Origin of the sequence: Corynebacterium glyciniphilum AJ 3170 (genome assembly GCF_000626675.1) — a bacterium.
In the GTDB taxonomy this organism is placed as follows: domain Bacteria; phylum Actinomycetota; class Actinomycetes; order Mycobacteriales; family Mycobacteriaceae; genus Corynebacterium; species Corynebacterium glyciniphilum.
On the sequence record NZ_CP006842.1, the window covers coordinates 1,765,813 to 1,823,483 of the forward strand.

52 protein-coding genes (2 of these 52 only partly in view) are annotated in these 57,671 nt (G+C 67.6%); 44 read left to right on the forward strand and 8 right to left on the reverse strand.

Annotated elements, in window-relative coordinates:
• From alaS to secG, 43 genes are all read left to right on the forward strand, one after another.
• Nucleotides 1-2,469, forward strand: partial view of an alanine--tRNA ligase gene (gene alaS / locus CGLY_RS08315; protein WP_038548465.1) — the 3' portion only. Its footprint begins 219 nt before the window's first position; 2,469 of the gene's 2,688 nt are visible here — the last part of the coding sequence; the start codon falls outside the window, past its left edge; it ends in the stop codon at nt 2,467-2,469.
• Nucleotides 2,469-2,963 (forward strand): Holliday junction resolvase RuvX, encoded by a 495-nt coding sequence (gene ruvX / locus CGLY_RS08320; RefSeq protein WP_038548468.1) that lies wholly within the window; start codon nt 2,469-2,471, stop codon nt 2,961-2,963. Before alaS ends, ruvX begins: the two co-directional genes overlap by 1 nt.
• A 91-nt stretch (nt 2,964-3,054) precedes the next feature.
• Complete coding sequence (gene mltG, locus CGLY_RS08325; protein ID WP_038548471.1) at nt 3,055-4,239, forward strand: endolytic transglycosylase MltG; 1,185 nt, start codon at nt 3,055-3,057, stop codon at nt 4,237-4,239.
• Nucleotides 4,240-4,293: 54 nt separating this feature from the next.
• Entirely contained in the window at nt 4,294-5,286 is a 993-nt protein-coding gene (locus tag CGLY_RS08330) for a shikimate dehydrogenase (protein WP_227590222.1), read from the forward strand.
• A gap of 6 nt (nt 5,287-5,292) precedes the next feature.
• A complete protein-coding gene (locus CGLY_RS08335; protein ID WP_227590223.1) occupies nt 5,293-5,727 on the forward strand; it encodes a prepilin peptidase in 435 nt (144 codons plus the stop codon).
• 33 nt (nt 5,728-5,760) lie between these two features.
• Nucleotides 5,761-6,987, forward strand: a complete 1,227-nt coding sequence (aroC, locus tag CGLY_RS08340) for a chorismate synthase (protein ID WP_038548474.1) — start codon at nt 5,761-5,763, stop codon at nt 6,985-6,987.
• Nucleotides 6,988-7,566: a shikimate kinase gene (locus CGLY_RS08345; RefSeq protein ID WP_052539904.1), complete on the forward strand. Its 579-nt coding sequence runs from the start codon at nt 6,988-6,990 to the stop codon at nt 7,564-7,566.
• On the forward strand, nt 7,563-8,663 hold the full coding sequence (gene aroB / locus CGLY_RS08350; protein ID WP_407080787.1) for a 3-dehydroquinate synthase: 1,101 nt from the start codon (nt 7,563-7,565) through the stop codon (nt 8,661-8,663). Before CGLY_RS08345 ends, aroB begins: the two co-directional genes overlap by 4 nt.
• A gap of 15 nt (nt 8,664-8,678) precedes the next feature.
• Nucleotides 8,679-9,125 carry a type II 3-dehydroquinate dehydratase gene (gene aroQ, locus CGLY_RS08355; RefSeq protein WP_038548477.1) on the forward strand — a complete coding sequence of 149 codons (447 nt, stop codon included), beginning with the start codon at nt 8,679-8,681 and terminating at the stop codon, nt 9,123-9,125.
• Nucleotides 9,126-9,135: 10 nt separating this feature from the next.
• Complete coding sequence (locus tag CGLY_RS08360) at nt 9,136-10,200, forward strand: M24 family metallopeptidase (RefSeq protein WP_052539906.1); 1,065 nt, start codon at nt 9,136-9,138, stop codon at nt 10,198-10,200.
• A gap of 60 nt (nt 10,201-10,260) precedes the next feature.
• The gene (efp, locus tag CGLY_RS08365) at nt 10,261-10,824 is read left to right on the forward strand and encodes an elongation factor P (protein WP_038548480.1); all 564 of its coding nucleotides are present in this window, start codon (nt 10,261-10,263) and stop codon (nt 10,822-10,824) included.
• A gap of 5 nt (nt 10,825-10,829) precedes the next feature.
• Nucleotides 10,830-11,444 carry a transcription antitermination factor NusB gene (gene nusB / locus CGLY_RS08370; protein ID WP_038548483.1) on the forward strand — a complete coding sequence of 205 codons (615 nt, stop codon included), beginning with the start codon at nt 10,830-10,832 and terminating at the stop codon, nt 11,442-11,444.
• A 103-nt stretch (nt 11,445-11,547) separates the two neighbouring features.
• Nucleotides 11,548-12,144 carry a bifunctional pyr operon transcriptional regulator/uracil phosphoribosyltransferase PyrR gene (gene pyrR / locus CGLY_RS08375; protein WP_038548486.1) on the forward strand — a complete coding sequence of 199 codons (597 nt, stop codon included), beginning with the start codon at nt 11,548-11,550 and terminating at the stop codon, nt 12,142-12,144.
• On the forward strand, nt 12,141-13,169 hold the full coding sequence (locus CGLY_RS08380) for an aspartate carbamoyltransferase catalytic subunit (protein ID WP_052539909.1): 1,029 nt from the start codon (nt 12,141-12,143) through the stop codon (nt 13,167-13,169). Before pyrR ends, CGLY_RS08380 begins: the two co-directional genes overlap by 4 nt.
• Nucleotides 13,166-14,560, forward strand: coding sequence for a dihydroorotase (locus tag CGLY_RS08385; RefSeq protein ID WP_052539911.1), 1,395 nt, complete (start codon nt 13,166-13,168; stop codon nt 14,558-14,560). The genes CGLY_RS08380 and CGLY_RS08385 overlap by 4 nt, the downstream gene beginning before the upstream one ends.
• Complete coding sequence (gene carA, locus CGLY_RS08390; RefSeq protein ID WP_052539913.1) at nt 14,557-15,744, forward strand: glutamine-hydrolyzing carbamoyl-phosphate synthase small subunit; 1,188 nt, start codon at nt 14,557-14,559, stop codon at nt 15,742-15,744. The genes CGLY_RS08385 and carA overlap by 4 nt, the downstream gene beginning before the upstream one ends.
• Nucleotides 15,745-19,095: a carbamoyl-phosphate synthase large subunit gene (carB, locus tag CGLY_RS08395; RefSeq protein ID WP_038548488.1), complete on the forward strand. Its 3,351-nt coding sequence runs from the start codon at nt 15,745-15,747 to the stop codon at nt 19,093-19,095.
• Nucleotides 19,082-19,939, forward strand: coding sequence for an orotidine-5'-phosphate decarboxylase (gene pyrF, locus CGLY_RS08400; RefSeq protein ID WP_174411418.1), 858 nt, complete (start codon nt 19,082-19,084; stop codon nt 19,937-19,939). Before carB ends, pyrF begins: the two co-directional genes overlap by 14 nt.
• Before the next feature lie 312 nt (nt 19,940-20,251).
• Entirely contained in the window at nt 20,252-20,572 is a 321-nt protein-coding gene (gene mihF / locus CGLY_RS08405) for an integration host factor, actinobacterial type (protein ID WP_038548495.1), read from the forward strand.
• 44 nt (nt 20,573-20,616) lie between these two features.
• The gene (gene gmk / locus CGLY_RS08410; protein ID WP_038552093.1) at nt 20,617-21,183 is read left to right on the forward strand and encodes a guanylate kinase; all 567 of its coding nucleotides are present in this window, start codon (nt 20,617-20,619) and stop codon (nt 21,181-21,183) included.
• A 26-nt stretch (nt 21,184-21,209) separates the two neighbouring features.
• A complete protein-coding gene (rpoZ, locus tag CGLY_RS08415; RefSeq protein ID WP_038548496.1) occupies nt 21,210-21,482 on the forward strand; it encodes a DNA-directed RNA polymerase subunit omega in 273 nt (90 codons plus the stop codon).
• A 145-nt stretch (nt 21,483-21,627) separates the two neighbouring features.
• On the forward strand, nt 21,628-22,884 hold the full coding sequence (gene coaBC / locus CGLY_RS08420) for a bifunctional phosphopantothenoylcysteine decarboxylase/phosphopantothenate--cysteine ligase CoaBC (protein ID WP_081804047.1): 1,257 nt from the start codon (nt 21,628-21,630) through the stop codon (nt 22,882-22,884).
• A 152-nt stretch (nt 22,885-23,036) separates the two neighbouring features.
• A complete protein-coding gene (metK, locus tag CGLY_RS08425; protein ID WP_038548512.1) occupies nt 23,037-24,296 on the forward strand; it encodes a methionine adenosyltransferase in 1,260 nt (419 codons plus the stop codon).
• 87 nt (nt 24,297-24,383) lie between these two features.
• A complete protein-coding gene (locus tag CGLY_RS08430; protein WP_052540806.1) occupies nt 24,384-26,405 on the forward strand; it encodes a primosomal protein N' in 2,022 nt (673 codons plus the stop codon).
• Nucleotides 26,406-26,554: 149 nt separating this feature from the next.
• Nucleotides 26,555-27,493, forward strand: coding sequence for an endonuclease domain-containing protein (locus CGLY_RS17765; RefSeq protein WP_227590224.1), 939 nt, complete (start codon nt 26,555-26,557; stop codon nt 27,491-27,493).
• 122 nt (nt 27,494-27,615) lie between these two features.
• Nucleotides 27,616-28,119, forward strand: coding sequence for a peptide deformylase (gene def, locus CGLY_RS08440; RefSeq protein ID WP_038548515.1), 504 nt, complete (start codon nt 27,616-27,618; stop codon nt 28,117-28,119).
• Nucleotides 28,116-29,120 carry a methionyl-tRNA formyltransferase gene (gene fmt / locus CGLY_RS08445; RefSeq protein WP_038548518.1) on the forward strand — a complete coding sequence of 335 codons (1,005 nt, stop codon included), beginning with the start codon at nt 28,116-28,118 and terminating at the stop codon, nt 29,118-29,120. Before def ends, fmt begins: the two co-directional genes overlap by 4 nt.
• Nucleotides 29,120-30,613: an RsmB/NOP family class I SAM-dependent RNA methyltransferase gene (locus tag CGLY_RS08450; RefSeq protein WP_038548521.1), complete on the forward strand. Its 1,494-nt coding sequence runs from the start codon at nt 29,120-29,122 to the stop codon at nt 30,611-30,613. The genes fmt and CGLY_RS08450 overlap by 1 nt, the downstream gene beginning before the upstream one ends.
• A gap of 36 nt (nt 30,614-30,649) precedes the next feature.
• Nucleotides 30,650-31,327 carry a ribulose-phosphate 3-epimerase gene (gene rpe / locus CGLY_RS08455; protein WP_038548524.1) on the forward strand — a complete coding sequence of 226 codons (678 nt, stop codon included), beginning with the start codon at nt 30,650-30,652 and terminating at the stop codon, nt 31,325-31,327.
• On the forward strand, nt 31,324-32,433 hold the full coding sequence (gene ribD, locus CGLY_RS08460) for a bifunctional diaminohydroxyphosphoribosylaminopyrimidine deaminase/5-amino-6-(5-phosphoribosylamino)uracil reductase RibD (RefSeq protein ID WP_052539916.1): 1,110 nt from the start codon (nt 31,324-31,326) through the stop codon (nt 32,431-32,433). The genes rpe and ribD overlap by 4 nt, the downstream gene beginning before the upstream one ends.
• 159 nt (nt 32,434-32,592) lie before the next feature.
• Nucleotides 32,593-33,237, forward strand: a complete 645-nt coding sequence (locus CGLY_RS08465; RefSeq protein ID WP_038548527.1) for a riboflavin synthase — start codon at nt 32,593-32,595, stop codon at nt 33,235-33,237.
• A 44-nt stretch (nt 33,238-33,281) separates the two neighbouring features.
• On the forward strand, nt 33,282-34,517 hold the full coding sequence (locus CGLY_RS08470) for a bifunctional 3,4-dihydroxy-2-butanone-4-phosphate synthase/GTP cyclohydrolase II (RefSeq protein WP_038552109.1): 1,236 nt from the start codon (nt 33,282-33,284) through the stop codon (nt 34,515-34,517).
• Between the two features lie 31 nt (nt 34,518-34,548).
• Nucleotides 34,549-35,031 carry a 6,7-dimethyl-8-ribityllumazine synthase gene (ribH, locus tag CGLY_RS08475; protein WP_038548530.1) on the forward strand — a complete coding sequence of 161 codons (483 nt, stop codon included), beginning with the start codon at nt 34,549-34,551 and terminating at the stop codon, nt 35,029-35,031.
• A 94-nt stretch (nt 35,032-35,125) separates the two neighbouring features.
• Nucleotides 35,126-35,614 carry a PH domain-containing protein gene (locus tag CGLY_RS08480; RefSeq protein ID WP_052540812.1) on the forward strand — a complete coding sequence of 163 codons (489 nt, stop codon included), beginning with the start codon at nt 35,126-35,128 and terminating at the stop codon, nt 35,612-35,614.
• A 19-nt stretch (nt 35,615-35,633) separates the two neighbouring features.
• Nucleotides 35,634-37,727: an excinuclease ABC subunit UvrC gene (uvrC, locus tag CGLY_RS08485; RefSeq protein ID WP_038548533.1), complete on the forward strand. Its 2,094-nt coding sequence runs from the start codon at nt 35,634-35,636 to the stop codon at nt 37,725-37,727.
• Nucleotides 37,728-37,736: 9 nt separating this feature from the next.
• Complete coding sequence (rapZ, locus tag CGLY_RS08490) at nt 37,737-38,681, forward strand: RNase adapter RapZ (protein WP_052539918.1); 945 nt, start codon at nt 37,737-37,739, stop codon at nt 38,679-38,681.
• Nucleotides 38,678-39,763, forward strand: a complete 1,086-nt coding sequence (locus CGLY_RS08495; RefSeq protein WP_081803841.1) for a gluconeogenesis factor YvcK family protein — start codon at nt 38,678-38,680, stop codon at nt 39,761-39,763. Before rapZ ends, CGLY_RS08495 begins: the two co-directional genes overlap by 4 nt.
• Nucleotides 39,747-40,790: a DNA-binding protein WhiA gene (gene whiA, locus CGLY_RS08500; protein WP_052539920.1), complete on the forward strand. Its 1,044-nt coding sequence runs from the start codon at nt 39,747-39,749 to the stop codon at nt 40,788-40,790. The genes CGLY_RS08495 and whiA overlap by 17 nt, the downstream gene beginning before the upstream one ends.
• Before the next feature lie 77 nt (nt 40,791-40,867).
• Nucleotides 40,868-41,875, forward strand: coding sequence for a type I glyceraldehyde-3-phosphate dehydrogenase (gene gap / locus CGLY_RS08505; RefSeq protein WP_038548536.1), 1,008 nt, complete (start codon nt 40,868-40,870; stop codon nt 41,873-41,875).
• 141 nt (nt 41,876-42,016) lie between these two features.
• Entirely contained in the window at nt 42,017-43,228 is a 1,212-nt protein-coding gene (locus CGLY_RS08510) for a phosphoglycerate kinase (RefSeq protein WP_038548539.1), read from the forward strand.
• Nucleotides 43,229-43,240: 12 nt separating this feature from the next.
• Nucleotides 43,241-44,023, forward strand: a complete 783-nt coding sequence (gene tpiA / locus CGLY_RS08515) for a triose-phosphate isomerase (protein ID WP_038548542.1) — start codon at nt 43,241-43,243, stop codon at nt 44,021-44,023.
• A gap of 99 nt (nt 44,024-44,122) precedes the next feature.
• Nucleotides 44,123-46,906 carry a phosphoenolpyruvate carboxylase gene (ppc, locus tag CGLY_RS08520; RefSeq protein WP_174411439.1) on the forward strand — a complete coding sequence of 928 codons (2,784 nt, stop codon included), beginning with the start codon at nt 44,123-44,125 and terminating at the stop codon, nt 46,904-46,906.
• Nucleotides 46,907-46,987: 81 nt separating this feature from the next.
• On the forward strand, nt 46,988-47,227 hold the full coding sequence (gene secG / locus CGLY_RS08525; protein ID WP_038548547.1) for a preprotein translocase subunit SecG: 240 nt from the start codon (nt 46,988-46,990) through the stop codon (nt 47,225-47,227).
• A 71-nt stretch (nt 47,228-47,298) separates the two neighbouring features.
• Here secG and pgl read toward each other — a convergent pair whose 3' ends face one another.
• The 5 genes from pgl to tkt all read right to left on the reverse strand — a co-directional run bounded on the left by pgl (nt 47,299) and on the right by tkt (nt 53,960).
• On the reverse strand, nt 47,299-48,102 hold the full coding sequence (pgl, locus tag CGLY_RS08530; protein WP_038548550.1) for a 6-phosphogluconolactonase: 804 nt from the start codon (nt 48,100-48,102) through the stop codon (nt 47,299-47,301).
• Complete coding sequence (locus CGLY_RS08535) at nt 48,099-49,151, reverse strand: glucose-6-phosphate dehydrogenase assembly protein OpcA (protein ID WP_052540815.1); 1,053 nt, start codon at nt 49,149-49,151, stop codon at nt 48,099-48,101. Before CGLY_RS08535 ends, pgl begins: the two co-directional genes overlap by 4 nt.
• Complete coding sequence (zwf, locus tag CGLY_RS08540; RefSeq protein ID WP_038548553.1) at nt 49,151-50,686, reverse strand: glucose-6-phosphate dehydrogenase; 1,536 nt, start codon at nt 50,684-50,686, stop codon at nt 49,151-49,153. Before zwf ends, CGLY_RS08535 begins: the two co-directional genes overlap by 1 nt.
• Nucleotides 50,683-51,777, reverse strand: a complete 1,095-nt coding sequence (gene tal, locus CGLY_RS08545; RefSeq protein ID WP_038548556.1) for a transaldolase — start codon at nt 51,775-51,777, stop codon at nt 50,683-50,685. The genes zwf and tal overlap by 4 nt, the downstream gene beginning before the upstream one ends.
• Nucleotides 51,778-51,857: 80 nt before the next feature.
• A complete protein-coding gene (gene tkt / locus CGLY_RS08550) occupies nt 51,858-53,960 on the reverse strand; it encodes a transketolase (protein WP_081803843.1) in 2,103 nt (700 codons plus the stop codon).
• A 256-nt stretch (nt 53,961-54,216) separates the two neighbouring features.
• Between tkt and CGLY_RS08555 the strand changes: the two genes are divergently transcribed.
• A complete protein-coding gene (locus tag CGLY_RS08555) occupies nt 54,217-55,143 on the forward strand; it encodes a heme o synthase (RefSeq protein WP_038548562.1) in 927 nt (308 codons plus the stop codon).
• A 225-nt stretch (nt 55,144-55,368) separates the two neighbouring features.
• On the opposite strand, the gene CGLY_RS08560 is transcribed toward CGLY_RS08555, so the two are convergent.
• The 3 genes from CGLY_RS08560 to CGLY_RS08570 form a co-directional block, all read right to left on the reverse strand.
• Nucleotides 55,369-56,412 carry a COX15/CtaA family protein gene (locus tag CGLY_RS08560; RefSeq protein WP_038552125.1) on the reverse strand — a complete coding sequence of 348 codons (1,044 nt, stop codon included), beginning with the start codon at nt 56,410-56,412 and terminating at the stop codon, nt 55,369-55,371.
• Between the two features lie 139 nt (nt 56,413-56,551).
• Nucleotides 56,552-57,361, reverse strand: coding sequence for an ABC transporter permease (locus tag CGLY_RS08565; RefSeq protein ID WP_081803844.1), 810 nt, complete (start codon nt 57,359-57,361; stop codon nt 56,552-56,554).
• Nucleotides 57,358-57,671, reverse strand: the 3' portion of a protein-coding gene (locus CGLY_RS08570) for an ABC transporter ATP-binding protein (protein ID WP_038548566.1). Its footprint extends 619 nt past the window's final position; only the last 314 of its 933 coding nucleotides appear in the window; the start codon falls outside the window, past its right edge; it ends in the stop codon at nt 57,358-57,360. The genes CGLY_RS08565 and CGLY_RS08570 overlap by 4 nt, the downstream gene beginning before the upstream one ends.

The window sequence follows — 57,671 nt, forward strand, 5'->3', positions numbered from 1 at the left end:
GTCGGGATCACCACCCGCCACAACACGTTCTTCCAGATGGCCGGGAACTTCTCCTTCGGTGACTACTTCAAGCGCGAGGTCATCCGCTTCGCCTGGGACCTGCTGACCAATCCCGTCGCCGAGGGCGGGTTCGGTATGGACCCCGACCGTCTGTGGCCCACTGTCTACCGGACCGACGACGAAGCCGCCAGGATCTGGCACGAGGACATCGGGGTTCCCGAAGAGCGTATCCAGCGCCGTGGCGGAGAGGACAACTACTGGGACATGGGGGTGCCCGGTCCCGGTGGACCATGTTCCGAGATCTTCTACGACCGTGGTCCGGAGTACGGTGTCGACGGTGGCCCGGCCGCGGACGAGAACCGGTTCATCGAGATCTGGAACCTGGTGTTCATGCAGGACATCCGCGGTGACAAGAGTCCCAAGGAGGGGTTCGAGCCGGTCGGTGAGCTGCCCCAGAAGAACATTGACACCGGCATGGGAATCGAGCGTGTGGCCTGCATCCTCCAGGGGGTGGAGAACGTGTACGAGACCGATCTTCTCGCGCCGGTCATCCAGGTCGCGGAGCACGTCACCGGCTCGGTCTACGGTCGGGTCGAGAATTCCGTCGAGGACGTGCGTTTCCGCGTCATCGCCGACCACAGCCGTACCGCACTCATGCTGATCCTCGACGGCGTGACCCCGGGCAATGAGGGCCGCGGCTACATTCTCCGTCGCCTCCTGCGCCGCATCATCCGGTCGGCCCGGCTCCTCGGCGCCACGGGCGCCACCATGGAGAAGTTCATGGACACCGTACGCAGCACCATGACTCCGTCCTACCCCGAGATCACCGAAAACTGGGAGCGTATCCGCGCGGTCGCCGTCGGTGAGGAAACCGCCTTCCTCAAGACCCTGGAGTCAGGCACCCGCCTGTTTGAGGACGCTGCCGCCAAGGTCAAGGCTACCGGCGGGACTGAGTTGGGTGGCGACGCTGCTTTCGTGCTGCACGACACCCACGGATTCCCGATCGACCTGACGATCGAGATGGCGTCGGAGGCCGGTCTCACGGTCGACAAGGACGGTTTCGACACCCGTATGGCCGAACAGCGTGCGCGGGCCAAGGCCGACAGTCGTGCGAAGAAGCAGGTCCACGCCGACGTGTCCGTGTACCGCTCCTTCGTCGACAACCACCCGACGGTGTTCCTGGGGTACGACACCACTGATGCGGAGGCCCATATTCTGGGCCTGGTGTCGGGCGGCCAGCTCGTGGACCGTGCACCGGAAGGCAGTGAGGTCGAGGTCATCCTGGACCGCACCCCCTTCTACGCCGAGTCCGGTGGCCAGATGGCCGACCGCGGTACCCTCACCGGTCCCGGTGGTCTCGCCCAGGTCCTCGACGTGCAGAAGACCGGACGCAAGGTCTCTCTGCACCGGGTCAACGTCACCGGCGGTGAACTTGCCGTGGGCGACACCGTCGCCGCCCATGTCGACCACGCCTGGCGTCACGCCGCGCGCCAGGCACACTCGGGAACGCACCTCATCCACGCGGCACTCCGCGATGTGCTGGGACCGACCGCAGTGCAGGCCGGTTCCATGAACAAGCCGGGATACCTGCGTTTCGACTTCACGTACGGCACCCAGCTCACCTCCGACCAGTTGCGTCGGATCCAGGACATCTCCAATGAGGCCGTGGACACCGACTACACGGTGAACACGATCGAGACCAGCCTCGACGAAGCGAAGGCCATGGGCGCGATGGCCTTGTTCGGTGAGAACTACGGGTCACGGGTCCGGGTCGTCGAGATCGGCGGACCGTTCTCCATGGAGCTGTGTGGAGGTATCCACGTCGACCACTCCTCCCAGGTGGGCCCGGTCACGATCCTCGGCGAATCATCGGTGGGGTCGGGGACACGTCGTATCGAGGCCTACACCGGTATGGACTCGATGCGTTACCTGGCAGGCCAGAACGCCGTGGCGGGTTCGCTGGCCTCCCGTCTGAAGGTCACCTCCGAGGATCTTCCGGAGCGTTTCGCCCAGATCAGTGAGCGACTGCAGGCGGCCGAGAAGCGGATCAACCAGTTCCGTACCGCCGAGCTCACCGCCAGGGTGGGCGACTACGTGATGCAGGCTGTCACGGTCGACGGTGTCCGTGTTGTCGCAGCTCGCGTGGCCGACGGGATCGCCGGAGGAGATCTGCGGACGATCGCCAATGACGCCAAGGCACGGTTCGGCTCGGACGAGGCGGTCGTAGTCTTCGCCTCAGCCGACCCGGAGTCGGGCAAGGTGCCGTTCATCGCCGCGGTCACGGACGCCGCCGTTGCGCGGGGACTGTCCGCCGGCGAGGTCGTCAAGGCGATCGGCCCACTGGTGGGTGGTCGCGGCGGCGGAAAGCCGTCGATGGCGCAGGGCTCCGGCAGTGACGTGTCGGGCATCGACGCGGCGGTTGCGGCCGTTCGTCCGCATGTCGAATCGGCCCTGTCCGGCGCCAGGTGATGGCTGTCCCGGAGCGTCCCGGCGACGACGATGCCGGTCGGGGGCGTCGTCTCGGCCTCGACGTGGGCACCGTGCGTATCGGGGTGGCGCTGTCGGACCCTGACGGTATCCTCGCGACGCCGCTGGAAACCGTCGCCGCAGAGAAGGGCAGCGGCAGACGTCCGGGCTCCGAGTTTGATCGGGTCCTGGAACTCGTTGAGCAGAACTTCGTGGTGGAGGTGGTCGTCGGACTACCGGTGACGCTGCGTTCGCGGAAGACGGAGAGTACCATCCGGGCCGAGAACTACGCGGCCGCGCTGCAGGAGGCACTGGACGGTATCCCGGTCCGTCTGGTCGACGAGCGGATGTCCACTGTCGCCGCGACCGGCGCGATGCGCGCCTCCGGAGTCAGTGAACGCAAGGGGCGCTCACGCATCGACCAGGCGGCTGCGGTGCATATCCTCCAGGGGTGGCTTGATGCCCGAACCGCCCGTAAACGGGTGTCCGATCAATGAACTTCGGCCATCTCATGCGAGAATGACGCGCAATAGTGTTTTCATGACGTTTTGACACCTTGTACACACAGTAGAGACGTGGGAGTGAACCTTGCCTCGAAAGATCAGGACCGAACCCAGGTACCGCCGTCGCAGACAGTGGTCGATAGCCATCAGCCTCGCACTGGTCCTCCTGCTCGTCTTTGTCGTGGCTTACGTCTATTACCAGCGCGAAGTAGTGGGTACCCGCGACTACGAGGGCGAGGGTAACGGTAACGCGGTCCTTATCCGAGTGGACGAGGGAGACACGGTCTCCGGCCTGATCCCGAAGCTACTGGAAGATGATGTCGTCGGTTCGAGGTCGGCAATGCTCAGTGCCGCCGATGAGGCCGAGCAGCACGGAGAGAACCGCGGTCTGGAGGCCGGCTACTACGCACTCCAGCAGAAGATGTCCGCGGACGCCGCCATGAACGCGCTCACCGACGATGAACGACGTCTCGGTGTCATCGACATTCCGACCGGCCTCACCCTCGAGGACATCACCGTGGTGGGAGGGGAGACCCGTGACGGCATCTTCACCTCCATCGCCGACAACTCCTGTCGGGAGGGTTTGACGGACGGGCTGGAGGACTGCGTCAGCGTCGACGCTCTGCGCGAAACCATCGCGAGCACCCCGGCCGCGGAACTGGGGGTCCCGGAGTGGGCCGTCGACAACGTTGAGGCCCGTGGCGACGACCCGCGTCGCATCGAGGGACTTATCTCCCCGGGTGTGCACCTGTTTGACCCGACCGCCGGACCGCAGGAGATCCTGACCTCGCTGCTGGAGGATTCCGCCGAGGTCTACGAGGGCACAGGACTGCTCGAAGCCTCGGAAGGTGTGGGACTCACCCCGTACGAGATGGTCACGGCCGCCTCGCTGATCGAGCGCGAAGCGCCGGAAGGCGACTTCGACAAGGTGGCCCGGGTGATCCTCAACCGGTTGGACGAGGACCAGCAGCTCGAGTTCGATTCGACGGTCAACTACGATGTCGCCGCCCAGGAAGTCGCGACCACGGACGAAGACCGCGGCCGAGACACCCCCTGGAACACCTACGCGAAGAAGGGGTTGCCGGATACGCCGATCGCCTCGCCCGGCATCACCGCTCTGCAGGCGGTGGAGCACCCGGCCGAGGGCGACTGGCTGTACTTCGTGACCGTGGACACGGACGGGCGCACGGTATTCAACCGGTCGTTCTCCGACCATGAAGCGGCGATCGAAGAATCGCGGCGCAACGGTGTGCTGGACAGCGCACGGTAGACACAGACTGTAAGAGCACGGACGACTGAGGCAACTGAGGTGGATGAGACCATGGTGAGCGAAACCGGGAATGACGCGGCTGAGGTGTACAGCGTGGAGGAGTTCCTCTCCCTCGCGACCGAGCTTCAGCAGCAGGCCGACGCGCCGGACGGGCCCGTGGCCCAGCTGTGCGCCGTGCTCGGACGACCGGTGGGGCACTCGCTCTCACCGGTGATCCACCTGGGCAGTGCCGCAATGCTCGGCAACGAGTCCCTGGTCTATGTCCGGGTCGACGCCGGCGAACCCTCCGAGGTCCGCCGACTGATGCAGCAGTCGCCCGCTTGCGTACGGGGATTCTCGGTGACCATGCCCGGCAAATCTGCCGCCCATGACCTGGCCGACAATGTCACCGACCGTGCCGCCCTCATCGGCAGCGCCAACACTCTCGTCCCGGTACGCGACGCCGAGGGGCAGCTGACCGGAACGTGGCTGGCCGACAACACCGATGTCGACGGTCTCTCAGCCTGTCTGCGCGCCGTGCTCGACGAGGACCGCGCTGCGGGGGCAGGACGAGGGGTGGTCGTGGGGAACGGCGGCACGGCACGCCCGGCCGTCGCCGCGTTGGCCGCGGAGGGCTTCACGTCGGTCACTGTACTGGCCCGGTCCGAGCGCGCACTGAACCTGCAGAACCTGGTGGAGTCCTACGGCATGAGTTTCGACTGGCTGCGCCTGGATGACGACCGCCTGGGCGACGTATGTGCGTCCGCCGATGCGCTGATCTCCACCATCCCCGCAGCCGGCGCGTCCGCCGTGGCCGAGCACCTGGCGGCGGCGGCTGCGGTCGTCGACGTGATCTACGATCCGTACCCGACACCGTTGATGCTCGCGGCCCGGAGTGCCGGGCGCCCGGTGTCAGACGGACTGCTGATGCTCGCCGGGCAGGGTGTAGAGCAGTTCCGACAGTTCACCGGGGAGACGCCGTCGACCGAAGGGATGTACCGGCTGTTGCGGGCGCACCGACGCACCGTGGAGGCACAGCCGGGGGACACGGCGGACGCAGGGAGTTAGCTGCAGGTGGGGGTCATCGGGGGATTGATCGTTCTGGCGTGGGCGGGCACGCTGATCGTGCAGGACATCCGGTTCCGGAGATTGCCGGACCGGTTGACTTTGCCGGCGGTGCCGGTGGCGTGGGCGGGGGTCCTGCTCCTCGGATACGGCTGGGCTGTTCTCGGCGGAATCGCGTGGTTTCTGCTGTGCGTGTTGCCCGGACTGTTTTCTCCCCGGCTCCGTGCCGGCGGCGGCGACGCGAAGCTCGCGCTCAGCCTCGGGGCGGTCGCTACCGCCGTCGGAGGAACAGTGGGCCTTGCAGTCACCGTCGCCGTCGCATCGGCGGTGACGCTGCTGTTCGCCCTGATCCCGCCGGTCCGGACCTCAGCTCTGCCGCACGGACCGGGGATGCTCGTCGCTACGGCGGTGGTGACCGGGGTCATAAACAGTGGGGTGTGGTGACGCCGGTCCGGTGATCATGCGACAATGTAGGGCATGCTTCGATGGACGACTGCCGGGGAATCGCACGGCCAGGCCCTTGTTTCCGTTGTCGAGGACATTCCGGCCGGGGTGCCAGTCACCCGTGCCGAGGTGTCCCGGCAACTCGCTCGACGGCGCCTCGGCTACGGCCGCGGCGCCCGGATGAAGTTTGAAGCGGACGAGGTGACGTTCCTCGGCGGTGTGCGGCACGGCCTGACCATCGGCTCACCGGTCGCGGTGATGATCGGGAACACTGAGTGGCCGAAGTGGACCACGATCATGTCCGCCGACCCGGTCGACATGTCTGATGAGGCCGTGGTCAAGGAGATGGATTCGGGCCGTGGCGCCCGGCTGACCCGCCCGCGTCCCGGTCACGCGGACTTCTCCGGCATGGTGAAGTACGGACACGACGAGGCCCGTCCGGTCCTGGAACGCTCCAGCGCCCGAGAGACCGCCGCCCGGGTGGCCGCCGGAACTTTCGCCCGTGCCCTGTTGCGTGAGGTCACCGGCGCTGAGGTCGTCAGTCACGTCCTGTCGATCGGCCCGTCAGAGACCTACACCGGGCCCCCGCCGGCCCCGGCCGATCTTGATGCGGTGGACGGCTCACCGGTTCGGGCGTTCACCGTGCACGGCGACGGCCACGAGAAGTCGATGATCGCCGAGATCGAGGCCGCCCGAAAGTCCGGGGACACCCTCGGCGGTGTCGTCGAGGTGGTCGTCTCTGGTCTCCCCATCGGTCTGGGCTCCCATGTCAGTTGGGACGGACGTCTCGACGGCCAGCTGGCCCAGGCGGTCATGAGTATCCAGGCCATCAAGGGCGTGGAGATCGGTGACGGATTCGATGAAGCGCGCCGTCGGGGCTCGGAGGCGCACGACGAGATCGACCGGGTCGACAACAGTTCCGGGGTGTCGCGTCGGACCAACCGGGCCGGGGGTCTCGAGGGTGGGATGACGAACGGCGAACAGCTGCGCGTCCGTGCTGCGATGAAACCGATCTCTACGGTGCCGCGGGCCCTGGCGACGGTCGATATGGACGACGGGCGTCCCGCCACCGGCATCCACCAACGCTCCGATGTCTGTGCCGTGCCGGCCGCGGGAGTCGTCGCCGAATCCATGGTGGCCCTCGTGCTGGCCCGCGCGGTACTCGACAAGTTCGGCGGCGACAGTGTCGCCGAGACCCGCCGCAACTACCTGTCCTACCTCGACGACGTGGACAAGCGCCTGACCTGGGGAGACGTGTAGATGACTGCCAACACTGGAACCACGGCACCCCGGGTTGTCCTGGTCGGCCCGCCTGGTGCAGGAAAGAGCACCGTCGGGCACGCCCTCGGCGAGGTACTGCGCTGTGGGGTGGTTGACTCGGACACGCTGCTCGAGCGCGACAACAGCATGTCCTGCGGTGAGCTGTTCACCCTGCTCGGGGAACCGGAGTTCCGGCGGCGTGAAGAGATCTACGTCGCCCAGGCACTGGCGTCCGACGGCGTCGTGTCCCTCGGTGGTGGTGCCGTCCTGTCAGCGGCGACACGTCGTCTACTGGCCGACCACCTCGTCGTCTACCTGCGGGTCTCCGCCGAGGAGGGCACGCGGCGTACCGCGCATCTGGCCACCCGGCCGGTCCTCGCTGCCGCAGACGGGGAGGACCCGGCCGAAAGGTACCGGGAGATCCTCACCCAACGCGAGGAACTATACCGGGAGGTCGCCACGCACATCGTCGACGCCGACGGACGGACGCCGCGCCACACCGTGGCCGACGTCCTCGCCCTCATCGGTGTCCACGGCAACCACGATGCCTACGATCCGGAGCAGGAGACACAGCTGTGAAAGCACCGATGACCCGTACCGTGCACGTCGCCACGGACCACCCCTACGACGTCATCATCGGCCGTGATTTGACGGGGGCGGTGGCCGACAGCGTCCCCGGTGCACGCCGTGCGGTGATCCTGCACCAGCCGCCGCTGGTCGAACTCGCAGGCCGCGTCGCCGACAGCGTGCGCGGCGCTGGCATCGAGCCGGTCCTGTACGAAACTCCGGATGCCGAAGCAGCCAAGACGGTCGAGGGGGCTGCAGCCTGCTGGGACATCTGTGCCGATGCAGGGCTCTCCCGCCAGGACGTCATCGTCGGTGTGGGTGGCGGGGCGACCACGGATCTGGCCGGGTTCATCGCGGCGACGTGGATGCGCGGGATCCGCGTCGTCCAGTATCCGACGACTCTGCTGGCTATGGTCGACGCCGCGGTCGGTGGAAAGACCGGCATCAACACCGCCGCAGGCAAGAACCTCGTCGGCGCGTTCCACGAACCGTCGGCTGTCCTCGTCGACCTGGATGTACTCGAGACGCTTCCACACCCCGAGATCGTCGCAGGTAGCGCGGAGATCATCAAGGCTGGCTTCATCCGCGACAGTCGCATCCTCGATCTCTACGAGTCGGATCCGGCTGCCGCCTGCGACCCCCACGGCACTCTTCCGGAACTCATTGAGGCCGCCATCACCGTGAAGGCGGATGTGGTGGGGCAGGATCTCCGTGAGTCTTCACTGCGCGAGATCCTGAACTACGGTCACACCTACGGCCACGCCGTAGAGCAGCACGAGAACTACCGGTGGCGGCACGGCCACGCTGTCGCCGTGGGCATGGTCTTCGAGGCGGAACTCTCCCATGCCGCCGGCCTGCTCAGCGGGGAGGCCGTCAACCAGCACCGGCGCATCCTGCAGAGCGTGGGTCTGCCCACCAGCTACGGCAATGCATCACTGGAGGAGCTGGCCGAGGTCATGGCCCGGGACAAGAAGAATAAGGACGGTAGTCTCAGGGTCGTCGTCGTCAGCGACAACAGTGGCTCCTACGTCCCCCAGACAGTCGTCGATCCGTCGCAGGACGACCTCACCGCCGCCTACCTGAACACCACCCCTGACAACCACCAGTAGAACAGGAACACCACCATGCGCATCGTCGTCCTCAATGGCCCGAACCTCAACCGCCTTGGCCGCCGCCAGCCCGAGATCTACGGGTCGACGACCCTCGATGACATTGAAGAAGATCTCCGGAAGGACGCCAGGCGCCTCGGCGTGGACATCGATTTTCTGCAGTCCAACCACGAGGGAGCGTTGATCGACCGGGTCCACCAGGCAGCCGACGATGGTGACGCGGTAATCATCAACCCCGGTGGGTTGACTCACACCTCTGTCGCACTGCGCGATGCTCTCGCCGAGGTAGCAGACGGACCCGGCTTCGTGGAGGTCCACCTCTCCAACATCCACGCCCGCGAGGCTTTCCGGCACCACAGTTACCTCTCACCGATCGCCCGCGGTGTGATCGCCGGTCTCGGTGCGCAGGGGTACTCCATGGCGATGGACTATCTTGCACGACAGGAGAGTAGCAGGGCGTAGCCTGGGGAGTATGATAGACTTCCTCAGCCGCCGTCAGGCCGTCGCCGAAACCCTCTCCGCCGCAGGTCACAAGTATATTCTGGTCACCGACCTGAAGAACGTCCGCTATCTCACCGGGTTCAGTGGCTCCAATGCCGCTCTGCTCCTCGATACGGATGCCGGCCTCACCGTAGCCACCGACGGCCGGTATGACACCCAGGTACGGCAGGAGACGTCCGGGGCACCCGGGGTGGACATCCGGATCACCCGTGACCTGCTCGGCGAACTCCGCTCTGTCGCCGGGACTGCAGGATTCGCCGTCGAACCGGGATTGGCGGTCGCTGCTGCGCGCGAGCTGGGGGACCCTCCGATACTCGAGGGAGCCGTCGAGGCTGCCCGCCTGGTTAAGGACGCCGCCGAACTCGAGGCGCTGCGCGAGGCGGGACACCTGGCGGATTCTGTGTTCTCCGAGTTCATCGCCGCTGGCGGCATCCGCGAGGGAATCACTGAAATCGAGGCGGCCGCGGATCTGGAGCACCGGCTGCGCTCGGCCGGCGCGGACGGGCTGAGCTTCGACACGATTCTGGCTTCCGGCGTCAACGCCGCCAAGCCCCACGCCGGGGTGTCCCGCGAGGTCATCGTCCCGGGCCTGGTCACCGTGGATTTCGGGGTTTGGTTGGATGGCTACGCGTCGGACCAGACCCGTACGGTGTGTGTCGGGGAGCCGGACTCGCTGTCCTCCGAACTCTATGACCTGGTCCACCGTTCCTTCAGCGCCGGCGTGAAGGCGGTGCGCCCCGGCGCCGGCTTGTTCGATGTTGACAAGGTCTGTCGGGACATCATCGACGAAGCCGGGTACGGCGAGTACTTCGTCCACTCCACCGGACACGGTGTGGGGCTTGACGTGCATGAGGCACCGTATGCCGCCTCCCGCACCCCCCGGGACAAGACGCTGGCGGAGTCGATGACCCTGACGATTGAGCCGGGAGTCTATCTCCCGGGGCGGACGGGCCTGCGCATCGAAGACACCTATATTGTCACGGCTCAGGGTGCGGAGTCGGTCAATCCCTCATCCACCGCGTTACAGGTGGTCTAGCAGCAGGCTGCTAGACTGTTCGGCTGACCACCCCAACCAAGATATCCAGGGAGCATACACGTGGCGACAACCGCGGATTTCAAGAACGGTCTCGTGCTGAAGATCGACAACAAGCTGCAGCAGATCATTGAGTTCCAGCACGTCAAGCCGGGCAAGGGCCCTGCTTTCGTCCGGACGAAGCTCAAGGACGTCGTCTCCGGCAAGACCCTCGACAAGACCTTCAACGCCGGTGTCAAGGTCGAGACCGCCACCGTGGACCGCCGTGACATGACCTACCTGTACCACGACGGCGAGAACTTCGTGGTCATGGACGACAAGGACTTCGAGCAGTTCGAGGTGCCCTCCGCCAAGTTCGGCGACGCCGGCCGGTTCCTGCTGGAGAACATGCGCGTCCAGCTGTCCTTCCACGACGGCGAGATCCTCTTCGGTGAGCTGCCGGTGTCCGTCGACCTGGCCATCGAGCACACCGACCCCGGCCTGCAGGGCGACCGCTCCACCGGCGGCAGCAAGCCGGCGACACTGGAGACCGGCGCCGAGATCCAGGTGCCGCTGTTCCTGGAGACCGGCAATGTCGTGAAGGTCGACACCCGTACCGGCGAGTACCTCTCCCGCGTCAACAACTAGACCTCATGGCAGACAGAGAATCCGGCGAGTCTTATCGCCGCCACGGGGCCCGCTACAAGGCCCGTCAGCGAGCCGTCGACATCCTCTTTGAGGCGGAGTTCCGCGATATCGACCCCGTCGAGATCGTGGAGGATCGTGTCGAACTGGCCAGGGACGAGTCGAACCAGGTCAAACCAGTTCCGGAGTATGCTGCCCGGATCGTACCCGGGGTGGCTTCGGCGCTCGACGAGATCGACGAGGCGATTGCTGCGCACCTGAGCAGTACCTGGCGCCTGGAACGACTTCCTGCGGTCGACCGCGCGGTGCTGCGGGTGTCGGCCTGGGAGCTCCTCTACAACGACGAGGTCCCGGCCCGGGTCGCGCTGAAGGAAGGGATCGAACTCGCCTCGGAGTACTCCCACGACAAGGCACCCGGCTACGTCAACGCCGTCCTGGACGGCATCGCCCGGGACAAGCGCCTCGCTGATGAGGCGAGTGCCGCAGCACAGGCTGAACAGGACGCTGCCGAAGCGAAGCGGGCGCAGGATGCCGAACGCGCCAAGGCAGACTCGTTGATCGACGGCATCGTCGAAGAGACACCCGGGACCCCAGATGAAACGGGGGAGACGGGGGAGAAGTGATGCCCCGACCGTGCTAAACTTCGGCACGGAACATGGATCCGGCTCCCGGTCGGCTCCGACCACCTTTAACGATCCGTCCAGTGAGGCGGGGAAGGAGGTCACGATGAGCACACAGCATTCCGACGGCACCACCGTCGCCCTCATGGGCGCGGACGACGTCGGTCGTACTGTTGCACGCATCGCGCACCAGATCATCGAGAAGACAGCGTTGGATGCGCCCGGCTCAGACCGGGTCGTGCTCCTGGGGATCCCGTCGGGGGGCGTGCCCTTGGCGGCGCGACTGGCGGCCCGTATCGAGGAGTTCAGCGACGTCAGCGTCTTCCACGGGTCCGTGGATGCGACGCTCTACCGCGATGATCTGACCTCGTCGCCGCACCGCGCTCTCAAACCCACCAGTGTCCCGCGCGACGGTATCGACGGAGCAACCGTCATCCTGGTCGACGACGTCCTGTTTTCGGGCCGCACGATCCGCGCCGCGCTGGACGCTCTGCAGGACGTGGGGCGGGCTCACATTGTCCAGCTCGCGGTCCTGGTTGACCGCGGCCACCGGGAACTGCCGATCCGGGCCGACTACGTGGGCAAGAACATCCCCACCTCCACCAGTGAAGATGTCCGTGTCTCCCTCGCCGAGATCGACGGTGCCGACTGCGTGGAGCTCCTACGCCCGGCAGACACGGCGCCCGAAGGAGACCACGCATGAAACATCTGCTGAGTATCGCCGACCTCGACGCCTCCGAGATCACGCTGCTGTTGGACGAAGCGGACCGGTTCGCCGACTCCCTGCGTGACCGTGAGGTCAAGAAGCTGCCGACGCTGCGCGGTCGCACGGTGTTCACCTTGTTCTACGAGAACTCCACCCGCACCCGGTCGAGCTTCGAGACGGCCGGCAAGTGGATGAGCGCTGACGTCATCAACATCTCGGCGTCGTCGTCGTCGGTGAAGAAGGGGGAGTCGCTCAAGGACACCGCCCTGACCCTGCGCGCCGTCGGTGCGGACGCGATCATCATGCGCCACCCGTCCTCCGGCGCGGCACGTCAGGTCGCCAACTGGGTCGGCCAGGGACGTGAGGGGATCAGCGTGCTCAACGCCGGCGACGGCTCCCACGAGCATCCCACCCAGGCACTGCTCGACGCGGTGACCCTGCGCAACAAGCTCGGCACGCTTGAGGGAAGCCACGTCGTGATCGTCGGTGACATCCTGCATTCCCGCGTGGCCCGGTCGAATGCGCTGCTGCTCACCGCCCTCGGCGTCGACGTCACATTCGTGGCACCACGCACGCTGCTGGCTCCTGGAATCGAGCACTGGATCAACCCCAGTACCGGTGGCCCCGGCGCCCCCGCCACGGGCACGGTCCGAATCAGTCACGACATGGACGAGGCGATCGCCGGTGCTGACGCCGTGATGATGCTGCGGGTCCAGGCTGAGCGCATGGACGGAGGATTCTTCCCCTCGCACCGCGAATACGCGACCCGTTACGGGTTGTCCAGGGCCCGTCTGGATGCGCTGAAGGACGGCGCGATTGTTCTGCACCCCGGTCCGATGCTGCGCGGCATGGAGATCAACGATTCCGTGGCCGATGCGCCCCAGACCGTGGTCCTCGACCAGGTCACCGCCGGCGTGCACGTGCGCATGGCCGCACTGTTCACCCTGCTGGTCGGTACCGACAGCACCGACAGCACCAGCAGTGCCGCCGGTATATCCAGTGCATCGGGGGACCACCGATGACGATAACACCCACACCGGAGGAGAAGAACGTGAACGACTACCCGGCCACAGGTGCCCTGCACCCGGCCGCCGAGGGCGAGGTGCTGCTGCGCGGCGTCCTGCCCTATGGCGAAGGCGATGCACAGGACGTCCTGGTCCGCGGCGGCGTTATCGTCGAGATCGCAGCCGCCGGTACCATCGACCCAGCCGACGGGGCCGACGTGCTGGAACTCGACGGCCAGGTGCTGCTGCCGGGCCTGGTCGACATGCACGTGCACCTGCGCGAGCCGGGCCGTGAAGACACCGAGACGATCGCCACCGGCTCGGCCGCCGCGGCCCGTGGTGGTTTCACCGCCGTATTCACCATGGCCAACACCGACCCGGTGACGGACACCCCCGCCATCGCCGAGATGGTCTGGCTCAAGGGCCAGCAGAAGAACCTGTGTGACGTGCACCCGGTCGGCTCCATCAGCCGCGGACTCAAGGGCCAGGAGCTCACCGAGTTCGGCATGATGGCCGACTCGGATGCGAAGGTCCGCATGTTCTCCGACGACGGCAAATGCGTTGACGACCCCCGCCTGATGCGCCGAGCCGTCGAGTACGCCGGCGGGCTGGATGTCTTGCTCGCCCAGCACTGCGAGGAGCCCCGCCTCACCGAGGGTGCCGTCGCCCACGAGGGTGAGGCCGCCGCGCGCCTGGGCCTGCGAGGCTGGCCGCGGGTCGCCGAAGAGTCGATCGTGATCCGTGACGCCCTGCTGGCCCGCGACTACGGCGGACGCCTGCACATCTGCCACGCCTCCACCGAAGGCACGGTGGAGTTGCTCAGCTGGGCCCGCGATCATGACATCCCGCTGTCCGCCGAGGTCACCCCGCACCATCTCATCCTCACCGATGAGAAGCTGGAGACCTACGACGGCCACTACCGGGTTAATCCGCCGCTGCGCGAGACCCGCGACACCCTGGCCCTGCGCACAGCGCTGATCGACGGAACTGTGGACTGTGTGGCCACCGACCACGCCCCCCATGGTTCCGAGGAGAAATGCTGCGAGTTCGACAAGGCACGTCCCGGAATGCTCGGCCTGGAGACTTCGCTGGCGATCATCGCCCAGCTGTTCGTCACCGACCCACCGGAGGACCAGGAACGCCAGGACTGGCGGTTCGTGGCGCGGGTGATGTCCGAACGGCCCGCCGAGATCCTCCGGTTGCCGGGCCACGGCCGCCCGGTGGCGGTCGGCGAACCGGCGAACCTGTGCGTGGTCGACCCCGGGCACAGCTGGACCGCCCACGGCGATGAGATGGCCTCGAAATCCTCCAACACCCCCTACGAGGGAATGGACCTGCCCGTGAAGGTCACCACCACGCTGCTGCGTGGCCGGGTGACCTGCCGCTACGGCCAGGTGAGCGACAAATGACCGATAATACGACAGAGAAGAGTACTGCTGTGACTTCCTCCCGCACCCCCGCGCTGCTGGTGCTCGGCGACGGACGGGTGTTCCGTGGCCGGGCATTCGGTGCCACCGGCACCACCCTCGGTGAAGCTGTCTTCACCACCGGCATGACCGGCTACCAGGAGACGATGACGGACCCGTCGTACCACCGGCAGATCGTGGTGGCCACCGCCCCGCAGATCGGCAACACCGGGTGGAATGACGAGGACGGAGAGTCCCACGGCGACCGCATCTGGGTCGCCGGACTCGTCATCCGCGACCTGTCACACACCGTGTCCAACTGGCGCGCGGCCCGCAGCCTGCCCGAGGAGATGGAGAAGCAGGGTGTTATCGGCATCCAGGGGGTCGACACCCGCGCGATCGTGCGCCACCTCCGCGACAAAGGCTCCGTCGCCGCGGGCGTGTTCAGCGGGGAGGACGCCGCACGCCCCGTCGAGGAACTCGTCGCCGAAGTCAACGCCCAGCAGTCCATGGCTGGGGCCGACCTGGCCAGCGAGGTCTCCACCGACGAGACCTACGTGCTGGAACCCGAGGGCGGGGACCAGCACGGGTCAGGACCCCGCTTCACCGTGCTGGCCTATGACATGGGCATCAAGACCAACACCCCGCGCAACTTCGTCGCCCGCGGGATCCGCACCGTTGTCGTGCCCGCCAACAGCCCGGTCGAGCCGCTGATCGAGCAGTACAACCCGGACGGCGTGTTCATCTCCAATGGCCCCGGAGACCCCGCCACCGCCGACGTCATGGTCGAGCAGGTCCGCACCGTGCTGGGGAAGAAGATCCCGCTGTTCGGCATCTGCTTCGGCAACCAGATCCTGGGCCGCGCGCTGGGCATGGACACCTACAAGCTGAAGTTCGGTCACCGCGGTATCAACGTGCCGGTGCTCAACCACCTCACCGGGAAGATCGACATCACCTCGCAGAACCACGGGTTCGCGTTGAGCGGCCGCGCCGGTGAGCCTTTCGACACCGACTTCGGCACCGCCCAGGTCACCCACACCTGCCTCAACGACGACTGTGTCGAGGGTGTCGCCCTCGACAACGGTCTCGCCTTCTCCGTCCAGTACCACCCCGAGGCCGCCGCCGGTCCTCACGACGCCAATCCGCTGTTCGACCAGTTCATCGAACTGATGGAAGGGAACAACTAAATGCCGAAGCGCACCGACATCAACCACGTCCTCGTCATCGGCTCCGGCCCGATCGTCATCGGCCAGGCCTGTGAGTTCGACTACTCCGGCACCCAGGCCTGCCGCGCACTGAAGGCCGAGGGCCTCCGCGTCTCGCTGATCAACTCCAACCCGGCCACGATTATGACCGACCCGGAGTTCGCTGACCACACCTACATCGAGCCGATCCAGCCCGAGTACATCGAGAAGATCTTCGCCGCGGAGAAGGAGGCCGGCCACCCGGTCGACGCCGTGCTGGCCACTCTCGGTGGACAGACCGCGCTGAACGCTGCCATCCAGCTCGACCGCGCCGGCATCCTCGACAAGTACGACGTCGAGCTCATCGGTGCCGACATCGACGCCATCGAGCGCGGTGAGGACCGCCAGAAGTTCAAGGACATCGTCGCCTCCATCGGCGGCGACTCGGCACGCTCCGCAGTGTGCCACGACATGGACGAGGTCCACGACGCCGTTGCCGAGCTGGGCCTGCCCGTCGTGGTGCGGCCTTCCTTCACCATGGGCGGGCTGGGCTCCGGCCTGGCGTTCACCTACGAGGACCTCGACCGTATCGCCGGCGGCGGACTGGCCGCCTCCCCGGAGGCCAACGTCCTCATCGAGGAGTCCATCCTCGGATGGAAGGAGTACGAGCTCGAGCTCATGCGCGACGGTGATGACAATGCCGTGGTCATCTGCTCCATCGAGAACGTCGACGCCCTCGGCGTGCACACCGGTGACTCGATGACCGTCGCGCCCTCAATGACGCTGACTGACCGTGAGTACCAGATCATGCGGGACCAGGGTATCGCCATCCTGCGCGCCGTCGGTGTCGACACCGGTGGCTGCAACATCCAGTTCGCCGTCAACCCCGAGGACGGCCGCCTGATCACCATCGAGATGAACCCGCGTGTCTCGCGTTCCTCGGCCCTGGCCTCCAAGGCCACCGGCTTCCCGATCGCCAAGATCGCGGCTCTGCTGGCCATCGGCTACACCCTCGACGAGCTGCGCAACGACATCACCCAGGTCACCCCGGCCGCGTTCGAGCCGACCCTGGACTACGTGATCGTCAAGGCCCCGCGCTTCGCCTTCGAGAAGTTCCCGGGTGCCGACGACACCCTCACCACCACCATGAAGGCCGTAGGCGAGGCCATGTCGGTGGGACGCAACTACATCGCCGCCCTGAACAAGGTGTTGCGCTCCCTGGAGACCAGGCCTGCCGGGTTCTGGACCACCAGCGACGAGTACTTCGCCGGCGACCGGGCCACCGACCTGGCCGCCGTCCTGGACGACCTTGGCCGTCCCACTGAGGGCCGGATGTACGACATGGAGCTCGCGCTGCGCCTCGGCGCCACCGTGGACCAGGTCCACCGTGCCTCGGTCGGCGTAGACCCGTGGTTCCTGCACGAACTCAAGGCACTGGTCGACTTCCGTGCCGAGCTTGAGGACGCCCCGGTGCTCTCCGAGGAGCTGCTGCGCGAGGCGAAGTACCTGGGCCTGTCGGATGCCCAGATCGCCGCACTGCGTCCCGAACTGGCCGGCGAGGACGGCGTGCGCTCCCTGCGCTGGTCGCTGGGGATCCGGCCGGTGTTCAAGACCGTGGACACCTGCGCCGCGGAGTTCGAGGCCCAGACCCCGTACCACTACTCCGCCTACGAGATGGACCCGGAGGCGGAGTCCGAGGTCGCCGAGCAGCGCGACCGCGACAAGATCATCATCCTGGGCTCCGGCCCGAACCGCATCGGCCAGGGCATCGAGTTCGACTACTCCTGCGTGCACGCCGCCCTGGAGCTGTCCCGGGTGGGTTACGAGACCGTGATGGTCAACTGCAACCCGGAGACCGTCTCCACCGACTACGACACCGCCGACCGCCTCTACTTCGAGCCGCTGACCTTCGAGGACGTCATGGAGGTCTATCATGCAGAGACCCAGTCCGGCACCGTGGCAGGCGTGATCGTCCAGCTCGGCGGGCAGACCCCGCTGGGTCTGGCGCAGCGTCTCACCGATGCCGGTGTCCCGGTGATCGGCACGACCTCCGAGGCGATCAACCTCGCCGAGGACCGTGGCGAGTTCGGCACCGTACTGGAGAAGGCCGGTCTCCCCGCCCCGGCCTTCGGCACCGCCACCACTTTCGCTGAGGCGCGCGGCGTCGCCTCCCGTATCGGTTACCCGGTACTGGTCCGCCCGTCCTACGTGCTGGGCGGCCGGGGCATGGAGATCGTCTATGACGAAACCTCCCTGGAGGACTACATCGACCGCGCGACCGAGATCACCTCGGACCACCCGGTGCTGGTCGACCGGTTCCTCGACAACGCCATCGAGATCGACGTCGACGCCCTGTGCGACGGCGACGAGGTCTACCTCGCCGGCGTGATGGAGCACATCGAGGAGGCCGGCATCCACTCCGGCGACTCCGCATGCGCCCTGCCACCGATGACACTGGGGGAGGGCGACATCGCGAACGTGCGCCGCTCCACCACCGCACTGGCCCACGGCATCGGTGTCAAGGGCCTGATGAACATCCAGTTCGCGCTGAAGGACGATGTCCTCTACGTCATCGAGGCCAACCCGCGTGCATCACGCACGGTCCCCTTCGTGTCCAAGGCCACCGGCGTGCCGTTGGCCAAGGCCGCCTCACGCATCATGACCGGCACCCCGATCCGGGAACTGATCGCCGAAGGGCTGATCCCCGGGGACCGCGACGGCGGTTCGCTGCCGCTGGGTCATCCCATCGCGGTCAAGGAGGCGGTCATGCCCTTCAACCGCTTCCGCAGTCCCGAGGGCGAGATGCTCGACAGCCTGCTCAGCCCGGAGATGAAGTCCACCGGTGAGGTCATGGGCCTGGACTCCGACTTCGGCACCGCCTTCGCCAAGTCACAGGAGGCCGCCACCGGCTCCCTGCCGACCAGCGGACGGGTGTTCGTCTCGGTCGCCAACCGCGACAAGCGGACTATGATCCTGCCGATCCAGCGCCTGGCGTCCCTCGGTTTCGATCTGGTCGCCACCGAGGGCACCGCGGCGATGCTGCGGCGTAACGGACTGGAGTGTGAGGTCGTGGCAAAGCAGACCGATATCGAGTCCGGTACCGCCCAGGCGGGTAAGCGCTCGGTCGTCGATCTCATCGACGAGGGCTCCATCGACTTCATCCTCAACACTCCGGCCAGCACCGCCGCAGCCCGGGGAGACGGCTACGACATCCGTGCCGCCGCCGTACGCCAGGGTGTCTCCTGCGTCACCACAGTGCAGGGTGCCGTCGCCGCCGTCCAGGGCATCGAGGCGCTGAAGGGGTCGACGACGGTGGTGCGGGCCATCCAGGACGTCAACCATGACAATTACTGAGAATCGGTTGTCCTCGGGGACCACAGGCACCTTCGGCGAGCGCTACCTGGCGCGCTCCCAGGACCTGGGGCGGCTGTGTGTGGGCATGGACCCGCACGCGGGCATCCTCGAGTCCTGGGGGCTCAGCGTCGACGTGTCGGGGCTCGCGGCGTTCTCGCGGGTCTGCGTGGAGGCCTTCGCCGACACCGCCTGTGCCGTCAAACCTCAGGTCGCCTTCTACGAGGCCTTCGGATCCGCCGGTCTCGCCGTGCTGGAACAGGCGCTGGCGGCCCTGCGGCGCGCGGGCACTCTGGTGATCGCCGACGCCAAGCGTGGCGACATCGGTTCGACGATGGCGGGGTACGCCCAGGCATGGTTGTCCGACGACTCACCGCTGTGTGCCGATGCCGTCACCGTGTCGCCGTACCTCGGCCTCGACTCCCTGTCACCGGCGGTGGAGGCCGGTGACGCCACCGGCAGGGGAGTGATCGTACTCTCGGCGACCTCGAACCCTGAGGGACCGCAGTTCCAGACCCTGGCCACCGCCGGCGGACGCAGCGTGGCACAGACCGTCGTTGACTGGGCAGCTGAGCACAACGCGGTACACCCCGGCGGCGGGAATGTCGGCGTGGTCGTCGGCGCGACCGTGGCAGAGCCACCGGATCTGACCGACGTCGGCGGCATCGTCCTGATGCCCGGCGTCGGCGCCCAGGGCGGGGCGGCGGATGACATCCGCCGGATCGCCGGCGGGGCCGAGAAGTGGGCCAGCCCCAATATCTCGCGGTCAGTGCTCTCAGCGGGCCCGGATGTTGGGGATCTGCGGCGGGCCGTCGAGGATGCGTCGGGAGAGTTCCCGCAGGTCTGAACAGGCGGCCTGCCGACGCGCCGCAGAGTGCGAACTGGGGGTTTGTTCAACATCCCCGGGGCGTAGTGCTACACTTGGCGCGTTGTTTCATGGTCGCGACCTGCGACGCTTCTCTCGTGTGAACGAGAGGGGTTACGCAGGACGTCCAACAGACACCAGGCGCGTACTTTCCGTGCGGAGCTGTTGCTATTCGGCACAGTGCATCGCTAGGATTCGTCGAGGCTGACGGTCGGGCACAGGTCCGGCCGGCTGAAACACCTGAAGTACCCCCAAGCAAGTGACATCGAACCACAGAACAAGACGGAGGAACCCGTGGCCCTTCCCCAGTTGACCCCGGAGCAGCGTGCAGAAGCCCTGAAGAAGGCCGCCGAGGCCCGCAAGGCTCGTGCCGAGCTCAAGGAGAAGCTCAAGCGTGGAGGCACCGACCTCAAGCAGGTCCTTGCTGACGCCGACGAAGACCCGATCATCGGCAAGATGAAGGTGTCCGCCCTTCTCGAGGCCATGCCCAAGGTCGGCAAGGTCAAAGCTCAGGAGATCATGACCGAGCTGGAGATCGCTCCCACCCGCCGCCTTCGCGGCCTCGGCGACCGTCAGCGTCGCGCCCTGCTGGAGCGCTTCGGTTTCGAGGTCTAGGAGCCTTGACCCCGCAAGTGCAGGCCGACGCGCAGGGCACGGATATGTCCGGTCCGCACCTGGTCGTCCTGGCGGGACCGTCGGCGGTCGGGAAGTCAACGGTCGTCGCACAGTTGAAGGCATCGGTGCCGGACCTGTTCTTCAGCGTATCGTGGACCACCCGGGACCCCCGTCCCGGTGAGGTCGACGGACAGGACTACCACTACGTCACCCGGGAGCGCTTCCGGGACGAGGTGGACAGTGGTCTCATGCTCGAGTGGGCCGAAATCCACGGAGGACTGCAATTGTCGGGGACACCCCGGCAGCCGGTCACTGAGGCACTCCAGGCAGGTCGTCCGGTTCTGGTCGAGGTTGACCTGGCCGGGGCTCGCAACATCAAGCAGATGATGCCCGACGCGCTTACGGTGTTCTTGGCCCCTCCCACCTGGGAGGATCTGGTGGAACGACTGACCGGCCGTGGTACCGAGAGCGAGGACGTCATCCGACGTCGCCTGGAGACCGCCCGTGAAGAGCTCGCCTCCAAGGATGAGTTCGACCGGGTCGTCGTCAACCGGGACGTCACCGAGGCCGTCGCCGAGATCAGCGCACTGCTGACCGGGCACGCACAGTAAGACTATTCGAGAAACAAAGGTGTGGAGTGGAAACCAACGACAACTCAACCGTCTTCGACCCGGCGGTCGGCATCACGAATCCGCCGATCGATGATCTGCTGACCAAGGTGTCCTCGAAGTACGCCCTGGTGATCTTCGCGGCCAAGCGTGCGCGCCAGATCAACAACTACTTCCAGACCGTCGGTGACGGCGTGTTCGAGTTCGTCGGCCCGCTGGTCACCCCGGAAGCACACGAGAAGCCGCTGTCGGTGGCGCTGCGCGAGATCGAGGGCGATCTGCTGGAGCACACCGAAGGCTGACCGCTTCCGCCGCATCAGGCCCGTCACATGATGTTCTCGCCTCACAGGAGCTCACTGAGTTTCACCGGGGCGCAGGACATCGGTGACGGGTCTCATCCGTTCCCGGTCCCCGGTGGGCCGGGGCGGTGGGCTAGGCTGGTTCTCCGTGAATGAAAACAATCTGAACGTGCTCGTGGGCGTGGGTGGCGGGATCGCCGCCTACAAGTCCGGCGCACTGGTGCGCTACTTCACCGAGGCCGGGCACGACGTGCATGTCATCCCGACCGAGTCGGCGCTGCGCTTCGTCGGCGCCGCCACGTTCGAGGCTCTGTCGGGCAATCCGGTGTCCACCACGGTCTTTGAGGGCGTCGACGAGGTCCGCCACGTCCGCCTCGGCCAGGACGCTGACCTGATCGTCATCGCCCCGGCGACCGCCGACCTGCTCGCCCGTCTGGCCCACGGCCGGGCGGACGACCTGTTGACCGCCAGTGTCCTGGTGGCCACCTGCCCGGTGGTGCTGGCCCCGGCGATGCACACGGAGATGTGGCAGAACCCTGCCACGCGGGAGAATGTCGCCACCTTGCGGCGTCGCGGGATCACGGTGCTCGAGCCCGCCCACGGCCGGTTGACCGGTACGGACTCCGGTGCCGGACGTCTGCCGGAACCGGAACACATCGGCGCACTGGCGACGGCGGCGCTGGACCGGTTCGGTGTGTTCCGGCCGTCGCTGGCGGGACGCAGGATTCTGATCACCGCCGGTGGCACGCATGAGGCCCTCGACCCGGTGCGTTACCTGGGTAATGCGTCCTCGGGACGCCAGGGATTCGCCCTGGCCGATGTCGCCGTGCAGCGCGGTGCGCAGGTGGAGCTGGTCGCCGGGGTCACCGATGATCTTCCGGTGCCCTCGGGGGCCCGGGTCACCCGCATCAGGAGCGCCCGCGAGCTGGAGGCCGCCGTCGAGGAGCTTGCCGGTGGGGTGGATGCGGTGATCATGGCGGCCGCGGTGGCGGACTTCCGTCCGGCCAGTGAGGCCGGCGCGAAGCTGAAGAAGGGTGGGGAGGACGATCTGTCCACCCTTGCGTTGGCGGAGAACCCGGACATCCTGCAGGGGCTGGTAGAGCGGCGCCGTGCCGGTGGCCTGCCGGAAGAGGTGGTGATCGCCGGATTCGCCGCGGAGACCGGCGACGAGCATCACACCCCCCTGGACCATGCCCGTGCGAAGCTGGAGCGCAAGGGCTGTGACTTGTTGATGTGCAATGCCGTCGGCGACGGGGTGGTGTTCGGCCAGAACGACAGCCAGGGCTGGATCCTCACCCCCGGCGATCGTCCGGGCGCCGAGGAGGTCACCGAGGTCCCGGCGTCCTCGAAACTCGTGGTCGCCTCCTACATTGTCGACGCGATCGAGGAGCTGTTGCCCGGCTGACCCAGATTTGTCACGCGACGGGGCCTCAGCTCCACTCAGACCCACCGCCACCGCCTTCCAGACTGCTTAGTCTAGGATGGTGACGTTCGGGCGCGCATCACGCTCAGGAAGCACAAGTTACATCACGACAGGAAGTCAGGAAGTTCAGGACAGTGACCACTTCGTCCAATGCAAGCCCCCGCCTCTTCACCAGTGAGTCCGTGACCGAAGGCCACCCCGACAAGATCTGTGACGCCATCTCCGACACCATCCTCGACGCGCTGCTGCAGAAGGATCCGCGTTCGCACGTCGCCGTGGAGACCATGGTCACCACCGGTCAGGTCCACGTGGCCGGTGAGGTCCGCAGCGACGCCTACGTCGAAATCCCCAAGCTGGTCCGTGAGACACTGCTGAGCATCGGTTTCACCTCGTCCTCCGTCGGCTTCGACGGCCGCACCTGCGGGGTGAACATCGCCATCGGCGAGCAGTCGCAGGAGATCGGTGACGGTGTCGACACGTCCCACGAGATCCGCAGCGGTGCCGCCGACGACAAGTACGAGGACGTCGACCAGGCCGGTGCCGGAGACCAGGGCCTGATGTTCGGCTACGCCACCGACGAGACCCCGGAGTTGATGCCGCTGCCCATCGCCACGGCCCACCGTCTGTCGCGCCGGCTGACCCAGGTGCGTAAGGAGGGCATCGTCAACCACCTGCGTCCGGACGGCAAGACCCAGGTCACCTTCGCCTACGACGCCGAGGGCCGCCCCTCGCACCTGGACACCGTGGTCATCTCCACCCAGCACGACGAGGAGATCAGCCAGGCGGAGCTCACCGAGCAGCTGCGCACCCACGTGGTCGACTGGGTCATCGAGGACGCCGGCCTGCAGGACTTCGTCACCGGTGAGCTGACACTGCTGATCAACCCGTCCGGATCCTTCATCCTCGGCGGCCCGATGGGGGACGCCGGCCTGACCGGCCGCAAGATCATCGTGGACACCTACGGCGGTATGGCCCGTCACGGTGGCGGCGCCTTCTCCGGCAAGGATCCGAGCAAGGTCGACCGCTCCGCCGCGTACGCGATGCGCTGGGTCGCCAAGAACATCGTCGCCGCCGGTCTGGCACACCGGGCGGAGGTGCAGGTGGCCTACGCCATCGGCCGGGCACGTCCGGTCGGTCTATACGTGGAGACCTTTGGCACCGCCCAGCACGGGCTGACCGACGAGCAGATCCAGCAGGCAGTCAGCGAGGTCTTCGACCTGCGACCCGGGGCGATCATCCGGGACCTGGACCTGCTGCGTCCGATCTACGCGCAGACCGCCGCCTACGGTCACTTCGGACGCACGGACATCGACCTGCCGTGGGAGAACACCGACCGCGCCGAGGCCCTGACCGCGGCGGTCGAGGGGATCGTCGCGGCGAACGTCGCACAATAGGCTCCGCCGGTGGCCGACGTGTCCGACGTCCCTGACGCCGCCCCGGGGGTGACCGACCCGGTCGCCCGGGTGCTGCCGCTGCTGGGCATGCCCCACCTGGACCGGCTCTTCGACTACGCCGTCCCGGCGAAACTCGCCGAGGAGGCCCGTCCCGGGGTGAAGGTCCGGGTGCGCTTCGCCGGTCGTCTGGTGGACGCCCTGCTCGTGGAGCGGCGGCGCACCACCGACCATGTCGGTACGCTAGCTCCGCTGAACCGGGTGATCAGCCCGGTGCAGCTCGTCCCACCGCACCTGTGGTCGTTGGTGAACCATCTTGCCGACCGGTACGCCGGCACCCGCTCGGACGTGATCCGGGCGCTGGTGCCCGCACGCCACGCCTCAGCGGAGAAGGACGGCCTGTTCGGCGGGGGTGCCGGCTGGGAGGAGCTCTACGGGTCCCTGGTCTCGAGGGATGATCTTGTAGCGGCACCGCGCGAGGCTGCCGCCGTCGGTTGGGCGGGGTACCGCCATGCCGACAGCTTCCTGCGCGCCGTGCACGACGGGCGTGCGGCGCGGGCATCCTGGTTGTGGGCGCCGGGGGAGGACTGGGCGACACGGATCGCCGAGGCTGCCGCGTCGATCGCCTGGGACGGTGGCGGGGTGCTGGTGGTGGCCCCGGACCAGCGTGACGTGGACCGCCTTGTCGACGCGTTACGGGTCTTCCTCTCCGCCGCACAGATCACCGAGCTGACCGCGAAGGTCGGCCCGGCCGCACGCTACCGACGGTACCTGTCGGTCCTGGCTGGCCAGGGCCGGGTGGTGGTCGGTACCCGGTCGGCGGCCAGCGCCCCGGTGAAGGACCTGCGACTGATCGTGCTGGCGGGGGAGGCCGACGACAACCTCGTCGACCCACGGTCGCCCTACCTGCATTCCCGGGAGGTACTGCGCCTGCGTTCGGAGCTGGAGGACACCGCCCTGCTGGTCGGTGGGGTGCACCGCTCGGCGGAGGTGCAGCAGTGGGTGGAAGAGGGGTTCACCCCGTCGCTGCGCCCGACTCCGGAGCTGCTCAAGGACCGGATGCCGTGGATCCACGCCCTCGACGACATCCATGACGCCCATGCCGGTCATGCCCGCCTGCCGTCGGCCGGGCTCAAGGCGATGCACCGCAGCCTGGATGCCGGGATGCCGTGCCTGGTGCAGGTCCCGCGGCGCGGCTACGCCCCGGCGGTGGCGTGTTCGACCTGCCGGACCCCGGCCCGGTGCCGTCGGTGCAACGGTCCGCTGGAGTTGCCGGCGGGGTCGGCGGGGTCGGCGGTCGCTGCCGCACCACGGTGCCGCTGGTGTGGCGCGTTGGAGGGCCACTTCACCTGCGGGACCTGCGGTGGCCATGCGCTGCGGATGTCGGTGGTCGGCCAGGAGCGTACCGCCGAGGAGCTGGGCCGGGCGTTCACCGGGGTGCCGGTGGTGGTCTCCGGCGGTGGCCAGATGCGCACCAGTGTTCCTGCCCGCCCCGGACTGGTGGTGGCGACACCGGGTTCCGAACCGACTGTCGAGGACGGTGGCTACGGTGCCGTGGTCGTGTTGGACACCTGGCTGACATTGGGGCGTGAGGACCTGCGGGCCGGGGAGAACGCCCTGCGCCAGTGGATGGAGGCGGCATGTCTGGCCGTCCCTCGCGAGCGTGGTGGTGAGATGGTCGTCGCCGTGGCGCCGGACGATCCGACGGTGCAGGCGTTGATCCGGTGGGATCCGGAGGGCGCTGCCGCCCGTGAGCTGGCGGGACGTCGGGAGGCCGGTTTCCCGCCGGCGGTGACACTTGTCGCGGTGGACGGGACGACGACGTCGCTGGAGCAGTTCGAGGACGCCTGGACGACGCCGGAGCAGCTCGGTGGTGTGGAGCGCCTGGGGCCGGTGGAGCTTCCCCCGGGGGTGCGTCTCCCGGCCGGGTTGGGGGAGCCGGAGGCTGGTCAGGCGCGGCGGTTGATTCTGCGGGTCCCGGTTCCTCCCGGCGCCTCGGGCGAGACTGTCGAGGCTCTGGGGGCGTCGCTGCGGGCGGCACAGTCGTTGCGTGCGACGCGCCGTCAGACGGATCCCCTGCGCATCGTCGTCGATCCGGTCCGGGTGGGGTAGCGCTCCCGCCGCGGGGCCGACGCCCGGTGTGGGTGACACGATCCGGGTGTCCGTGCCACTGATCGGCGGATCCGGTCACCTGGACAAGGGTTCTCCGCTACGGTGAAGACTCGGGCAGAGGCAGGGGGCCGCTCCCGGGGGAGGAAATCATGGGGAAGAAGTTCTGGCGTACCCGCGAGCTGGTAGCGCTCGGCAAGACCACGGACGAGATCGCCGGGGCGCTCCGACGTGGAGAGATCCACAAGATGGCCTACGGTCTCTACGGAACCGAGGAACCCACGGACATGGTCCGGCTCGCCGCGCTGGCATGGGCCCGTCCGGGACTGGTGTACACGGGGAGCACGGCGGGGTTCCTCCACGGGCTGTCGCCGATGACATGGCCGGCGGAGGCGTCGGTGCCACGGGGCACCAGCAGTAAGGGAGGCAGGTACCTCCGGCTGTCCACCGCCAGAAGGCAGCACAGCATCCTGGTCGACGGACTGCCGACGCTGACACCGTTGGCCACCGCCGTCGCCTGTGACGAGGTCGCGGTGCGCGAGCGTCGCACTTTCCTGCAGCGCAGTTACAGCGGGGTGAAGGGCAATGAGAGGCTGGCTGCGGATCTCGCTGCCCTGGCACCGTCCCGCCGAGCCCGTGCCGCCGACCTCACCGGAGGTCTGATCACCGGGACGGCCAGCAACCTGGAGTTGCGGGCGGTGCGGGCCATCGTCGCCGCCCTCGACGGATTGGATGTCAGTGTCGAGGTCAACATGTCCATCCGCGGTTACTACTTCGACGTCGTCATTCCCGAGGCCCGGGTGTGCATCGAGATCGACAGCTGGCTCTACCACTCGGCGGACACCGCGCGTCACGAGGACTTCGTCAAGGACCGGTGGAAGGGAAATGCGGCGGTGCGATGGGGGTGGACTCTGCTGCACTACCCGGACGCCAGTATCCACCACGCACTCGACGAGGTCGCCGCCGAGGTACGGGACACCGTGGAGCATAATCTGGCCCACCCGCGGGGAAGGACGTTGCGCACCCGTGAACTGCCGACGGACCGTCAGGTGTGGCTGTGGCACCGAGGCGTGCAGGCCTGGTGTGGGTGACACGATCGAGGTTTTTCGTGTCGGCCGAACCCGGATCCGGTAACCCACACCAGGATCGTCTCCGGGGCACTCCCACGGAGTGGTCGCGGCGTCGTCATCCTCCGGCGGTACACTGTGACCCCATGACAGTTCTCGATATCCGTCTCTTCGGCGACCCTGTGCTGCGCACGGTCGCCGACCCGGTGGCAGACCCCACCGGCGACGACGCCCTGCCCACCCTCATCGACGACATGTTGGAGACCATGGATTCCGCCGGGGGTGTCGGCCTGGCCGCCAACCAGGTCGGTGTGACCCGCCGGATCTTCGTCTACGACTGCGACGGCGACCGCGGCCACATCATCAACCCGGTGTGGGAGGCGCTCGGTGAGGAGGTCCAGACCGGCAGGGAGGGCTGCCTGTCGGTCCCGGAGACCGGCGGGCAGGTGACCAGGTACAACCACGTGCGGGTCACCGGGGTGACCGTGGACGGCGAGCCGGTGGACCGTGAGGTCAGTGACCTGATGGCCCGGTGCGTGCAGCATGAGACCGACCACCTGGACGGGGTGATGTTCTTCCAGCGCATGGAGCCGGCCGACCGGCGTGCCGTGATGGGGGATATCCGGGGAAGCGAGTGGTTCAACCGATGAAGATTCTGTTTGCCGGCACCCCGGAACCTGCGGCGGTGACCCTGGAGTACCTGCTCTCCGGGTCAGAGCACGAGGTTGTCGCGGTGCTGACCCAGCCGGACGCCCGTCGTGGCCGTGGCCGGAGCCTGCACCCGTCGAAGGTCGCCGAGGTCGCCGAGGCCCACGGGGTGCCGGTGCACAAGTTCGCCTCGCTCAAGCCCGGCCATGAGGACGCCGACGAGGTCCGCAGCATCCTGCACGGCTATGCCGCCGACGGTGTCGCGGCGGTGGCTGTGGTGGCCTACGGGCAGATCCTGCCGGAGGATGTGCTGGGGATCTTCACCCACGGCTGGATCAACCTGCACTTCTCCCTGTTGCCGCGGTGGCGGGGTGCGGCTCCGGTGCAGGCGGCGATTGCCGCGGGAGACGAGACGACCGGGGCGACGACGTTCCGCATTGTCCCGGCGTTGGACGCCGGCCCGGTCACCGGCGAGGTCACGGAGACCATCGGAGTCGAGAACACCGCGGACGATCTGCTGACCCGACTGACGTATTCCGGCCGGGTGCTACTGGCCGACACCCTGTCCGGGCTGGAGTCCGGTGCGGTGGTGCCGGAGCCGCAGTCGGAGGAGGAGTCGACCTATGCGGCGAAGATCAGCAGCGCCGATGCCCGGGTCGACTGGCGCGAGCCTGCGGTGGTGGTCCAGCGCACCGCGCGTGCCCACACCCCGGCTCCGGGGCCGTGGACGCAGCTGGACGGGGAACGCTACAAGCTGGGGCTCATGCTACCGGTCGGTGACGGTGACACGGCGGGTCCGGACGGCGGTCTCCGGCCCGGCCAGCTTCACGCCGCGAAGGACGCCCTGCTTGTCGGTACCGGCGAGGGGATCCTGGAGATCACCCGGATCCAGCCGCCGGGCAAGAAGATGATGGCCGCCGCCGACTGGGCGCGTGGGCGGGCCGACCTGTTCGGCGACGATCGTACGGTGGTATTCGACAGCACAGCAGAGGGAGAGTCCTGATGGCAGGTTTCCGCGCACGGTCAACCTCGGGGGAGCCACCGAAGGGCCGCCCCGGGCAGAAGAGCAACTCCGGCTACCGGCGCCGCAGTGAGTCGCACCGGCAGGAGTACGAGGACAAGCAGTCGGCGAAGGGCTCCGGCGACCGGGTGCGCGATGTCGTGTTCGGCGTGCTGCGCCAGGTCAGCTCCCAGGACGCGTACGCGAACCTGGTGTTGCCGGGGGCGATGAAGAAGGCCGGGCTGACCGGCCGGGACGCCGCCTTCGCCACGGAGCTGACCTACGGCACGTTGCGCGCCCAGGGGCTGCTGGACGCGGTGATCGCCGAGGCCGCGGGCCGTCCGGTGGGAAAGATCGACGAGACGGTGCTGGATGCGCTGCGCCTGGGCACCTACCAGATCCTGCGGACGCGGGTCGACGACCACGCCGCGGTGAACACCACGGTGGAGCTGGTGAAGGCCAACGGTGAGGAGAAGGCCGCGGGGTTCACCAACGGTGTGCTGCGCCGGATCACCCGGTCGACTCCGCAGCAGTGGTTGGACACGGTGACCGGCGGGCTGGAGCCGTTGGCGGCCCTGGCACTGCGTCACGCGCATCCGGTGTGGATCGCCGAGGTCTTCAATGAGGCGCTCGGTGGCACCGCGGAGGAGCCCGCCGGGGAGCTGGAGGACGCGTTGACCGCCGACGACCGCCGTCCGCTGGTGCATCTGGCGGCACGCCCCGGGCAGATCTCCGCCGAGGAGCTGGCGCTGGTCACCGGTGGGGAGGAGGGCCGGTGGTCGCCGTATGCGGTGTACCTGTCGGAGGGTGACCCCGGCAAACTCGAGCCCGTGCAGGAGGGCCTGGCGTCGGTGCAGGACGAGGGCAGTCAGCTTATCGCCCTGGCGATGCTGCGTGCCGAGGTCGCTGACGACCGGGGCCGGTGGCTGGACCTGTGTTCGGGCCCGGGCGGTAAGACGGCGTTCCTGGCGTCGTGGGCGATGGGCGACGGTGCCCGTGTGGATGCGGTAGAGCCGGCGGAACACCGTGCGGAGCTGGTCCGGCAGGCCACCCGGGGTCTGCCGGTGAGTGTCCATGTCGGCGACGGCCGTGAGCTAGCGGGTATCAACGGGTTGAATGCTCCGGACGCAGGCTACGACCGGGTCCTGGTGGACGCACCGTGCACCGGTCTGGGTGCACTGCGCCGGCGTCCGGAGGCCCGGTGGCGCAAGTCCCCGGACGATGTCGCGTCCCTGGTGTCCCTGCAGCGCGATCTGCTGCGCTCGGCACTGGCGGCGACCAGGCCCGGCGGGGTGACCGTGTACTCAACGTGCTCCCCGCATCCGGCGGAGACCACGGAGGTGGCACGTGCCGTGGCTGAGGAGACGGGAGCGAGCATCGAGGACGCGGCGGCACTGGTCCCGGGCCTGACGCACAACGATGGGCCGTTCGTGCAACTGTGGCCGCACCGCCACGGCACGGACGCGATGTTCTTCGCGGTGCTGCGACGGTCCTGAGCCGAGTCCACACCGACCCGCGATACGATGGAAGCCATGAGAAGACAGCCTCAGATCGCCCCGTCCATCCTCGCCGCTGATTTCGCGGACATCAGGGGCAGTATCGCCCTGGTACCGGGCGCGGACTGGCTGCACATCGATGTGATGGACGGCCACTTCGTGCCTAACCTGAGCTTCGGGCTTCCGGTCGCTGAGGCGGTGCGCCGCTCCACGGATACCTTCCTGGACGTGCACCTGATGATCGAGGACCCGGCCCGCTGGGCGCCGGACTACGCCGCGTTCGGCAACGTGACCTTCCACCTGGAGGCCGTGGCGGACGTGGACGCCGCGGTCGCCCTGGCGACTACGCTGCGTGAGGCGGGTACCAGGGCCGGGGTGAGCATCAAGCCGGGTACGCCGGTGGAGCCGTTGCTGGATCACCTGGCGTCCTTCGACACGGTCCTGGTGATGAGCGTGGAGCCCGGTTTCGGCGGGCAGTCGTTCATGCCGGAGGTGCTGGACAAGGTCCGTGCCCTGCGTGCCCGCATCGACGCCGACGGCCTGGACACCCTCGTGGAGATCGACGGCGGCATCGGGCCGGACACCGTGGGCGTCAGCGCCGAGGCCGGGGTGGACGTGTTCGTCGCCGGGTCGAGCGTGTTCGGCGCGGAGAACCCCGGGTCGCGGGTGACGGAGCTGCGTACCACCGCCACGCGGGCAGTCGCCGGGGCATGACGGCGGTGCTCGTGGACCGGCTCGGTGAACTGCTCGCCGAGGCGGTGCTGCAGGCGGACGCCGCAGGCCAGCAGGTCCGCGGCACGACCTCGCCGAACCCGCCGGTCGGCGCGGTCATCCTCGACGCCTCCGGGACGGTCGTGGGTGTCGGGGCGACGAGCCCTCCCGGTGGTGCGCATGCCGAGGTCAACGCGCTGACCGAGGCGGGGGAGCGTGCCCGGGGTGGCACGGCGGTGGTCACCCTGGAGCCGTGCAACCACACCGGTCGCACCGGCCCGTGCAGTCACGCCCTTCTGGACGCGGGGATCGCCCGTGTCGTCCACGTCTTCGCCGATCCGGGGAAGGTGGAGGGAGGTGGCGCGGAGTACCTGCGTGATCACGGGGTGCAGGTGCTCGGCCCGGTGCTCGATCCGACAGACATGCCCACCGGAGTACCGGTGTTCAGTGTGGAGCCCTGGCTGACCGCGCAGCGGCTGGGTCGCCCGCACGTCACGCTGAAGTACGCGGCCACGATGGACGGTTTCGCCGCGGCGACGGACGGGACCTCGCAGTGGATCACCGGTGAGCAGGCCCGCGCCCGGGTGCACCTGGACCGCTCGCGCCGCGACGCGATCATCGTGGGCACCGGGACGGTCACGGCGGACAACCCCCGGCTCACGGCCCGGCGGTCGGACGGCTCACTGTACGACCACCAGCCGATGCGCGTGGTGGTGGGGACCTCGGCGCTGGCCCAGGACGCGGCGGTCCGGCCGGCGGTGCATCTGCCGACCCGTGACCTGCGTGCCGTCCTGTACGACCTGTGGGGCAGGGGAGCGGTGGATGTCCTGGTGGAGGGTGGCCCACACCTGGCGGCCGCGTTCATCGACGCCGGCCTGGTGGACGCGGTGGAGGCGTACACCGCTCCGGCCCTGTTGGGGGCGGGCCTGCCTGCGGTCGTCCCCGCTGCGGAAACACACACGACGATGGAGGGGATACAGCGGTTCACGTTGAGGTCCGCGGAGATCATCGGCGGGGACGTGCTAACTGTGACGACGCAACGGTCACTACCGCCCAATGAGTCTGAACCCGAGGAGAATTCGAGGCCTAATGGCAGCCCACCCGTCTGACGCATTTCGTGGCTGCACCGTGTTCGACCCGACAACATCAAACGGACCTTGCCGTGCGCTTCGGGGGATACATCGGTCAAAATGCAAAGGCAACACTGAAGGAAACTGATTCTGCCCCGCTGCACACCAGGCCGCCGCCCTCCCCTAGACTGAACAGTTATGTTCACCGGAATCGTCGAGGAGACGGGCACGGTCGCCGAGGTCGACGGCACCGCAGACGCCCAGCGCATACGCATCTCCTGCAGCCAGGTACTGCAGGACGCCACCCATGGGGCCTCCATCTCTGTCAACGGGGTCTGTCTCACCGTCACAGAGTTCGACAGCACCGGCTTCTGGGCCGACTGCATGAAGGTCACGCTCGACTACACCGCGCTGGGTTCCGCCCGGCCAGGTGACCGGGTCAACCTGGAGCGAGCCACCCCGACCGGCGGACGCCTCGGCGGCCACATCGTCCAGGGCCATGTGGACGGCACCGCCACCCTGGTCTCCCGCACCCCGGGCAGCGAGTGGGAGGTCTTCCGCTTCGAGCTCCCGGCAGGCGATGCCGGCACCTCCCTGGCCCGCTACGTCGCCAAGAAGGGCAGCATCGCCGTCAACGGTGTCTCGCTCACCGTCGCCGAGGTCGGCCCCGTCACCGACCCGTGGTTCGAGGTCTCGTTGATCCCCACCACCCTCGCCGAGACCATGCTCGGTGACCTCGCCACCGGCGACACCGTCAACATCGAGTGCGACGTCCTGGCCAAGTACCTTGAACGCCTCGCGCAGGCCGAAGGGTCAGAAGGATCAGAAGGAGACGCCCAGTGAGCGACCTGAACCAGGGGAGCGGCGGCACCGGCAGCAGCGACCGCGTGAGCCTGCTCGACCCCGTGGAGGACGCGATCACCGACATTGCCGCGGGTAAGCCGGTGGTCGTCGTCGACGACGAGGACCGGGAGAACGAGGGCGACATCATCTTTGCCGCGGAGAAGGCCACGCCCGAGACCGTGGCCTTCACCGTCCGGCACTCCTCGGGCTACATCTGCGCCGCAGTGCCCGACGAGGAGGCCGACCGTCTCGGCCTGCCGCCGATGGTCGCCCGCAACGAGGACGTCCGCGGCACCGCCTACACCGTCACCGTCGACGCCGCCGAGGGCATCACCACCGGCATCAGCGCCACCGACCGTGCCCACACGCTGCGCCTGCTCGCCGACCCGGGCGCCACCCGCGAGTCCTTCAACCGCCCCGGCCACGTCGTCCCGTTGCGGGCGAAGAAGGGCGGCGTGCTGGAACGCGGCGGGCACACCGAGGCCTCCGTGGACCTCGCCCGCGCCGCCGGGCTGCGTCCCGCCGGGGTGCTGTGCGAGGTCGTCTCCGAGGACGACCCCACCGGTATGGCCCGTCTGCCGGAACTGCGCCGGTTCTGCGACGAGCACGGCCTGTCGCTGATCTCCATCGAGCAACTCGCCGAGTGGCGCCGAGTGCACACCCCCGTCGTCTCCCGCAGCGTGGAGGCCCGCCTGCCCACCCGCTTCGGCAACTTCCACGCTGTGGCGTACAACGGCCTGGTCGACGGCGTCGAGCACGTCGCTTTGGTCTCCGGCGACCTGCGGGCCGACAACGGCGAGGACGTGCTGGTGCGCGTGCACTCCGAGTGCCTCACCGGCGACATCTTCGGCTCGCTGCGCTGCGACTGCGGCGAACAGCTCTCCGCCTCCCTCGACCTGATCACCGAGGCCGGACGCGGCGTGCTGGTCTACCTGCGTGGCCAGGAGGGCCGCGGCATCGGTCTGGTGCCCAAACTCAAGGCCTACAACCTGCAGGACGAGGGCATGGACACCGTGGACGCCAACACCGCCCAAGGGCTGCCGGTGGACTCCCGCGAGTACAGTGCGGCCGCCCAGATCCTGCGGGACCTGGGCGTGACCTCGGTGGCGCTGCTGTCCAACAACCCGGGCAAGCGCCTCGACCTGGAACGCCACGGCATCCCGGTCACCAGGCGCGTCCCGGTGGAGCTGCCCGCCAACCCGGAGAACGAGGCCTACCTGCGCACCAAGCGCGACCGGATGGGCCACCAGATCGACTCACTGACCCCCGCCGCACCCTGACACCCCTGACACCCCTGAACTAGGAGACACCATGCCCTCCGACGGACTCGCCGACATCTCCCTCACCCGTGACTCCGGTGCGGGCTACCGGATCGCCGTGATCACCGCGTCCTGGAACGCCGAGATTACCGACCGGCTGCACGACCATGCCGTGTCCGCACTGCGCGAGACCGGTGCCTACGTGGACCAGTGGCGGGTGGCCGGTGCCGTCGAGCTGCCGGTCGTCGCCGCGGAGGCGGCGAAGAACTTCGACGCCGTCGTGGCCAACGGGTGCGTGATCCGCGGGGAGACCGCCCACTTCGACCACGTCTGCAACGCCGTGACCTACGGGCTGACCCGGGTGTCACTGGACTCCGGCAAGCCGGTCGGCAACGGCGTGCTCACCGTCGAGAACCAGGCGCAGGCCGTCGCGCGTGCCGGTGGCGACGGCGCGGTGGAGGACAAGGGCGCCGACGCTGCCCGCGCCGCCCTGCACTCCCTGCTCGTGCTGCGGGACATCCGCTCGGCGAGGTAGTAACCCGCGCAGGGGCGTTCAGTTTCGTCGTCGTCGAACCGCAGGGGTAGGCTGGTGAGCCGTGAGCAGCTCTGAATCAGTGTCCAAGACCGCCGTGTCCGACGGGACAGACCAGGCACCCCAGGGCAGGAAGAACCGGCAGGGAGAGTGGCTGCTGACCGTCACCTCCACCAGCCTGCGCTGGTGGGCGGTCATCGGCGCGGTGGTGGTGATGGCGGTGCACATCTTCATGGCGGTCGTCTCCGGGGTGGGGGACACCGGAGCCACCGTCAGTGCCGTCGACCAGTGGGCGTTCATCGGCATCGGGGTGATCATCTCCGGTCTGGTCCTGATGCTGCTGCGCCCCCGGGTGCGCGTCAACGAGGACGGCGTCGAGGTGCGCAATATCTTCGGCGCCCAGTTCTACCGCTGGTCGATCGTCCACGGCCTGTCCTTCCCCCGCAACGCCCGCTGGGCACGGCTGGAACTGCCGGACTTCGAGTTCGTCCCCATGATGGCCTTCCAGGTCGCCGACAAGTCCACGATCGCCACAAAGGTGGAGGACTTCCGCGTCCTGGAGGACCGTTACATGCCCGACGAGTAGGAGGGTAGGCTTCGAGTCCATGGCCGACCCCGCCTCCTACCGCCCCGCTCCCGGAACGATCCCCACCAGCCCGGGGGTCTACACGTTCCGTGACTCCGACGACCGCGTCATCTACGTCGGCAAGGCGAAGAACCTGCGGAGCAGGCTGTCCAACTACTTCCAGGACCCCGGGCACCTCGAGCCGCGCATCCGCACCATGGTGCACACCGCCGACCACGTGCAGTGGACCGTGGTGGCCAGTGAGATCGAGGCCCTGAACCTCGAGTACACCTGGATCAAGAAGTTCGCCCCCCGGTTCAACGTGATGTACCGGGACGACAAGACCTACCCCATGCTCGCGGTGAGCGTGAAGGAGAGGTTCCCCCGGGCGTTCCTCTACCGGGGTCCGCGCAAAAAGGGCGTGCGCTACTTCGGGCCGTACCCTAAGGCCTGGGCGATCCGGGACACCCTGGAGTCCCTGACCCGCGTCTTCCCGGTACGCACCTGCACCGCCGGGGTGTACCGCCGCCACGAGCAGCTGGGACGGCCGTGCCTGCTCGGCTACATCGACCGCTGCTCGGCCCCGTGCGTGGGCCGGGTCTCGCCGTCGGAGCACATGGATCTGGTCGACGGGTTCTGCTCCTTCCTCGCCGGCGGCAACACCGACCGGGTGATCCGTGACGTCCGCGGCGAGATGACCGACGCGGCCGAGAACCTCGACTTCGAACGCGCCGCCTCCCTGCGCGACCAGCTCGGGGCGATGGAGAAGACCGTGGAGAAACAGTCCGTGGTCTTCTCCGACGACACCGACGCCGACCTCGTCGCCGTGGCCAGCGACGAACTGGAGGCTGCCGTGCAGGTCTTCCACGTCCGCGGTGGACGTATCCGCGGCCAGCGCGGCTGGGTCGTGGAGAAGAAGGCGTCCACCGACGACAGCATCGACGGTGGTGCTGGCTCTGCCACCGGCGCCGACAGTGCCGACGGTGCAGGTGACGCCGGTGACACCACCTGGCCCACCCTGCTGGAGGATTTCCTCACCCAGTTCTACGGAGAGAACGCCGAACTGGCCAATGCCACCGAGTCCGCGGTGGGCGGAAACTCCCGGGTCAGTGAGCCTGACGGCGTGACCCTGGAGCCGGTGCCCCGCGAGATCCTCGTGCCGGTCCTGCCCACCAACCGTGACCGCCTCACCGACTGGCTCAGCGTCCTACGCGGTGCGCGGGTGACCCTGCGCGTGCCCCAGCGCGGTGACAAACGCTCGCTCATGGAGACCGCGACCACCAACGCCACCCAGGCGCTGCGCCAGCACAAGATCGCCCGCGCCGGTGACCTCACCACCCGCTCGGCCGCACTGCAGGAACTGCAGGAGGCACTGTGGATGGACGATTCCCCGCTGCGCATCGAGTGCACCGACATCTCCCACATCCAGGGCACCGACGTCGTCGCCAGCCTGGTGGTGTTCGAGGACGGACTGCCGCGGAAGTCCGACTACCGCCGCTACCGCATCCGGGAGGCCGCCGGTGACGGACACTCCGACGACGTGGCCTCGATCGCCGAGGTCGTCCGGCGCCGCTTCAAACGCCACCACAGGGACCGCACCGCCGTGCCCGAGGGGGACGATGGTGGTGACCTGCTCGACGGCGAGGTCACCGTGGAGCAGGCCGAGGCCGGGTCGAAGAAGTTCGCCTACCCGCCGCAGCTCTTCGTCGTCGACGGCGGAAAACCACAGGTCAATGCCGCCCAGGAGGTCCTCGATGAGCTCGGAGTCACCGACGTCACGCTGGTGGGGGTGGCCAAACGCCTCGAGGAACTGTGGGTGCCCGGCGACGAGTACCCGGTGATCCTGCCCCGTAACTCGCAGGCGCTGTACCTCATCCAGCAGCTGCGCGACGAGGCGCACCGCTTCGCGATCACCTTCCACCGCGCCAGCCGCGGCAAGAGGATGACCCGTTCCGCCCTCGACGAGGTCAAGGGACTGGGCCCGAAGCGGCGGGCCGAACTGGTGAAGACCTTCGGCTCGGTGGCCAAGGTCCGCGAGGCCGGTGTAGGGGGAATATCACAGGTGCCGGGCTTCGGACCGGCGCTGGCCGAAGCGGTCATCGACGCCCTGACGCAACCGGAGGGTTCGGTCTAGAATCGTGGCATGAACGATGCCACCCGAGACACGGGAACGCGACCTGACCAGCAGGAGGCGTCGCTGGTCCTCATCACCGGGATGTCGGGCGCCGGCCGTAAGGAGGCCGCCACCGTCCTGGAGGAGCTGGGCTGGTACGTCGCCGACAACCTCCCGCCGGAGCTGATCATGCGCATGGTCGAGCTCAGCTTCGAGTCCGACTCGCCGGTGGAACGCCTGGCCGTGGTCACCGACGTGCGCTCCCGCGACTTCGTCGGCTCGCTGACCGAGGTGCTCTCCAGCCTGCACGACTCCGGCCGACGCCCCGTGGTGCTCTACCTCGACGCCGACGACCGCACCCTCATCCGCCGCTACGGTCGCGTCCGACGCACCCACCCGCTGCAGGGCAATGAGACCCTGCAGGCCGGCATCGACCGGGAGCGCGAGATGATGGAGGGTATCCGTCAACGAGCCGACCTCGTCGTAGACACCTCCGGTACCAGCGTGCACGATCTACGCCGTAACCTCGAAGGCTACTTCGAGGCCCTGTCCGACCGGCGCGAGCACATCACCGTGCAGTCCTTCGGCTTCAAGAACGGCGCCCCGCGCGACGTCGACATCATGATGGACGCCCGCTTCCTGCCGAACCCGCACTGGGAGGAGGACCTGCGTGACTACAGCGGACTCGACACGCCAGTCGCCGAGTTCGTCCTGTCACGCCCCGAGGCCACGGAGTACCTCGACCTCCTGGAGCAGCTCGTGACCACAGCATTGCCCGGGTACCGCCGAGAGGGAAAGCGGTTCATTACCCTCGCCATCGGCTGCACCGGAGGACAGCACCGCAGCCCTGCGGTGGCCGAGGCCATCGCCGCGCGTCTCGCGGCGAATCCAGACCTGGACGTCCGTACCATCCACCGAGACCTCGAACCCGGACGACCCGGGCGCACCAGCGCCGGTAAGGGAGCCACCGCATGAGCGACACGACAACCGACCCCGCCGGCACCAGCCTCGGACGTATCACCGCGCTCGGCGGTGGCCACGGCCTGTTCGCCACGTTGCGCTCGGCCCGAGCCGCCGCAGATTACGTCACCGCCGTCGTCACCGTCGCCGACGACGGCGGATCCTCCGGACGAATGCGCCGCGAACTCGGCTCGCTGCCACCGGGCGACTTGCGTATGGCACTGGCCGCCCTGGTCCGCGACACTCCGCGCGGCCACCTGTGGGAACGGACCCTTCAACACCGTTTCTCCGGGCATGGAGCGTTGGCTGGTCATGCAGTGGGCAACCTGGTGCTCACCGGGCTCTCCGAGGTCCTGGGCTCCAGCATCGAGGCACTCGACGAACTCAGTGACCTGCTTGGCGTCCGCGGACGGGTCCTTCCCATGTCCCCCGAACCGCTCGACCTGGAGGCCGAGGTCCAGGGCATCGGCGATGACCCCCGTGAAGTGAACTCCGTGCGGGGCCAGGTGGCCGTCGCCTCCACCCTGGGGCAGGTCCGTCGTGTCCGTCTGATCCCGCAGAACCCGGAGGCCTCTCCCGAGGCCGTCCAGGCGATTCTCGACGCCGACCTGGTGACCCTGGGCCCGGGATCCTGGTTCTCCTCGGTGATCCCACACCTGCTGATGCCCGGCATCGTCGACGCCCTCGCCGACACCACCGCCACCCGCGCGGTGATCATGAACCTCGTCGCCGAACCAGGGGAGACCAGTGGCTTCTCCATGGAACGGCATATTCACATGCTGCTGCAGCACTGTCCCACCCTCACCGTCGACGTCGTCGTCGTCGACACCTCGGTGCTGCTGCCCGGCAATGAGCGCCGCCACATGGAACGTGCCGCCGCACGGCTGGGGGCAACCGTCCTCTACCGCAACGTGCGTGAGGACGACGACCGCGGTCGATGGACCGACCGGCATTCCTCCGAGAAGCTCGCCGGTGTGCTGCGTGAGCTCGCCGACTGGGACCGACCCACCACCGCCACGGTAGGATCACCCGGTACACACGACGAGCCGGGGCATCCGGAGGAAAGGGGCGACAGCCACAGTGGCACTGACGTCTGAGGTGAAGGATGAGCTGGCCAGGGTCACCGAGACCCGGCCGGAAGTCATGACCGCCGAGGTCTCGGGCCTGCTGCGCTACTGCGCGGGCCTGCACCTGGTGGCCGGACAGATCGTCGTAGAGGCGGAAGTCGACAGCGGCGCCACCGCCCGACGGGTCTCCCGCGTCGTCGAGGAGCTCTTCGACCTCACCGCCGAACTGCAGGTCGTCGGGGGCGGTAACCTGCGCAACTCCTCACGGTACGTCCTGCGCTGGGCACGCGGCGGCACCGAACTGGCCCGCCGGACCGGCCTGATCGACCGGGCGGGGCGCCCGGTGCGCGGGCTACCGCCGTACATCATCGGCGGGACCGCCGACCAGTGCACCGCTGCGTGGCGGGGGGCGTTCCTGGCCCGCGGCTCGCTGACCGAGCCGGGCCGCTCATCCTCGCTGGAGGTCACCACCCCCGGCAATGAGGCCGCACTCGCCCTGGTGGGTGCGGCCCGACGGATCGGGGTCACCGCGAAGACCAAGGAGACCCGTGGCGTGATCCGGGTGGTCATCCGCGACGGGGAGACCATCGGCGACCTGCTCACCCGGATGGGGGCCCAACGCACCCGCCTGGACTGGGAGGAACAGCGCATGCGTCGCGAGGTGCGCGCCACCGCCAACCGGCTGGCCAACTTCGACGACGCCAACCTGCGCCGCTCCGCCCGCGCCGCAGTCGTCGCCGCCGCCCGGGTGGACCGGGCGCTGACCATCCTCGGCGACGACGTGCCCGACCATCTGGTGCAGGCCGGTACGTTGCGCGTCCAGCACCGCCAGGCGTCGCTGGAGGAACTGGGCCAGCTCGCTGATCCGCAGATGACCAAGGACGCGGTGGCCGGCCGGATCCGCCGCCTGCTCACCATGGCTGACCAGCGTGCCGCGGAGCTCGGCATCCCCGACACCCACGCAGCCGTCACCGACGACATCTTCGACCTCGACGATGTTGATGCTGTCGGCGACGACGATAAGCGGATCACCTCGGACGACACCGACGGCGAATAGCGCCACGGCACCCTGCCCGATTCCGCTGTAGTCTGGACAGCGGCAACTCACCACTCATCGAGAACAGGAGCTTCATCGTGACGGTACGGGTAGGAATCAACGGGTTCGGCAGGATCGGCCGCAACTTCTTCCGCGCTCTCCGCGAAAGCGGCGCAGACCTTGAGGTCGTCGCCTTCAACGACCTCACCGACAACAAGACCCTGGCCAACCTGCTGAAGTACGACTCCATCCTGGGGCGTCTGGACGCCGAGGTCAGTTACGACGACGAGTCCATCACCGTGGACGGCAAGCGCATCGTCGTCACCGCCGAGCGCGATCCCCAGAACCTCACGTGGGGCGAGCTGGACGTCGACATCGTCATCGAGTCCACCGGCTTCTTCACCGACGCGACCGCCGCCAAGGCGCACATCGACGCAGGCGCCAAGAAGGTCATCATCTCCGCACCGGCGAAGAACGAGGACGCGACGTTCGTCGTCGGTGTGAACCACACCGACTACGACCCGGCGAAGCACACCATCATCTCCAATGCCTCGTGCACCACCAACTGTCTGGCGCCGATGGCGAAGGTGCTCGACGAGGAGTTCGGCATCGTCAAGGGTCTGATGACCACCATCCACGCCTACACCGGCGACCAGCGCCTGCACGACGCCCCCCACAAGGACCTGCGTCGTGCCCGTGCCGCGGCCCTGAACATCGTGCCGACCTCCACTGGTGCCGCCAAGGCCGTGTCCCTGGTACTCCCGCAGCTCAAGGGCAAGCTGGACGGCTACGCCCTGCGTGTGCCGGTGCCCACCGGTTCGGTGACTGACCTGACCTTCGAGGCGTCCTCCGACGTCACTGTCGATCAGGTAAACGCCGCCATTAAGAAGCATGCCGAGGGCGAGCTCAAGGGCGTTCTGGCGTACTCCGACGATGAGCCGCTGGTCTCCACCGATATCGTGGGCGACTCACACTCCTCGATCTTCGACTCCGGGCTGACCAAGGTGATCGGCAACCAGGTCAAGGTCGTGTCCTGGTACGACAATGAGTGGGGCTACTCCCGCCGCCTGGTCGATCTCGCCGCCTACGTCGGTGAGCGGCTCTAGGGTCATCCAGTAGTCTGGTAGCAGTACCGGCCGGTTCCACCGGTCCCGCGGCGGGTCGGCACATGCCGACCCGCCGTCACCTTGTCCGCACTCTTCGTTATCGCACCCCAGCCACCCCACGTACCCCAGGAGACTGAAGCCATGACCGTGAAGACCATCGACGACCTCATCGCCGACGGCGTCGAGGGACGACACGTCCTCGTCCGCGCCGACCTGAACGTCCCTCTCAAGGACGGCGACATCACCGACCCCGGCCGTATCGATGCCTCCGTACCAACGCTGCGCCGCCTGATCGACGCCGGCGCCCGCGTCATCGTCACCGCCCACCTCGGCCGCCCGAAGGGCGAAGTCAACCCGGAGTTCTCCCTGGCGCCGGTCGCCGAGGCCCTCGCCGAGCGTCTCGACCAGTGGGTACCCCTGGCTCAGGACGTCACCGGTGAGGATGCCCACGAGCGTGCCAACGGCCTCAACGACGGCGACATCCTCCTGCTGGAGAATGTACGTTTCGATGCCCGGGAAACCTCCAAGGACGAGGCCGAGCGCCAGGCCTTCGCCACCGAGCTCGCCGCCCTGACCGGTGACAACGGAGCATTCGTCTCTGACGGCTTCGGTGTGGTGCACCGTCGTCAGGCCTCCGTCTACGACGTCGCGGCACTGCTGCCGCACTACGCCGGCGGTCTGGTGCAGTCCGAACTCGAGGTGCTCAAGACGGTATCCGAGAACCCGGCACAGCCCTACGTCGTCGTCCTCGGTGGTTCGAAGGTCTCCGACAAGCTCGGAGTCATCGAGGCGCTCGCCCCCAAGGTCGACACCCTGATCATCGGTGGCGGCATGTGTTTCACCTTCCTCGCTGCGCAGGGGCACTCCGTGGGCACCTCTCTGCTCCAGGAGGACATGATCGACACCTGCCGCGACCTGCTGTCCCGCTTCGGCGACGTCATCTCCCTGCCCACCGACGTCGTCGTGGCCCCCGAGTTCGCCGCCGATGCACCGGCCAGCACGGTCGCCGCCGACGCCATCCCCGACGGCCAGATGGGTCTCGATATCGGGCCGGACTCCGTAGCCGCCTTCGCCGGGACCCTCGGTGCAGCCAAGACCGTCTTCTGGAACGGCCCGATGGGCGTCTTCGAATTCCCCACCTTCGCCGACGGCACCAGGGGAGTGGCCGAAGCCATCATCTCCGCCACCGGAGCCGGGGCCTTCTCCGTCGTCGGTGGCGGCGATTCTGCCGCCGCGGTGCGGACTCTGGGCCTCGACGAGGACGGCTTCAGCCACATCTCCACCGGTGGCGGTGCCTCCCTCGAGTTCCTCGAGGGCAAGGAACTGCCCGGTATCACCGTTCTCGAAAACTGAGGAGCACCCACCATGTCACGCACCCCCCTGATCGCCGGCAACTGGAAGATGAACCTCAATCACCTGGAAGCTATCCAGGTGGTCCAGAAGTTCGCCTTCGCCCTGCCCAAGGACTACTACGAGCACGTCGACGTCGCCGTGATCCCGCCGTTCACCGACATCCGCAGCGTGCAGACCGTCGTCGACGGTGAGAAGATCCCGCTGACCTACGGGGCGCAGGACGTCTCCGTCCACGAGTCCGGTGCCTACACCGGTGAGGTCTCCGCCGCCATGCTCGCCAAGCTCGGCTGCAGCTGGGCCGTGGTCGGTCACTCCGAGCGTCGTCAGTACCACGGGGAGGACGACGCCACCGTCGCCGCGAAGGCCAAGGCCGCCCTCGGCTCCGGTCTCGCCCCGATCGTGTGCGTCGGCGAGCCCCTGGAGGTCCGCGAGTCCGGCGAGCACGTCAGCTACGTCGTCGACCAGACCCGCGCCTCGCTGGAGGGACTGTCTGCCGCCGATCTCGGTCGCGTCGTCATCGCCTACGAGCCGGTATGGGCCATCGGTACCGGCAAGGTCGCTTCCGCCGCTGACGCCCAGGAGGTCTGTGCGGCGATCCGTGGACTCATCGGCGAGCTGGCTGACCAGCAGACCGCCGCCGGCATGCGCATCCTCTACGGTGGCTCTGTCAAGACCGACTCCGTCGCCGAAATCGTCGGCCAGCCCGACGTGGACGGTGGACTCGTCGGAGGTGCCAGCCTTGACGGCGAGGATTTCGCACGGCTGTGCGCTGCCGCTGCGAAGGCGGGCAGCTAAAGGCACAATGGGGGAATGACTTCCCCCTTCGATGATTCTGACACGACGGTGCCCGGCACCGCCATCCCCGTCGTCCCGCCGTCCCGGGACGAGCCGGAGATCGTCCCCGGGCTGAGGCAGGATCTGCGCTACCTGGGCGCGATCCTCGGCGACGTCATCCGGGAGCAGGAAGGGGAGGATGTCCTCGCTCTCGTCGAGGACACCCGCAAGGACGCCTTTAGCGTCCGGCACGGCGACGGCAACCTCGCCGACCTCGCCGATCGCCTGCAGAACCTCCCGTCGGACCGGTCCCTTCCGCTGATCCGGGCGTTCTCCCACTTCGCGCTGCTGGCCAATCTTGCCGAGGACCTCCACGAGGAACGCCTGCGTGAGCGTCTCGCCGACGAGGGGGAGCCTCCGCACCGTGCGACGCTGCAGGCCGCGTGGCAGTCCCTCGACGAGGGTGGTGTGACCGCCGATGAGGTTTCCGCGGTGATGGACTCCGCCTACGTCGCCCCCGTACTCACCGCACACCCCACCGAGACCCGCCGCCGCACCGTCTTCGACGTGCAGTGGGACATCACTCGGTTGATGCGTAACCGTGGGCGCATCCTCAACGCCGGCCGGACCGCGCGCAGTGACGAACGCCTCGCCGGCATCGACCGCAACATCCGTCGTCGTGTCACCATCCTGTGGCAGACCGCGCTGATCCGCTCGGTGCGCCCCCGCATCGAGGACGAGATCAACGTCGGACTCCGCTACTTTACCATCAGCCTGCTGCAGGAGATCCCCCAGATCAACCAGCGGGTCACCCGTGAGCTACGGGAACGCTACGGTGCCGACGTCCCCTCGACACCGGTGGTGCGCCCCGGCAGCTGGATCGGCGGCGACCACGACGGCAACCCCTTCGTCACCGGAGACACCGTCGACTACGCGACGTCCCGGGCCGCCCAGACCGTCTTCGACTGGTACCTCGGCCAGCTCCACGACCTCGAGCACGAACTCAGTCTCTCCAGCCGCCTCACCAGCGTCACCCCCGACCTGGACGACCTCGCCGACAACGGCCACAATGACGTCCCGTCCCGGGTCGACGAACCCTACCGACGTGCGGTCCACGGCATCCGAGGCAGGATCGCCGCCACGGCCACCGCCCGACTCAGCGACATCGTCCACCCGGACACCGACAGCCTCGGGCCCTACGAGCCTTATGCCGAGGCCAGCGATTTCCTCGCCGACCTGCACACCGTTGAGGCCTCGCTGCGCGCCAGCGCCGACGACCTGATCGCCGATCACCGCCTGGCGACGGTCATCGCCGCCGCCCGGTCCTTCGGCTTCCACCTCAGCAGCCTCGACCTGCGGCAGAACTCCGAGAGCTTCGAGAGCATTCTCACCGAAATGTTCACCCGCGCCGGCGTCACCGACCATACCGCCGACTACAGCACCCTTGATGAGCACGACCGCGTCGAACTGCTGACCCGGGAGCTGCACTCGCCACGCCCGCTCACCGACCCGCGGGCTCGCTGGAGTGAGATGACGGAACGCGAACTCGGGATCTTCCGCGCCGCCGCGGACGCCGTCGACCGGCTCGGCCCCGAGGCCGTCCCGCACTGCATCATCTCCATGGCGTCCAGCGTCTCCGACATCCTCGAACCGATGATCCTGCTCAAGGAAGTCGGCCTCATCGATGTCACCGACGGAGTGGCCACCGGTGGGGTAGACGTGATCCCACTCTTCGAGACCATCGACGATCTCGCCCACGGCGCCACAGTCATGGCCGAGCTGTGGAGTCACCAGTTCTACCGCGACTACGTGACCCAGCGCGGCGGGATCCAGGAGATCATGCTCGGCTACTCCGACTCCAACAAGGACGGCGGCTATTTCGCCGCGAACTGGGGTCTCTACGATGCCGAGCTCGCCCTCGTCGCCGCCGCCCGCGAGGCCGGAGTCGGACTGCGACTGTTCCACGGACGTGGAGGCACAGTCGGACGGGGTGGTGGCCCCAGCCACGAGGCGATCCTCGCCCAGCCCGAAGGCGCGGTGCAGGGCAGCGTCCGGATCACCGAACAGGGCGAGATCATCTCCGCCAAGTACGGTGTGCCGTCGGTCGCCCGGCGCAACCTTGAAGCACTCGTCTCGGCAACCCTGGAAGCCAGCCTGCTACCCGTCGACCGCATCAAGGAGCCCGACCGCGCCTACACGGCCATGCGGGAGATCGCCGAGCTCTCGCGCACGGCCTATTCCGCGCTGATGCACGAGGACGACGGCTTCATCGACTACTTCACCTCCTCGACACCGCTGGCTGAGATCGGCAACCTCAACATCGGTTCCCGGCCCAGTTCACGCAAGCAGACCAGCAGTATCGCCGACCTGCGTGCCATCCCGTGGGTGCTGTCCTGGTCGCAGTCGCGCATCATGCTGCCGGGCTGGTTCGGGGTGGGGTCCGCCCTACGGGACTGGATCGCCGCCGGGGAGGACACAGACGGCCAGGAAACCAGAGGGCGGCTGGAGTATCTGCGTGAGCTGCACCGCACCTGGCCGTTCTTCCGCTCGGTGTTGTCGAATATGGCGCAGGTGATGGCCAAGGCCGATCTGTCGGTGGCGAAGCTCTACTCCCGACTGGTGCCGGACGCAGACGACGCCGAACGCATCTACGACACCATCGTCGAGGAGTTCCATCTCACCGTGCGGATGTGTCTGGAGATCACCGGCCAGGACAGCCTGCTCGCGGACAACCCTGCCCTGGCCCTGTCGGTGCGTAACCGGTTCCCGTATCTGCTTCCGCTCAACCTGCTGCAGTTGGAGCTGCTGCGCCGCTACCGCGCCGGTGACCGGAGCGACGACGTGCTCGACGGCATCCGGTTGACGATGAACGGGCTGGCGACCGGGCTGCGTAACTCCGGGTAGTGTCGCAGGTGTCCCGTACACCAGAGTTGGGCTATGATGGTGTGGTTATCGCATGGCCCCGACCGACGTAAGGCAGTTCGCATGGTTCTCTCCCTCCAGATCGTTCTGGTGGTCACCAGCCTCATCCTGGGGCTGTCCGTTCTTCTCCACAAGGGGAAGGGTGGCGGTCTGTCGAGCCTCTTCGGTGGCGGTATGCAGTCGAGCCTGTCCGGCTCCACGGTCGTGGAGAAGAACCTCGACCGGCTGACGGTCACCACCGCCGTGATCTGGATCGCCGCCATCGTCGGGCTGAACCTGGTCGTCCACTACAACGTGGGCTGACCGACAGCCGGACATACGACAAGGCCGCTCCCGGTACCGGGAGCGGCCTTGTCGTATGTATGCTGGTCGTCTCAGCGCGGATCTGCCGCTGCATCGACATGCAGGACGGTCCGCCGGGCCCCCGACACCCCGGCGGCCGGCCATTGGGCAGGATCCGTGCCGGACACGACCTCGTCGGCCGCCTCACGCTTGGCCTCACCGGTGACCAGGAGCCAGACCTCTGTCGACGCGTGGATCGCCTCGAGGGTCAGTGACACCCGCTCGGCCGGGGGTTTGGGGCAGTCGCGCACCGCAACCACCAGCGTCCCGGGCTCGGGACTGAGGTCACCGGTGTTCGGGAAGAGGGAATTGACGTGTCCTTCCGGTCCCATCCCCAACAGATGCAGGTCGAATCCGTCGGGGGCGAAGGCCGCCACCGCCTCGGCGTATTCCACCGCTGCGGCGTCGAGGCCCGATCCGTCGGCTGGCTCACCGTCGCGGGGGACAGCGACACGGTGCACGTTCACCTCGGGAATGTCCACGTGGGAGAGGAGTTCAGTCTCAGCCAGCTCATCGTTGCGTGCGGTGGCCCCACTGGTGCCCGACGGGACGAAACGCTCGTCGCCGAAGAAGACATGCACCTTGCCCCAGTCGACGGCGGTGACGGGGAAGGAATCAGCGGCAACACGGGCCGCATGGTCGAGTGCGGCGAGCTCCCGCAGCACCGCACCACCGGCCCCGCCACCGGTGAGCACGATCCGGGCGAAGCCGTCGTCGCTGACTCCACCGTCACGCTGGACGCCGGCCAGCAGCTCAACAATCTCCCGGGCGACGCCGTGAGCGAGATCATCGCCGGTCTTCCACCCTCTGACCTCGAGGTTCCGTGTGTCGCTCATCGCGTGCTCTCCTGTGCAGAAAAAGGGATCGAGGCACTCATACCGTCTCGCGGAGTCCGGACGCGTGGCAGACCGTGCAGCGCCTGGCCGAACGCACGGTCCGGTTCGAGATGGCGCAGCTCCTCTGCGAGACAGTCACCGACGTGGCGTCGGGAGAGGTTCACAAGCGTATCCGTCCCCACACCCGTGCTCACCCGCACGGAGCGGTGATTGACCACCGTGAGTTCCACCGTGCCCTCCGTGCAGTAGATGATGGTGCGCTGGATCGGCGACATCGGCTCGCCCTCGTCGTCGAGTGGCACCGCAGGAGAGCCGTCGGCGCAGCGGGTCACCGGGACATTGAGACGATCGGCAAGCCACCCTGCAGCGATGTCGACGGCCGGGTCATCGGCGGGGCCGGACACCTCCGCGGACTGGATAGTGTCCCCGGCACGTTGGTCGAGCGCACTGGACAGCAGCCCACGCCACGGCGTGATCCGGCTCCACACCAGATCCGAGTCGCCCAGTGCATAACCGATACGGCGGCGGAAGATCGCTTCGGCGCCCCGCCCCGCAGCCGCGTCGGCGAAGCTGTCGGTGATACGACGGGTCGCCAGGGCGCCCAGCGAATCGGCGGCCGGGTTCCGGGGAGAGGTGAACGGCCACCACACGACAACCGGGGTGTCCGGAAGCAGCAGGGGAGTGACCGCATTGTCCGCATGATCGGCGAGTGCGCCGTGCAGTCGCATGAGGATCATCTCGGAAGCGCCCGCCGTACCTCCCAGGTGGATCGCGGCGTCCATGCTGACGTCGGTGGTCGACCGGTCGTGGACCACGAAGATAACGCGCGCGGGATGTTCACGGGACGCATCGACGGTGGCGTTGACCACGGTGTCGAGGTCCTCTTCAGAACGCACCGAGACGATGAGGGTCAGAACCCGACCGGTGGCGATCTCGCCGCGCTCTTCGCGCAGACGGTGCAGCTGGTCGGTCAACTCGTGGGTGGTCGTGGTGCCCAGGTCGACGACGGCGGCGTGATCGCCGGCATCGGTGAATGTAGTCAATGGCATCAGGGACGCCTCCATTTCCTGCCGTGTCGGGACAGCATCCGGTCGGCACCGGAGGGACCCCAGGTACCGGACTCGTAGTCTTCGGGACGTCCTGCGGTGGCCCAGTAGTTCAGCACCGGATCCAGGATCCGCCAGGATTCCTCGACCTCCTCGTTGGTGGGGAAGAGGCTGGCCTCGTCCAGCAGGGCGTCGAGGATGAGACGTTCGTAGGCTTCCGGCGACTGCTCGGTGAAAGCCTCGGAGTAGGAGAAGTCCATGTTCACGTCCCGGACGTCCATGGCCGAGCCTGGAACCTTCGACCCGAACCGCAGGAGCACGCCCTCATCGGGCTGAACCCGGATGACCAGGACGTTCGACTTCTGCGCCTCAGTCTGTTCCGGGCTGAAGGACTGGTGGGGCGCGTCCTTGAAGACCAGTGCGATCTCCGTGACCCGACGGCCCAGCCGCTTACCCGTACGCAGGTGGAACGGCACACCGGCCCACCGTCGTGAATTGATCTCGAACGTGGCTGCAGCGTAAGTCTCCGTGGTGGATGCGGGGTCGAAACCCTCCTCCTCACGGAGCCCGGGAACGTACTCGGACCCCTGCCACCCGGCCGTGTACTGGCCCCGGGCCGTGGTCTGCGCAAACGGGCCGACCGGTCGGGTCGCCTTGAGAACCTTGAGTTTCTCTGCCTTGAGCTCGTCGGGGGAGAAGGTCACCGGCTCGTCCATCGCCACCAGCGCGAGCAGCTGCAGCAGGTGGTTCTGCATGACGTCCCGGGCCGCACCGATACCGTCGTAGTATCCGGCCCGGCCACCCAGGCCGATGTCCTCGGCCATGGTGATCTGCACGTGGTCGATGTAACCGGAGCTGAACAGCGGCTCGAACATCTGGTTGGCGAAACGCAGCACCAGGATGTTCTGGACGGTCTCCTTACCGAGGTAGTGGTCGATCCGGAAGACCGAGGACTCCGGGAACACGGAATTGACGATGCGGTTGAGTTCGGTGGCCGAATCCTCGTCATGACCGAAGGGCTTCTCGATGACCACGCGCTTCCAGCCGTCGGTGGAGTCCGCCAGCCCTGAACGTTCGAGCTGGTTGCAGACCTCGGAGAAGTACTGGGGCGGCACGGACAGGTAGTAGGCCCAGTTGCCGCCGGTGCCACGTTCCTCGTCCATACGGCGGGTCATGGCCGCCAGATCATCGAAGGCGGAGTCGGTGACGAAATCACCCTTGACGAACTGGATTCCGGCAGCGAGCTGCTCCCACACCGCCTGCCGCCAGGGAGTACGCACCCGGTCACGGACCGCATCGAGCACCTCCGCCTCGAACTCTTCCTTGGTCCAGTCCCGGCGTCCGTAGCCGATGAGGCTGAAGCCGGCGGGCAGCAGGCCGCGGTTGGCCAGATCGTAGACCGCCGGGAGGAGCTTACGACGCGCGAGGTCACCCGTCACGCCGAAAATCACCAGGCCACTGGGCCCGGCGATCCGCGGGACACGGCGGTCCGCAGAGTCTCGGAGAGGGTTCTCCCACAGGGGGGACTCGGAACTCACAGACGCTCCCCGATGGTGTCGAGCAACTCCTGCCAGGAGCTGACGAACTTCTCCACGCCCTCGTGCTCGAGAACGACGAAGACATCGTTGAGATCGACACCCAGATCCTCCAGCGCGGCGAAGACCTCGCGGGCATCGTCCCCGGTACCGCTGAGGGTGTCGCCGGAGACCGTGGCGTGGTCGAGGGTGGCGTTGAGGGTGTCCTCGGGCATGGTGTTCACCGTCTGCGGGCCGACGAGACCGGTGACGTACAGGGTGTCGGGGTAGTCGGGGTTCTTCACACCGGTGGATGCCCACAGCGGTCGCTGCGGGTGGGCGCCTGCGGCCTCCAACTGCTGCCAGCGCGAGTCCTGCACCAGGTCCGCGGCGAACGCCTCGTAGGCCAGGCGGGCGTTGGCCAGCCCAGCCTTGCCACGCACCGCCAAGGCGGCCGCCGTGCCGATCTCGTCGAGCCGACGGTCGATCTCAGTGTCGACGCGGGAGACGAAGAAACTGGCGACGGAGTGGATCGTCGCGACGTCGTGTCCGTTGGACTGCGCCTGGGCGATCCCCTCGATGAAGGCGGCAATGACCTGGCGGTAACGGTCGACGCTGAAGATCAGGGTGACATTCACGCTGATCCCGGCGGCCAGCACCTCGGTGATCGCCGGCAGGCACGCCTCGGTGGCGGGGATCTTGATCATCACGTTGTCGCGTCCGACATCCGCGTGCAGCTTCTTGGCCTGTGCCACCGTGGCCTCGCGGTCATCGGCGAGTCGGGGGTCGACCTCGATGGAGACGCGTCCGTCGACGCCGTCGGAGGCCGAGTGGACGGCGGCGAAGGCGTCGCAGGCGTTGCGGACGTCCTCGACGGCCATGGCGAACACAGCGTCGGTGACATCGGCGCCGGAGGTCTTGAGTTCGCCGACCTGGGCGTCGTAGGCAGTGCCCGCGGACATGGCCTTGGCGAAGATCGCCGGGTTGGTGGTGACCCCGACGATGCCGGAGTCGCTGATCAGCTCAGCAAGATTACCGGTGGTGAGTCGGTCGCGGGACAGGTCGTCCAGCCACACGGAGGTACCGGCGGCGGCGAGTTCGGTTACGTGGTTCACGGGTGATCAACCAGCTTTCTGTGCGTGGGTTTTCTGAGGGTGTCAGAGATGTGGTGACAGGTGGTGGTATGCGGTGCGGGTCAGAGGATCTCGCGTGCGGCGGCTGCGACCGCCTCAGCGGTGATGCCGAACTCGCGGTACAGCGTCTTGTAGTCGGCGGAGGCACCGAAGTGCTCCAGGGAGACGTTGCGTCCCGCGGTGCCGGTGTAGCCCTTCCACGGCATGGCGATACCGGCTTCGACGGACACCCGGGCGGTGACCGAGGCGGGAAGCACGGACTCGCGGTAGCCGGCGTCCTGCTGGTCGAACCATTCCATGCAGGGCACGGAGACAACGCGGGTTCCGATGCCCTCGGACTCGAGTGCCGCGGCGGCTTCCACGGCGAGCTGCACCTCGGAACCCGATCCCATGAGGATGACCTGGGGGGTGTCGGTGGAAGACTCCGCCAGGACGTAGGCACCACGTGCGACGCCCTCGGCGGCCTTCTCCTGCGTGCCATCGAGCACCGGTACACCTTGACGGGTGAGCACGAGAGCCTTCGGCGCGGCAGGGGCCTTCAGCGCGGCGGACCAGGCCTGTGCCGTCTCGTTGGCGTCCGCCGGACGGATCACCGAGAGGTTCGGGATCGCCCGCAGCGCCGCAAGATGCTCGACCGGCTGGTGGGTGGGGCCGTCCTCGCCCAGCCCGATCGAGTCGTGGGTCCAGACGTGGTAGACGTCGCTGCTCATGAGGGCGCCCAAGCGCACCGCACCGCGGGCGTAGTCCGAGAACTGCAGGAACGTCGCGCCGTAGGGACGGGTGGCGCCGTGCAGGGCGATGCCGTTGAGGATTGCGGCCATGCCGTGCTCACGGATTCCGAAGTGCAGGTTACGCCCGTAGGGGTGGGCGGACCAGGCATCGGTGGAGATGGACTCAGGCCCGACGCTCTTGTCACCCTTGATGATCGTGTTCGTGGAACCGGCGAGGTCGGCAGAACCACCCCACAACTCCGGCAGGGTCGCCCCCAGCACCTGGAGAGCAGCTTCAGAGGCCTTACGGGTCGCAAGGTTGTCGCCGGCGTTCCACGACGGGAGTTCCGCGTCGAAGCCTTCCGGCAGCTCACGGGCGGCAATGCGGTCATGCAGTGCACGGGCCTCGGGGTTCTTCTCCGTCCACGCGTCAAAGTCGCTCTGCCACGCACGGTGTGCCTCGTGGCCGCGGGCGACCAGCTCACGGGCGTGGTCGAGAACCTCCGACTCGACGGGGAAGTCCTCGTCGGCAGGGAAGCCCAGGGTCTCCTTGACAGCGGCGATCTCGTCGCCACCGAGAGCGGCACCGTGGGCGGCGCCGGTGTTCATCTTCGTCGGCGCGGGGTAACCGATCACCGAACGGACCCGGATGAAGCTCGGACGGTCGGTGTCCGCCTTCGCCTTCTCCGCGGCGGCGAGAATCGCGGTGACGTCCTCGGCGTTGACCTCGAGGGTCTGCCAGCCGTAGGCCTCGTAGCGGGCGACGACGTTCTCGCCGAAGGCGATGTCGGTGTTGTCCTCGATGGAGATGCTGTTGTCGTCCCAGAAGACGATCAGGTTGCCCAGCTGCTGGGTACCAGCGAAAGACGACGCCTCGGAGGTGACACCCTCCTGCAGGTCGCCGTCGGAGGCGATGACGTAGATGTGGTGGTCGAACGGCGACTCGCCCTCGGCGGCGTCCGGGTCAAACAGGCCCCGCTCGCGACGGGACGCGACGGCCATTCCTACCGCCGAGGCAAGACCCTGGCCCAGGGGACCTGTGGTGATCTCGACTCCGTCGGTATGACCGACCTCGGGGTGCCCCGGGGTCTTCGACCCCCAGGTGCGCAGCGCCTTGATGTCGTCCAACTCGAGCCCGAATCCGCCGAGGTACAGCTGAATGTACTGCGTCAGCGAGCTGTGACCGGCGGACAGGACGAACCGGTCGCGGCCCGGCCAGTTGTGGTCCGACGGATCATGGCGCATCACGCGCTGGTAGAGCGTGTAGGCCAGCGGGGCGAGGGACATCGCAGTACCGGGGTGACCGGAACCGCACTTCTCCACAGCGTCGGCCGCGAGGACGCGAACCGTGTCGACTGCACGGGTATCCAGCTCAGTCCAGTCATCCGGGTACTTCCGGACCGTGCGGGCTTCGAGGTCCTTGGGGAGTGTCACGCTGGGTAGCCTTCCTGTCATCTGGGGACATAAGAGGACACGGGCGCACTGACCACAGCTGGTCGCAGAACGCGGCCCGTGTAACCCGAACCAGTGTAGTGTCCCGACGTCGACCGTGTCACTGGTGGATCAGGTGGCTCCTCGGTCGCCCGCACGGAGAACAACGGTTTTCGGTCCCACGACCGGCTCAGGTAACCTGTCCGTTTGGCAGATCCGTGGGGTTCTGACGTTCCAGTACCCACGGTGACCTATGGCGTTTATGGAGGCGGACTGACCGGTGGACAAGATCAAGGCGTATATCGCGCTGACGAAACCCCGAGTCATCGAGCTGCTGCTTGTCGCCGCCATCCCGTCGATGCTCCAGGCACAGCGGGGGGAGATCAACCTCGGGCTGATCCTGCTGACACTGGTCGGCGGATGGATGGGCGCAGCTGCGGCCAACACCTTCAACATGGTCGCGGACTACGACATCGACCAGAAGATGCGCCGTACACACCGGCGCCCCCTCGCCAAGCACACCGTGAACAAGACCGAGGCGAGAATCTTCGCCTGGTCGCTGACGGTGGCCAGTGTGCTGTGGCTCGGGTTCCTCTGCAACTCGTGGCTGGCGTCCGGCTTCATCCTGCTGACGATCTGGTTCTACATCTTCGTCTACACCAAGTGGCTCAAGCGTCGTACGTGGCAGAACGTGATCTGGGGCGGCGCCGCCGGCTGTATGCCTGTCATGGTCGGGTGGGCCACCGTGACCGAGGCCAACGGCGGATCCTTCAACGCAGGGTGGATGTCCTGGGGTCAGGCGTTGCTGCTGTTCCTCATCATCTTCTTCTGGACGCCCCCGCACACCTGGGCGTTGGGCATGCGCTACCGCGAGGATTACGAAGCTGCCGGTGTGCCGATGATGCCCGTCGTCAAGCCTCCCCTCGAGGTCACACGTCAGATCCTCTGGTACACGTGGGCGACGGTGATCACCTCCCTGTTGCTGGTCCCCGCCACCGGTTGGATTTACGCCGTCGTGGCACTTCTCAGTGGCGCCTGGTTCATCCTGCGCGCCCACGGGCTGCACAACGGGGTGAAGAAGGGGGTCAAGGTCAAGCCGATGAACCTCTTCTTCCTGTCGAACAACTACCTCTCCGTCCTGTTTGTCGGCCTGTCCGTTGACGCGGTCCTCGGGCTGGAGACCGTCTCCGAGATGCTCGGCCTCTGAGGCCGACCCGCTACCGTCCGTCCGCGCTGCAGCAGCGAAACCCCCGGGTGCCGCACGTGTGCCTGACACCACCCTGGAATTGCCGTGTCAGCGGGTCGAAGCACAACGACATCTACCCCGGCCCCCGGGTCGACGTTCCAGGGTGGTTCCACCCCCATGCGACCACCCTGCAGTTACCGCCCCAGAGCGCGCTCCGCGCCCCTGAGTAAGTAAGTGGCGCCGTGATCAGCTGGACACTGCGGCGTTCTCACTGACGGCGTCTTCGATGTCGTAGTCGCGGTCAGCGGCGGCCTCCCCGCGCCGAAAGCGCATGGCCCAGAGAAGTCCAGTCGCTGCCGTGACAATGGCCGAGCCGACCACGTGCGGCGGGACGGTCCACCGGGGGACACCGAGATTGTACTGGACGACCCCGACAATGCCTTGGACGATGATCCCCGCGATCAACACCAGTGCCGCCGTCTTGATCCGCCGGTCCACGTGCACGGCCAGCAGGCCGGCCAACAGGCCGATCGTGATGCCCATGTAGAGGTACATCGCATGGGCGTGCATGTTCGCGATCTCGAAGAGGGCGATCTGCAGGCGGTCGCCTTCCTGGATCGCCTCGTCGCCGGCATGTGGGCCTGAGCTGGTGGTCATGGTGCCGGTCACCAGGGTCACGGCCAGCCCCAGCGCCGACCCCCATGTCGCCCACCGCAGCGGCTTCGGCATCGTCGCCCGACGGGGGGCGTCGTCGTCCTCACCGATCTTGACCACCATCACCGCGGCGAAGAACACGAGCACCATCGACGGCAGGAAGTGTGCCATCACGATCCACCACGCCAGATCCAGGTGCACCGTTATGCCACCGATGACTGCCTGCGCAATGATGCCGATTCCCTGCAGGAAGGCAATGTGCAGGATGGTGTTCCGCCGTGCGGCCCGCAAGACAGCGAGGAACGCCACCAGCGCGGCGATGATGAGCACGAAGGTGAGCATGCGGTTGCCGAACTCGATGGCCTGGTGGATGCCCGGTGTCGTCCCGGACTCGGGGACCAGCGACCCCGGGTGGCACTGGGGCCAGGTCGGGCACCCCAGCCCCGAGCCGGTGACCCGGACCAGGGCACCGGTGAAGGTGATCCCGCCCTGGCACACCATCAGGATGACCGCGTACAACCGCTGGCGACGCACGGTGGGCACGGGACTCTTCGCGCACAGCACCAGGATCGCGGTGTAGAGCCGGAGGAAGAACCGGTTGACGGGGTGGGTGGTGGCGGACACCCGCTCGCGCATCCGGACCAGGGTGGTGTCTCTCACCCTGGGGGCGGGGGCCGGCTTTTCGCTGGCCGTCGGGCTGTCGTCCTGGGTTTTCTGCGAGACCATCACGGTCGTCCAGTCTATCGCTCCCGGGCACGCCGTCCGTAATCAGCGATCAGTCGTCGTCCATGGTGAAGGAGAAGAACCGGACCGCCAGCACCCCGCCGACCGCGCCCCAGACGGCCAGGACGAGAAGCGCCGCGAGATTCAGTGTCCCGGACGCGGCGTCGACCAGGCCGTCGGTCAGTGCCACAGACGGCAGCGCCCGGAGGACGGCGTGCACCGGGCCGGGAATGTCCGTGTCCAGAGCAGTCAGTACGGCAGCACCCATCAGGACGAACCAGATCGTGTTGCCCAGTGCCAGGACAAGTTCCGAGCTCAGCGTCCCGCCGAGCAGCAGACCGAGCGCGGTGAACGTCGCGATGCCGACAAGGATGAACGCCAGTGCGGGCAGGGCCCCTGCCGCACTCGGCGTCCATCCGAGCACCAGAGCGACGATCGTCAGGACAACGAGCTGGACGAGCACGGCGGCCCCGACGGCCATCACCTTTCCGCTGATCAGGATCCGACGGGGGACGCCACAGGCACCGATACGTTTCAGCGCACCGTAGCGTCGGTCGAAGGCCACAGCGATGGCCTGGCCGGTGAATCCCGCACTCATCAACGCGATCCCCACCGTCATCGGGTAGACCTGCTGCACCGGGTCATCCAGCGGGACCATCGGGATCAGACTCAGCGCGATCAACAGGCCCAGCGGGATCACCAGGGACAACAGCTGCTGTTCCCCGTGGCGGAGGAACAGCAGCGTCTCGATCCTGGCCTGGGCCAGAAGCATGCGTCCGGCGGGGGCCTGGCGAGGGCGGGGGGTGAACTGGCCTGGAGCGAAACGCCCCGTAGTCTGCGTAGTCTGTCGGGACCGGTTCATGCCCGGATCTCCCTTCCGGTGATGTCGAGGAAAACACTCTCGAGACTGCGCTGATCAACGTCCAACGAAGTGACGAGGATCTCCTGGCGTGCCGCTTCCGCGGTGATCTCACTGATCAACGCCGGGGTGACCGTCGCCGAGACCGAGACCAGGGTCGGGCGGGTCACGGAGACCGTTGCGCCCAGCGGCGCGAGCCGCGCAGCCATCGCGTCGAGGTCGATCTCCCGATCCGTGGACACCGCCACCCGGGGATCGGCGCTGCTGGTGAGTTCGCTGATCGTCCCCTGCGCCACGGCACGGCCGTGGTCGA

What these genes read in the sequence shown, in the direction of transcription:
- ruvX (WP_038548468.1), top strand. Translation starts at nt 2,469, where the DNA reads ATGGCTGTCCCGGAGCGTCCCGGCGACGACGATGCCGGTCGGGGGCGT.
- aroC (WP_038548474.1), top strand. Translation starts at nt 5,761, where the DNA reads ATGCTTCGATGGACGACTGCCGGGGAATCGCACGGCCAGGCCCTTGTT.
- CGLY_RS08345 (WP_052539904.1), top strand. Translation starts at nt 6,988, where the DNA reads ATGACTGCCAACACTGGAACCACGGCACCCCGGGTTGTCCTGGTCGGC.
- aroQ (WP_038548477.1), top strand. Translation starts at nt 8,679, where the DNA reads ATGCGCATCGTCGTCCTCAATGGCCCGAACCTCAACCGCCTTGGCCGC.
- CGLY_RS08360 (WP_052539906.1), top strand. Translation starts at nt 9,136, where the DNA reads ATGATAGACTTCCTCAGCCGCCGTCAGGCCGTCGCCGAAACCCTCTCC.
- nusB (WP_038548483.1), top strand. Translation starts at nt 10,830, where the DNA reads ATGGCAGACAGAGAATCCGGCGAGTCTTATCGCCGCCACGGGGCCCGC.
- pyrR (WP_038548486.1), top strand. Translation starts at nt 11,548, where the DNA reads ATGAGCACACAGCATTCCGACGGCACCACCGTCGCCCTCATGGGCGCG.
- CGLY_RS08380 (WP_052539909.1), top strand. Translation starts at nt 12,141, where the DNA reads ATGAAACATCTGCTGAGTATCGCCGACCTCGACGCCTCCGAGATCACG.
- CGLY_RS08385 (WP_052539911.1), top strand. Translation starts at nt 13,166, where the DNA reads ATGACGATAACACCCACACCGGAGGAGAAGAACGTGAACGACTACCCG.
- carA (WP_052539913.1), top strand. Translation starts at nt 14,557, where the DNA reads ATGACCGATAATACGACAGAGAAGAGTACTGCTGTGACTTCCTCCCGC.
- carB (WP_038548488.1), top strand. Translation starts at nt 15,745, where the DNA reads ATGCCGAAGCGCACCGACATCAACCACGTCCTCGTCATCGGCTCCGGC.
- pyrF (WP_174411418.1), top strand. Translation starts at nt 19,082, where the DNA reads ATGACAATTACTGAGAATCGGTTGTCCTCGGGGACCACAGGCACCTTC.
- gmk (WP_038552093.1), top strand. Translation starts at nt 20,617, where the DNA reads ATGTCCGGTCCGCACCTGGTCGTCCTGGCGGGACCGTCGGCGGTCGGG.
- CGLY_RS08430 (WP_052540806.1), top strand. Translation starts at nt 24,384, where the DNA reads ATGCCCCACCTGGACCGGCTCTTCGACTACGCCGTCCCGGCGAAACTC.
- CGLY_RS17765 (WP_227590224.1), top strand. Translation starts at nt 26,555, where the DNA reads ATGGGGAAGAAGTTCTGGCGTACCCGCGAGCTGGTAGCGCTCGGCAAG.
- def (WP_038548515.1), top strand. Translation starts at nt 27,616, where the DNA reads ATGACAGTTCTCGATATCCGTCTCTTCGGCGACCCTGTGCTGCGCACG.
- fmt (WP_038548518.1), top strand. Translation starts at nt 28,116, where the DNA reads ATGAAGATTCTGTTTGCCGGCACCCCGGAACCTGCGGCGGTGACCCTG.
- CGLY_RS08450 (WP_038548521.1), top strand. Translation starts at nt 29,120, where the DNA reads ATGGCAGGTTTCCGCGCACGGTCAACCTCGGGGGAGCCACCGAAGGGC.
- rpe (WP_038548524.1), top strand. Translation starts at nt 30,650, where the DNA reads ATGAGAAGACAGCCTCAGATCGCCCCGTCCATCCTCGCCGCTGATTTC.
- ribD (WP_052539916.1), top strand. Translation starts at nt 31,324, where the DNA reads ATGACGGCGGTGCTCGTGGACCGGCTCGGTGAACTGCTCGCCGAGGCG.
- CGLY_RS08465 (WP_038548527.1), top strand. Translation starts at nt 32,593, where the DNA reads ATGTTCACCGGAATCGTCGAGGAGACGGGCACGGTCGCCGAGGTCGAC.
- ribH (WP_038548530.1), top strand. Translation starts at nt 34,549, where the DNA reads ATGCCCTCCGACGGACTCGCCGACATCTCCCTCACCCGTGACTCCGGT.
- uvrC (WP_038548533.1), top strand. Translation starts at nt 35,634, where the DNA reads ATGGCCGACCCCGCCTCCTACCGCCCCGCTCCCGGAACGATCCCCACC.
- rapZ (WP_052539918.1), top strand. Translation starts at nt 37,737, where the DNA reads ATGAACGATGCCACCCGAGACACGGGAACGCGACCTGACCAGCAGGAG.
- CGLY_RS08495 (WP_081803841.1), top strand. Translation starts at nt 38,678, where the DNA reads ATGAGCGACACGACAACCGACCCCGCCGGCACCAGCCTCGGACGTATC.
- CGLY_RS08510 (WP_038548539.1), top strand. Translation starts at nt 42,017, where the DNA reads ATGACCGTGAAGACCATCGACGACCTCATCGCCGACGGCGTCGAGGGA.
- tpiA (WP_038548542.1), top strand. Translation starts at nt 43,241, where the DNA reads ATGTCACGCACCCCCCTGATCGCCGGCAACTGGAAGATGAACCTCAAT.
- secG (WP_038548547.1), top strand. Translation starts at nt 46,988, where the DNA reads ATGGTTCTCTCCCTCCAGATCGTTCTGGTGGTCACCAGCCTCATCCTG.
- pgl (WP_038548550.1), bottom strand. Translation starts at nt 48,102, where the DNA reads ATGAGCGACACACGGAACCTCGAGGTCAGAGGGTGGAAGACCGGCGAT.
- CGLY_RS08535 (WP_052540815.1), bottom strand. Translation starts at nt 49,151, where the DNA reads ATGCCATTGACTACATTCACCGATGCCGGCGATCACGCCGCCGTCGTC.
- tkt (WP_081803843.1), bottom strand. Translation starts at nt 53,960, where the DNA reads ATGACAGGAAGGCTACCCAGCGTGACACTCCCCAAGGACCTCGAAGCC.
- CGLY_RS08560 (WP_038552125.1), bottom strand. Translation starts at nt 56,412, where the DNA reads ATGCGCGAGCGGGTGTCCGCCACCACCCACCCCGTCAACCGGTTCTTC.
- CGLY_RS08565 (WP_081803844.1), bottom strand. Translation starts at nt 57,361, where the DNA reads ATGAACCGGTCCCGACAGACTACGCAGACTACGGGGCGTTTCGCTCCA.